54 protein-coding genes, 1 tRNA gene and 2 pseudogenes are annotated in these 56,525 nt (G+C 65.3%); 30 read left to right on the top strand and 27 right to left on the bottom strand.

Annotation, left to right across the window (positions count from 1 at the left end; translation table 11 throughout):
- Positions 1–17: 17 nt before the first annotated feature.
- The gene (locus FFS35_RS17710; RefSeq protein WP_137788205.1) at positions 18–398 is read right to left on the bottom strand and encodes a MerC domain-containing protein; all 381 of its coding nucleotides are present in this window, start codon (positions 396–398) and stop codon (positions 18–20) included.
- Between the two features lie 109 nt (positions 399–507).
- On the opposite strand from FFS35_RS17710, the gene FFS35_RS17705 reads away from it, so the two are divergent.
- The 4 genes from FFS35_RS17705 (at position 508) to FFS35_RS17690 (ending at position 3,502) form a co-directional block, all read left to right on the top strand.
- Positions 508–1,536: a COX15/CtaA family protein gene (locus tag FFS35_RS17705; protein ID WP_137788204.1), complete on the top strand. Its 1,029-nt coding sequence runs from the start codon at positions 508–510 to the stop codon at positions 1,534–1,536.
- Positions 1,537–1,713: 177 nt separating this feature from the next.
- Entirely contained in the window at positions 1,714–2,193 is a 480-nt protein-coding gene (gene rplM, locus FFS35_RS17700; protein ID WP_137788203.1) for a 50S ribosomal protein L13, read from the top strand.
- Positions 2,193–2,741 (top strand): 30S ribosomal protein S9, encoded by a 549-nt coding sequence (gene rpsI / locus FFS35_RS17695; RefSeq protein ID WP_137788202.1) that lies wholly within the window; start codon positions 2,193–2,195, stop codon positions 2,739–2,741. Before rplM ends, rpsI begins: the two co-directional genes overlap by 1 nt.
- A 122-nt stretch (positions 2,742–2,863) precedes the next feature.
- Positions 2,864–3,502, top strand: coding sequence for a TIGR02281 family clan AA aspartic protease (locus FFS35_RS17690; protein ID WP_137788201.1), 639 nt, complete (start codon positions 2,864–2,866; stop codon positions 3,500–3,502).
- 11 nt (positions 3,503–3,513) lie between these two features.
- Here the strand turns inward: FFS35_RS17690 and FFS35_RS17685 are convergent, their stop codons facing one another.
- The 4 genes from FFS35_RS17685 to lepA all read right to left on the bottom strand — a co-directional run bounded on the left by FFS35_RS17685 (position 3,514) and on the right by lepA (position 7,376).
- On the bottom strand, positions 3,514–4,116 hold the full coding sequence (locus FFS35_RS17685; protein WP_137788200.1) for an ATP-binding cassette domain-containing protein: 603 nt from the start codon (positions 4,114–4,116) through the stop codon (positions 3,514–3,516).
- On the bottom strand, positions 4,106–4,792 hold the full coding sequence (modB, locus tag FFS35_RS17680; protein WP_171007678.1) for a molybdate ABC transporter permease subunit: 687 nt from the start codon (positions 4,790–4,792) through the stop codon (positions 4,106–4,108). Before modB ends, FFS35_RS17685 begins: the two co-directional genes overlap by 11 nt.
- Positions 4,792–5,517, bottom strand: a complete 726-nt coding sequence (gene modA, locus FFS35_RS17675) for a molybdate ABC transporter substrate-binding protein (RefSeq protein WP_249341729.1) — start codon at positions 5,515–5,517, stop codon at positions 4,792–4,794. The genes modB and modA overlap by 1 nt, the downstream gene beginning before the upstream one ends.
- Before the next feature lie 62 nt (positions 5,518–5,579).
- On the bottom strand, positions 5,580–7,376 hold the full coding sequence (gene lepA, locus FFS35_RS17670) for a translation elongation factor 4 (RefSeq protein WP_137788197.1): 1,797 nt from the start codon (positions 7,374–7,376) through the stop codon (positions 5,580–5,582).
- Between the two features lie 160 nt (positions 7,377–7,536).
- Here lepA and FFS35_RS17665 point away from each other — a divergent pair, with 160 nt between their 5' ends.
- Positions 7,537–8,505, top strand: coding sequence for a CsgG/HfaB family protein (locus FFS35_RS17665; RefSeq protein WP_137788196.1), 969 nt, complete (start codon positions 7,537–7,539; stop codon positions 8,503–8,505).
- A gap of 12 nt (positions 8,506–8,517) precedes the next feature.
- On the opposite strand, the gene FFS35_RS17660 is transcribed toward FFS35_RS17665, so the two are convergent.
- Both FFS35_RS17660 and pnuC read right to left on the bottom strand, forming a co-directional pair.
- Positions 8,518–9,069 carry an ATP-binding protein gene (locus FFS35_RS17660; RefSeq protein ID WP_137788195.1) on the bottom strand — a complete coding sequence of 184 codons (552 nt, stop codon included), beginning with the start codon at positions 9,067–9,069 and terminating at the stop codon, positions 8,518–8,520.
- Positions 9,066–9,641 (bottom strand): nicotinamide riboside transporter PnuC, encoded by a 576-nt coding sequence (pnuC, locus tag FFS35_RS17655; RefSeq protein WP_349290336.1) that lies wholly within the window; start codon positions 9,639–9,641, stop codon positions 9,066–9,068. Before pnuC ends, FFS35_RS17660 begins: the two co-directional genes overlap by 4 nt.
- A 78-nt stretch (positions 9,642–9,719) precedes the next feature.
- Here pnuC and FFS35_RS17650 point away from each other — a divergent pair, with 78 nt between their 5' ends.
- Both FFS35_RS17650 and FFS35_RS17645 read left to right on the top strand, forming a co-directional pair.
- Entirely contained in the window at positions 9,720–11,021 is a 1,302-nt protein-coding gene (locus FFS35_RS17650; RefSeq protein ID WP_137788194.1) for an FAD-dependent oxidoreductase, read from the top strand.
- Between the two features lie 90 nt (positions 11,022–11,111).
- Positions 11,112–11,188 (top strand) — tRNA-Pro (locus tag FFS35_RS17645).
- Positions 11,189–11,245: 57 nt separating this feature from the next.
- Here FFS35_RS17645 and FFS35_RS17640 read toward each other — a convergent pair.
- The gene (locus tag FFS35_RS17640) at positions 11,246–12,256 is read right to left on the bottom strand and encodes a WalW protein (RefSeq protein ID WP_249341726.1); all 1,011 of its coding nucleotides are present in this window, start codon (positions 12,254–12,256) and stop codon (positions 11,246–11,248) included.
- Positions 12,257–12,261: 5 nt separating this feature from the next.
- Positions 12,262–13,950 carry a histidine kinase dimerization/phospho-acceptor domain-containing protein gene (locus tag FFS35_RS17635; RefSeq protein WP_137788193.1) on the bottom strand — a complete coding sequence of 563 codons (1,689 nt, stop codon included), beginning with the start codon at positions 13,948–13,950 and terminating at the stop codon, positions 12,262–12,264.
- 188 nt (positions 13,951–14,138) lie between these two features.
- Between FFS35_RS17635 and FFS35_RS17630 the strand changes: the two genes are divergently transcribed.
- Positions 14,139–14,600, top strand: coding sequence for an Lrp/AsnC family transcriptional regulator (locus tag FFS35_RS17630; RefSeq protein ID WP_283214578.1), 462 nt, complete (start codon positions 14,139–14,141; stop codon positions 14,598–14,600).
- Positions 14,601–14,672: 72 nt separating this feature from the next.
- On the opposite strand, the gene FFS35_RS17625 is transcribed toward FFS35_RS17630, so the two are convergent.
- A complete protein-coding gene (locus tag FFS35_RS17625) occupies positions 14,673–15,953 on the bottom strand; it encodes a tetratricopeptide repeat protein (RefSeq protein ID WP_137788192.1) in 1,281 nt (426 codons plus the stop codon).
- A 151-nt stretch (positions 15,954–16,104) separates the two neighbouring features.
- Between FFS35_RS17625 and yaaA the strand changes: the two genes are divergently transcribed.
- The 5 genes from yaaA to FFS35_RS17600 all read left to right on the top strand — a co-directional run bounded on the left by yaaA (position 16,105) and on the right by FFS35_RS17600 (position 21,213).
- A complete protein-coding gene (gene yaaA, locus FFS35_RS17620; RefSeq protein ID WP_137788191.1) occupies positions 16,105–16,851 on the top strand; it encodes a peroxide stress protein YaaA in 747 nt (248 codons plus the stop codon).
- Positions 16,848–17,504, top strand: coding sequence for an SDR family NAD(P)-dependent oxidoreductase (locus FFS35_RS17615; protein ID WP_249341725.1), 657 nt, complete (start codon positions 16,848–16,850; stop codon positions 17,502–17,504). Before yaaA ends, FFS35_RS17615 begins: the two co-directional genes overlap by 4 nt.
- A gap of 94 nt (positions 17,505–17,598) precedes the next feature.
- Positions 17,599–17,985 carry a hypothetical protein gene (locus tag FFS35_RS17610; RefSeq protein WP_249341724.1) on the top strand — a complete coding sequence of 129 codons (387 nt, stop codon included), beginning with the start codon at positions 17,599–17,601 and terminating at the stop codon, positions 17,983–17,985.
- Positions 17,986–18,136: 151 nt separating this feature from the next.
- The gene (gyrA, locus tag FFS35_RS17605) at positions 18,137–20,863 is read left to right on the top strand and encodes a DNA gyrase subunit A (RefSeq protein ID WP_137788189.1); all 2,727 of its coding nucleotides are present in this window, start codon (positions 18,137–18,139) and stop codon (positions 20,861–20,863) included.
- Positions 20,860–21,213: a DUF952 domain-containing protein gene (locus FFS35_RS17600; protein ID WP_137788188.1), complete on the top strand. Its 354-nt coding sequence runs from the start codon at positions 20,860–20,862 to the stop codon at positions 21,211–21,213. The genes gyrA and FFS35_RS17600 overlap by 4 nt, the downstream gene beginning before the upstream one ends.
- Here FFS35_RS17600 and FFS35_RS17595 read toward each other — a convergent pair.
- From FFS35_RS17595 to FFS35_RS17580, 4 genes are read right to left on the bottom strand one after another with little or no spacing between them, the layout of a single operon-like run.
- Positions 21,177–21,683 (bottom strand): hypothetical protein, encoded by a 507-nt coding sequence (locus tag FFS35_RS17595; RefSeq protein WP_212742231.1) that lies wholly within the window; start codon positions 21,681–21,683, stop codon positions 21,177–21,179. The two genes, FFS35_RS17600 and FFS35_RS17595, sit on opposite strands and share 37 nt — an antisense overlap.
- On the bottom strand, positions 21,680–22,363 hold the full coding sequence (locus FFS35_RS17590) for an O-methyltransferase (RefSeq protein ID WP_137788187.1): 684 nt from the start codon (positions 22,361–22,363) through the stop codon (positions 21,680–21,682). The genes FFS35_RS17595 and FFS35_RS17590 overlap by 4 nt, the downstream gene beginning before the upstream one ends.
- 1 nt (position 22,364) lies before the next feature.
- On the bottom strand, positions 22,365–22,751 hold the full coding sequence (locus FFS35_RS17585) for a putative quinol monooxygenase (protein WP_349290335.1): 387 nt from the start codon (positions 22,749–22,751) through the stop codon (positions 22,365–22,367).
- Complete coding sequence (locus FFS35_RS17580) at positions 22,752–23,660, bottom strand: class I fructose-bisphosphate aldolase (protein ID WP_137788186.1); 909 nt, start codon at positions 23,658–23,660, stop codon at positions 22,752–22,754. It lies immediately after the preceding gene.
- 129 nt (positions 23,661–23,789) lie between these two features.
- On the opposite strand from FFS35_RS17580, the gene FFS35_RS17575 reads away from it, so the two are divergent.
- Entirely contained in the window at positions 23,790–24,296 is a 507-nt protein-coding gene (locus FFS35_RS17575; protein WP_249341723.1) for a TlpA disulfide reductase family protein, read from the top strand.
- Here the strand turns inward: FFS35_RS17575 and FFS35_RS17570 are convergent, their stop codons facing one another.
- Entirely contained in the window at positions 24,297–25,487 is a 1,191-nt protein-coding gene (locus FFS35_RS17570; RefSeq protein ID WP_137788185.1) for a phosphoglycerate kinase, read from the bottom strand. It abuts the gene before it with no gap.
- A 58-nt stretch (positions 25,488–25,545) separates the two neighbouring features.
- On the bottom strand, positions 25,546–26,550 hold the full coding sequence (gene gap, locus FFS35_RS17565; RefSeq protein WP_137788184.1) for a type I glyceraldehyde-3-phosphate dehydrogenase: 1,005 nt from the start codon (positions 26,548–26,550) through the stop codon (positions 25,546–25,548).
- 159 nt (positions 26,551–26,709) lie between these two features.
- Here gap and FFS35_RS20110 point away from each other — a divergent pair, with 159 nt between their 5' ends.
- The 4 genes from FFS35_RS20110 (at position 26,710) to FFS35_RS17550 (ending at position 28,130) form a co-directional block, all read left to right on the top strand.
- Positions 26,710–26,886 carry a hypothetical protein gene (locus tag FFS35_RS20110; RefSeq protein ID WP_171007677.1) on the top strand — a complete coding sequence of 59 codons (177 nt, stop codon included), beginning with the start codon at positions 26,710–26,712 and terminating at the stop codon, positions 26,884–26,886.
- The gene (gene zapA / locus FFS35_RS17560; RefSeq protein ID WP_171007676.1) at positions 26,886–27,188 is read left to right on the top strand and encodes a cell division protein ZapA; all 303 of its coding nucleotides are present in this window, start codon (positions 26,886–26,888) and stop codon (positions 27,186–27,188) included. Before FFS35_RS20110 ends, zapA begins: the two co-directional genes overlap by 1 nt.
- A gap of 187 nt (positions 27,189–27,375) precedes the next feature.
- Complete coding sequence (locus FFS35_RS17555; protein ID WP_137788182.1) at positions 27,376–27,927, top strand: 5-formyltetrahydrofolate cyclo-ligase; 552 nt, start codon at positions 27,376–27,378, stop codon at positions 27,925–27,927.
- Complete coding sequence (locus tag FFS35_RS17550) at positions 27,924–28,130, top strand: DUF2842 domain-containing protein (RefSeq protein WP_137788181.1); 207 nt, start codon at positions 27,924–27,926, stop codon at positions 28,128–28,130. The genes FFS35_RS17555 and FFS35_RS17550 overlap by 4 nt, the downstream gene beginning before the upstream one ends.
- Before the next feature lie 323 nt (positions 28,131–28,453).
- Here the strand turns inward: FFS35_RS17550 and FFS35_RS17545 are convergent, their stop codons facing one another.
- The gene (locus FFS35_RS17545; protein WP_171007675.1) at positions 28,454–29,164 is read right to left on the bottom strand and encodes a DUF2971 domain-containing protein; all 711 of its coding nucleotides are present in this window, start codon (positions 29,162–29,164) and stop codon (positions 28,454–28,456) included.
- 339 nt (positions 29,165–29,503) lie between these two features.
- Here FFS35_RS17545 and FFS35_RS17540 point away from each other — a divergent pair, with 339 nt between their 5' ends.
- Together FFS35_RS17540 and FFS35_RS17535 are read left to right on the top strand one after the other, a co-directional pair.
- The gene (locus tag FFS35_RS17540; RefSeq protein WP_137788179.1) at positions 29,504–30,580 is read left to right on the top strand and encodes a PA0069 family radical SAM protein; all 1,077 of its coding nucleotides are present in this window, start codon (positions 29,504–29,506) and stop codon (positions 30,578–30,580) included.
- Positions 30,581–30,632: 52 nt separating this feature from the next.
- A complete protein-coding gene (locus FFS35_RS17535) occupies positions 30,633–31,862 on the top strand; it encodes a M20 family metallopeptidase (RefSeq protein ID WP_137788178.1) in 1,230 nt (409 codons plus the stop codon).
- Between the two features lie 13 nt (positions 31,863–31,875).
- Here FFS35_RS17535 and FFS35_RS17530 read toward each other — a convergent pair whose 3' ends face one another.
- A complete protein-coding gene (locus tag FFS35_RS17530) occupies positions 31,876–32,724 on the bottom strand; it encodes a CoA ester lyase (protein WP_249341722.1) in 849 nt (282 codons plus the stop codon).
- On the bottom strand, positions 32,721–33,860 hold the full coding sequence (locus FFS35_RS17525) for an aromatic ring-hydroxylating dioxygenase subunit alpha (protein ID WP_137788177.1): 1,140 nt from the start codon (positions 33,858–33,860) through the stop codon (positions 32,721–32,723). Before FFS35_RS17525 ends, FFS35_RS17530 begins: the two co-directional genes overlap by 4 nt.
- Positions 33,861–33,924: 64 nt before the next feature.
- Between FFS35_RS17525 and FFS35_RS17520 the strand changes: the two genes are divergently transcribed.
- Positions 33,925–35,256, top strand: coding sequence for an MFS transporter (locus tag FFS35_RS17520; RefSeq protein WP_137788176.1), 1,332 nt, complete (start codon positions 33,925–33,927; stop codon positions 35,254–35,256).
- Positions 35,257–35,262: 6 nt separating this feature from the next.
- On the opposite strand, the gene FFS35_RS17515 is transcribed toward FFS35_RS17520, so the two are convergent.
- Entirely contained in the window at positions 35,263–37,881 is a 2,619-nt protein-coding gene (locus tag FFS35_RS17515; RefSeq protein WP_249341721.1) for a sensor histidine kinase KdpD, read from the bottom strand.
- Between the two features lie 259 nt (positions 37,882–38,140).
- On the opposite strand from FFS35_RS17515, the gene kdpF reads away from it, so the two are divergent.
- The 5 genes from kdpF to FFS35_RS17490 are packed head-to-tail and all read left to right on the top strand — an operon-like array spanning position 38,141 to position 43,275.
- Positions 38,141–38,230 carry a K(+)-transporting ATPase subunit F gene (gene kdpF, locus FFS35_RS17510; RefSeq protein WP_137788175.1) on the top strand — a complete coding sequence of 30 codons (90 nt, stop codon included), beginning with the start codon at positions 38,141–38,143 and terminating at the stop codon, positions 38,228–38,230.
- Position 38,231: 1 nt separating this feature from the next.
- Positions 38,232–39,935: a potassium-transporting ATPase subunit KdpA gene (kdpA, locus tag FFS35_RS17505; RefSeq protein WP_137788174.1), complete on the top strand. Its 1,704-nt coding sequence runs from the start codon at positions 38,232–38,234 to the stop codon at positions 39,933–39,935.
- Positions 39,936–39,948: 13 nt separating this feature from the next.
- The gene (gene kdpB / locus FFS35_RS17500; protein WP_137788173.1) at positions 39,949–41,976 is read left to right on the top strand and encodes a potassium-transporting ATPase subunit KdpB; all 2,028 of its coding nucleotides are present in this window, start codon (positions 39,949–39,951) and stop codon (positions 41,974–41,976) included.
- A gap of 11 nt (positions 41,977–41,987) precedes the next feature.
- Positions 41,988–42,575: a potassium-transporting ATPase subunit KdpC gene (gene kdpC, locus FFS35_RS17495; RefSeq protein WP_137788172.1), complete on the top strand. Its 588-nt coding sequence runs from the start codon at positions 41,988–41,990 to the stop codon at positions 42,573–42,575.
- A 10-nt stretch (positions 42,576–42,585) separates the two neighbouring features.
- Positions 42,586–43,275 (top strand): response regulator transcription factor, encoded by a 690-nt coding sequence (locus FFS35_RS17490; RefSeq protein ID WP_171007674.1) that lies wholly within the window; start codon positions 42,586–42,588, stop codon positions 43,273–43,275.
- Positions 43,276–43,548: 273 nt separating this feature from the next.
- Here the strand turns inward: FFS35_RS17490 and FFS35_RS17485 are convergent.
- Both FFS35_RS17485 and putA read right to left on the bottom strand, forming a co-directional pair.
- A pseudogene (locus FFS35_RS17485) lies at positions 43,549–44,169 on the bottom strand (M23 family metallopeptidase); the annotation flags it as partial.
- A 342-nt stretch (positions 44,170–44,511) separates the two neighbouring features.
- Positions 44,512–48,132, bottom strand: a complete 3,621-nt coding sequence (putA, locus tag FFS35_RS17480; protein ID WP_137788170.1) for a trifunctional transcriptional regulator/proline dehydrogenase/L-glutamate gamma-semialdehyde dehydrogenase — start codon at positions 48,130–48,132, stop codon at positions 44,512–44,514.
- A 108-nt stretch (positions 48,133–48,240) separates the two neighbouring features.
- On the opposite strand from putA, the gene FFS35_RS17475 reads away from it, so the two are divergent.
- Positions 48,241–48,699 (top strand): Lrp/AsnC family transcriptional regulator, encoded by a 459-nt coding sequence (locus tag FFS35_RS17475; RefSeq protein ID WP_137788169.1) that lies wholly within the window; start codon positions 48,241–48,243, stop codon positions 48,697–48,699.
- Between the two features lie 465 nt (positions 48,700–49,164).
- On the opposite strand, the gene FFS35_RS17470 is transcribed toward FFS35_RS17475, so the two are convergent.
- Together FFS35_RS17470 and FFS35_RS17465 are read right to left on the bottom strand one after the other, a co-directional pair.
- The gene (locus FFS35_RS17470) at positions 49,165–50,007 is read right to left on the bottom strand and encodes an NmrA family NAD(P)-binding protein (protein WP_137788168.1); all 843 of its coding nucleotides are present in this window, start codon (positions 50,005–50,007) and stop codon (positions 49,165–49,167) included.
- Complete coding sequence (locus FFS35_RS17465) at positions 50,000–50,455, bottom strand: nuclear transport factor 2 family protein (RefSeq protein ID WP_249341720.1); 456 nt, start codon at positions 50,453–50,455, stop codon at positions 50,000–50,002. The genes FFS35_RS17470 and FFS35_RS17465 overlap by 8 nt, the downstream gene beginning before the upstream one ends.
- Before the next feature lie 57 nt (positions 50,456–50,512).
- Between FFS35_RS17465 and FFS35_RS17460 the strand changes: the two genes are divergently transcribed.
- Positions 50,513–51,133: a TetR/AcrR family transcriptional regulator gene (locus FFS35_RS17460; RefSeq protein ID WP_249341719.1), complete on the top strand. Its 621-nt coding sequence runs from the start codon at positions 50,513–50,515 to the stop codon at positions 51,131–51,133.
- Between the two features lie 101 nt (positions 51,134–51,234).
- Here the strand turns inward: FFS35_RS17460 and FFS35_RS17455 are convergent, their stop codons facing one another.
- Both FFS35_RS17455 and FFS35_RS17450 read right to left on the bottom strand, forming a co-directional pair.
- Positions 51,235–51,399 (bottom strand): SDR family oxidoreductase, encoded by a 165-nt coding sequence (locus FFS35_RS17455; RefSeq protein ID WP_283214577.1) that lies wholly within the window; start codon positions 51,397–51,399, stop codon positions 51,235–51,237.
- Positions 51,400–51,430: 31 nt separating this feature from the next.
- Positions 51,431–51,583 (bottom strand): annotated as a pseudogene (locus FFS35_RS17450) (integrase core domain-containing protein); the annotation flags it as partial.
- Positions 51,584–51,743: 160 nt separating this feature from the next.
- On the opposite strand from FFS35_RS17450, the gene FFS35_RS17445 reads away from it, so the two are divergent.
- Positions 51,744–52,328 carry a DUF3833 family protein gene (locus FFS35_RS17445; RefSeq protein ID WP_249341727.1) on the top strand — a complete coding sequence of 195 codons (585 nt, stop codon included), beginning with the start codon at positions 51,744–51,746 and terminating at the stop codon, positions 52,326–52,328.
- Between the two features lie 464 nt (positions 52,329–52,792).
- Complete coding sequence (locus tag FFS35_RS17440) at positions 52,793–55,240, top strand: PAS domain-containing protein (RefSeq protein WP_249341718.1); 2,448 nt, start codon at positions 52,793–52,795, stop codon at positions 55,238–55,240.
- 169 nt (positions 55,241–55,409) lie between these two features.
- Here FFS35_RS17440 and FFS35_RS17435 read toward each other — a convergent pair whose 3' ends face one another.
- Positions 55,410–56,327: a LysR family transcriptional regulator gene (locus FFS35_RS17435; protein WP_137788166.1), complete on the bottom strand. Its 918-nt coding sequence runs from the start codon at positions 56,325–56,327 to the stop codon at positions 55,410–55,412.
- Between the last annotated feature and the right edge of the window lie 198 nt (positions 56,328–56,525).

The raw sequence follows: 56,525 nt of genomic DNA, 5'->3' as shown, positions 1-56,525 counted from the left end.
ACAACCCGCGGCGCTTATCAGTTCTCCGCCCGGCGGTTCAGATCGTGGCCGAAGGCGAGAATGCCGACGCCCACCACGGTCCATAGCGATTCGGCATGCCCGCCATCGTGCGGGAGCGACAGCGCCCCCATCATGATGCCCAATCCTAGCGAGCCCATCGCGAGCGGCATCAGATACCCGTGATGGATCACCCCACGGATCAGCGCGATCGCGCCCAGCCCGATGGCGACTGTCAATCCCACCTCGTGAAAGATCGGGTTGCCGAGCATTCCCCCGACGGTCGAAAGCATCGCGAGCAATACCGCACTCGCCAGGCAATGCACGACGCACAATCCTGACAGCATGATCGCCAGCCGATCTAGCGTCCCAAATCGACCGAGGCGAGTCGCGTTTCCCATTCGGCAGTCGATGTAGAACAGCAGGAGAGATGTTACAATATCACATCGGTAAAATCGTGTCGTGCCGGCTCGGCTTGGCAGGGTTGCCGGGCTCCGCTAGTGCGGAGCCATGTTGCAGCCTACACCGGGATACGTCTCCACCGCGCGCCCGGCGGCGCTTGCCCGCTGGCTATGGTGTGTCGCGGCCCTTATTGTTGCCATGGTAGTTGTTGGCGGCATCACCCGGCTGACCGAATCCGGCCTGTCAATCACGCAGTGGAAGCCGATCAGCGGCATCATTCCGCCACTGAACGACGCACAATGGCAGGCCGAGTTCTCAAACTACCAGAAAATCCCCGAATATCAGCAGCTAAACAAGGGGATGACGATCGCCGGCTTCAAGGCGATCTTCTTCTGGGAATATATCCATCGCGTGCTCGGCCGTGTAATCGGACTTGCATTCGCGCTGCCGCTGATCTGGTTCGCGTTCAGACGGCAGATACCACGCGGCTATGGCTGGCGATTGAGCGCGATCCTCGCGCTGGGCGGCCTGCAGGGAGCGATCGGCTGGTGGATGGTCAGCTCCGGCCTGTCGGTTCGCACGGATGTCAGCCATATTCGCCTTGCGGTGCATCTGCTGACCGCGCTGTTCATCCTGGCCGGCATCGTCTGGACAGCGCTCGATCTTCGGGAACAGACGCATGATCCGCTCGCGCGGCCTGCCCGTCTGAGCCCCCCCGTCGCGTTAGTGCTGCTGCTGCTTGGCGCTCAGATCATGTATGGCGCTTTCACCGCCGGGCTGGACGCGGGCTACGCCTTTTCAAGCTGGCCGCTCATGGGCGACGAGCTATTCCCCTCGAACGTGCAGATGCTGACACCGGCGTTGAGCAATGCCATCGACAACCCCATCGTCGTTCAGTTCATTCACCGCTGGCTCGCATTTCTGGCCGCGGGCGGGCTGTTCTGGCTAGCGCTGCGCGCCGGGCGGCCGGCCGGGAACGCTGTAGTGCTGCTTGTCGTGCTCCAGATATCGCTCGGCATTGCGACACTGCTGAGCGGGGTTCAGATCGGCATTGCGGTAGCGCATCAGGCAAATGCCGCGCTGCTTCTGATCGCATCGGTATCGGCATCTCACGCGATCGGCGCTCGGCGACGGTAGCTGCGAGAAGAGGCGGCCATCACACCGAAAAGCGCCATTCAAATTTAACGGGTAAAATAATACCTGTCGCGGATCGCCCGGAAATCTTGACTTCCCGATACTGCTGACGCATTGACCGGCGGTCGGCGCTGCGCCCGTGGGCGCGGCGTCCTTTTGTTTTGATGAGGTCAAACAGCCATGAAGGCGCTGATGAAGACCACCAAGTCGGCCAAGCCGCACGAGGTGGAGAAGAAATGGCATATCGTCGATGCCAGCGGCCTGGTGGTCGGTCGCGCGGCGGTGGTTATCGCAAATGTCCTGCGCGGCAAGCACAAGACGAGCTTCACCCCCCACGTTGATTGTGGTGACAATGTCATTGTCATCAACGCCGACAAGATTCGTTTCACCGGCAAGAAGCTGGCTGACAAGATCTATTACAAGCACACCGGCTATGCCGGCGGCATCAAGGGAATCACCGCGGGCAAGGTGCTGGAAGGCCGCTTCCCCGAGCGCGTGCTCGAAAAGGCCGTTGAGCGCATGATCCCGCGTGGGCCGCTCGGTCGCCAGCAGATGCGCAACCTGCGCATCTTCGCGGGCAGCGAGCATCCGCACGAAGCGCAGAACCCGGAGCCGCTCGATATCGCCGGCATGAACCGCAAGAACAAGGTGGGCGCATAATGTCCGACAATCGCCAGTCCCTCGCCGATCTCGGCGCCGCCCTCGCGCATCAGCACGACGCAGCCGTCGCAGCGTCCGATGAAAAGGCCGAGGCCTATCTCGACGGCAAGATCGACGAGCCGGTTCAGCGCGCCCCGCTGCGCGCGCAGGAAATCGACAAGCAGGGTCGTGCCTATGCCACCGGGCGCCGCAAGGACGCCGTCGCGCGCGTCTGGCTGAAGCCGGGCTCGGGCAAGATCACGATCAACGGTCGCGATCAGGAAATCTATTTCGCGCGCCCGACGCTGCGCCTCGTCATCAACCAGGTGTTCGGCATCACCGAGCGTGAGGGCCAGTATGACGTGGTCTGCACCGTCAAGGGCGGCGGACTGTCGGGCCAGGCAGGCGCGGTGAAGCATGGCATCAGCCAGGCGCTCACCAAGTATGAGCCGGCACTGCGTTCGCCAGTGAAGGCCGCCGGCTTCCTCACCCGTGACAGCCGCACGGTGGAACGTAAGAAGTACGGCCGCGCGAAGGCGCGCCGCAGCTTCCAGTTCTCGAAGCGCTGAGCGAACTGCTCCGGCAGCGCCGGGGTTATTGCAATCGCAACCGATCGAGGCGGTCCGGCAACGGGCCGCCTTTTTCGTATCCGGTCATCCTGCGTACAGCGACGTGCAGCTAGCGCCGCTGCATGCCCGCCAGCCTAGATCTCGCCCAGCATCTGCCGGTCGCCGCGCTGCTGATCGCCGTGCTGCTGCTGGCCGCTTTTCTTCGGCGAATTCCGATCGTCGGCCGTCTTTTCGATCTGTCGCTGCTGCTGGGGCTGGCGTTCATCCTGGCGACGCTCGTCGATCAACGCGGGCGCACGAATCCCTATGTCGCCAGCATCATGCGCGCACTCAATCTCGCCCCGACTGCCGAGCAGGTGACGGGCAAAGAAACACGCGTTCGCATGTCGCCGGACGGACACTTTTGGGTAACCGTCCGGTTCGGCGATACGACGCGACGAATGCTGGTGGACAGCGGCGCGACAGTGACTGCTTTGTCGGCTGACAGCGCCAGCGATGCCGGGCTGGATGTTCAGCAACCGGCGTTGCCGATACTGATACGTACCGCAAACGGCACGATTCACGCGCAAACATCCACCATCGATGAAATGCGATTGGGCAATGTCGTGGCGCGCGCGCTGCCGGTAGTTGTCTCCCCGGCGTTCGGCGATGTCGACGTGCTGGGAATGAATTTCCTGTCCCGGCTGCAATCATGGCGCGTCGAGGGTAACACGCTGATCCTCGTTCCGCATCACCCGCAAGAACGGCCGGCCGCAGCGTAATCCCGGCAGGATTACATCCGCACGATGACGTCGGCGAGCCGCTCGGCTTCAGCTTCGTCGTGCGTCACCAGCAGCAGCGGCACGGCAGTGTCATCGCGGACCCGCTCGATCAATCGCATCGCCTCTTCCCGCCGCGCGCGGTCAAGCGACGAGAGGGGCTCGTCTAACAGCAGGAACTGCGGCCCGGAGAGGAGCACGCGACCGATCGCCACCCGCCGTGCCTCGCCACCGGATAGCGCACGCGGCCAGCGATCGAGCAGGTGTGCGACGTCGAGAGACTCGGCGATCGACAGCAGCCGCCCCGTGCCGGTCGCGCCGTAAAGAAGGTTCCGGCGGACATCGAGGTGCGGAAACAATCGCGCGTCCTGAAACACATAGCCGGCCCGCCGACGATGCACAGGCACATCCACCCGAGTCGCACGATCGGAAAGCAGCCGGCCATCGATCCGCACATGGCCATGATCCGGGCGCAACAGCCCCGCGATCATATCCAATACGCTTGTTTTCCCTATCCCCGACGGACCTACCAGCGCCACCGCGCGCGCATCGGTGGCGAATGCGGTGGCGATCAGCGCATCCCCACGGCGCAGCGTCAGGTCGATGTCAAAGGACATTCACGCCCCGTCCCGCCCGCCGAGCGAGCCATTCAGACGTCAACAGCGCAATCAGACTGATGGCGACGGAAATAGCGGCGAGGCGCCACACGGCGCCCTCCCCGCCCGGTCGCTGCAATGCTGAATAGATCGCGAGCGGCAGCGTCTCCGTTTCGCCCGGCACGTTCGAGACGAAGGTGATCGTTGCGCCGAACTCCCCGAGCGCACGGGCGAACGCCAGCATTGCTGCGGCCAGCACCCCTGGCCAGCACAACGGCAGGGTGACGGTGCGAAAAGTGCGCCAGCGCCCCGCCCCGAGCGTCCGCGCGGCATCCTCGAGGCGCCGGTCGACCGCCTCGAGTGAAAGGCGGATCGCACGCACCGCGAGCGGCAGAGCCATAACCCCCGCAGCGATCGCCGCGCCCGTCCAGCGAAACAGCAACGTCACGCCAAACCAGTTCAGCAACGGCCCGCCGAGCGGCCCCGTCGGGGCGAACGCGAGCAACAAAAGCCAGCCAGTCACCACCGGCGGCACGACCAGCGGCAGATGGATCACCGCATCGAGCAGGGTTCGCCCAGGAAACTTTCGCCGCGCCAGGAGATAGGCGAGCGCGAACGCGACCGGCAGGACGGATAGCGTTCCCACGCCGCCAACGAGCAACGACAGCCTGACGATCGGCCAGATGCCCTCCGCCATCAGGGGCGCAGGAAGCCGAAGCGAGCGAAGGTAGCGCGGCCCTGCGTGCTGATGAGAAAATGCCTAAAAGCTTCGGCGGCAGGATTGCGAGAGTTTACCAGGCGCGCGATCGGGTAGCGAATTGGCGGGTGGCTTGAGGCCGGGAAGATGCCGGCGATCCGCACCTTGGGCGAGGCGCGCGCATCCGTTTCGTAGACGATTCCGAACGGCGCCGCGCCGCGCTCCACCAGGGCCAGCGCCGCGCGGACATTTTCGGCGCGCACGATATGCGGCGCAACTGCAGACCACGCCCCGAGCTTTTCCAGCGCCGCCTGCCCGTATTTCCCGGCCGGGACGGCGGCCGGATCGGCCATCGCCACGGCGCCTTGTGCCAGCACCGCGCCGAGCGTCCGTAGGGTTATGCGCGTTCGGGCATGGGCCGGTTCAATCACCACCAGCCGATTGCCGACAAGATCGACCCGCGTGCCGCGCGCGAGCAGCCCTTTTGCCGCCAGAGCATCCATCCATTCTTCGTCGGCCGAAACAAACAGGTCCGCCGGCGCGCCCGCGATCAGCTGCCGCGCGAGCGCGGATGAGGCGGCAAAGGAAATCACAGGCCGCGCATGCCCGGCGCGCGCCCATGCATCCGCCGCGGCGTTCATCGATTCCTGCAGCGATGCGGCGGCGAGCACCAAAGGTGCACGCTCCTGCGCGGCAACCGGCAGGGCTAACAGCGCGAGCACCATCGCGACAAAGGCGGCCAGGCGCCGCGTCATGCTCCCGCTCATGTGATTGCGGAAGCGCGGCCTCATCCCTCGTCACCCATGCGCAGCGCGGCGATAAACGCCTCCTGAGGGATCTGCACCGAGCCGTATTCGCGCATCCGCTTCTTGCCTTCCTTCTGCTTGTCCAGCAGCTTGCGCTTGCGGCTGATATCGCCGCCATAGCATTTCGCAGTCACGTCCTTGCGCATCGCGGCGATCGTTTCGCGCGCGATCACCTTGCCGCCGATCGCCGCCTGGATCGGAATCTTGAACAGGTGCCGCGGGATCAGATCCTTCAGCCGCTCGCACATCCCGCGCCCGCGCGTCTCCGCCGTCCCGCGATGGACGATCATGCTGAGCGCATCGACCGGCTCGTTGTTGACGAGGATGCTCATCTTCACGAGATCACCATCGCGATAACCGATCTGGTGATAGTCGAAACTGGCATAGCCGCGGCTGATCGATTTCAGGCGATCATAGAAATCGAACACCACCTCATTGAGCGGCAGCTCATAGGTAACCTGCGCGCGGCCGGCGACATAAGTAAGGTTCTTCTGGATACCGCGCCGATCCTGGCACAGCTTCAGGATCGAGCCGAGATATTCGTCAGGGCAATAGATGGTGGCTTCGATCCATGGCTCGGCAATGCTCTGGATCTTGTTGGGATCGGGCATGTCCGCCGGATTGTGCAGTTCGATATGGCCTGCGCCATGCGTCAGCTCGATCTGATAGACCACGCTCGGCGCGGTGGTGATGAGATCGAGGTCATATTCGCGCGTCAGCCGTTCCTGAATGATTTCGAGGTGCAGCAGGCCCAGGAAACCACAGCGGAAACCGAAGCCAAGCGCCGCGGAGGTTTCCATTTCGAAGCTGAAAGAGGCGTCGTTGAGCCGCAGCTTGCTGATCGATTCGCGCAGCTTCTCGAAATCGTTCGCGTCGACCGGAAACAGGCCGCAGAAGACGACCGGCTGCACTTCCTTGAAGCCAGGCAGCGCCTGCGTCGCCGGGCGTTTCGCATCGGTGAGCGTATCGCCGACGCGAGCCTGCGCGACATCCTTGATCTGCGCGGTGATGAACCCGATCTCGCCGGGGCCGAGATCGGACAATTGTTCTATTTTGGGACGGAAGCAGCCGACGCGGTCGACGAGATGCTGGGTGCCGGCCTGCATGAACGTAACCTGCTGGCCCTTGCGCAGCACACCGTCGATCACGCGGACGAGGATGACGACGCCGAGGTAAGGATCGTACCAGCTATCGACGAGCATCGCCTTCAGCGGCGCGGACGCATCGCCCTTCGGCGCCGGAATGCGCTCCACCACCGCATCGAGAATCTCGTCGATGCCGATGCCGGACTTGGCCGAGGCGAGAATCGCATTTGATGCATCCAGCCCGATGACATCCTCGATCTCAGTCCGCACCTTCTCCGGCTCGGCGGCGGGCAGATCGATCTTGTTGATGACGGGCACGATCTCGTGATCGTGTTCGATTGACTGATAGACGTTGGCAAGCGTCTGTGCCTCCACGCCCTGCGCGGCATCCACCACCAGCAACGCGCCCTCGCAGGCAGCCAGGCTGCGCGACACCTCATAAGCGAAATCGACATGCCCCGGCGTGTCCATGAGGTTGAGAACATGGCCCTTCCATTCAAGCCGCACCGTCTGCGCCTTGATGGTGATGCCTCGTTCCTTCTCAATCTCCATGTTGTCGAGCACTTGCGCGGACATTTCGCGATCGGAGAGCCCGCCGGTGCGCTGGATCAACCGATCTGCAAGCGTGGACTTGCCATGATCGATGTGGGCGATGATCGAAAAATTGCGAATGCGGTCGAGCGGCGTTGTCATGATGATAGCGCCTCTAGGCGGCGGCGCGACACGCGTCAAAGCCCCCGCTGGCCACTCGCTACGGCTGATGTTAAGCCGATGGGAACAAAGATGTGAACATCAGGGGCCGCATCGTTCTGTCTTGCGCCGCATGTGACGGCGTTACTCGGGGAGTGAGAAAATGTTGAGGAACTTCGCGTTGATCGCCGCAGGGTCGGCGATCGCACTGGTTGCGACGCCGGCCGGCGCCCAGAAGCTTGCCAAGCCTTCCGCCGGCCAGCGGCTCCAGGAGCAGACCGCGAATGACGTGCCGCGGTGCTTCCGCAAGCTCGGCACGCTCTCGATCGTAGATGGTGACGACCCTCGCCCGTGGACGCAATACAGCCTGGCTGCGCCCTCGAAGTTGCTGAAGGTGCTCGTGCAGCGTTCGGGCTGCTTCAATCTGGTCGATCGCGGCAGCGGGCTGCAGGCCGCGCAGCGCGAGCGAGATATCGGTGCGGACCTTGGGCTGCAGCGTCGCTCAAACGTCGGTCAGGGCCAGATCAAGGCTGCCGATTACGTTCTGGTCGCCGAAATCCAGGGCGCGAACTCCAATGTTTCAGGCGGCGGCGCGGCTGCGGGGATCGGCGGGCTGGTGGGCGGCCGCTTCGGCGGGCTGCTCGGCGGGATCGGCAGCAAGAAGATGGAGGCGAACACCGTCCTTTCGATCACCAACGTCCGCACCACCGAAACGCTTGCAACCACCGATGGCTATGCCGCGAAGAACAATCTGACGTTCGGCGCCGGCGGCGGCGTGGGCTTCTTCGGCGGCGGTGCGGCGGCCGTCGGCGGCGGCTATGACAACACCGATATCGGCCGGATCGTCACCCTGTCTTTCATCCAGGCCTATTCGAAGCTGGTGAACGAGCTCGGCCTGGTCCAGCCCGGGCAGCAGGGCACGGCCGAAGCGGCACCGACCAAGAGCTTTACCGCGCAAGGCCCGGTCGCGCTCCATGCCACCGCACTCGCCACGTCCAAGACGATCCGCACGCTGCCGCCGGGCACGATCGTCTATCCGACCGGCAACAAGAACGGTCTGTGGTGGGAAGTCGCCGACGAGAATGACAATGTCGGCTGGGTGCTCAATTCGCGGCTCGCGCCATCACGTTGACCGGACGACCGCTCAGGCCCGGCGCGCGATGCGCTCCGGGTCTGGTGCCGCGCCGGCCCGGGCGATGGCATCGAGCACATGCTCGTAACGTGCTTCCCCGGATCCGCTGATCGTCTCCCAGCGTACGCCGCGACGATCCAGTTCAGCCTTCGAAAGATCGAAGAATCGCTGGCGCTCACCCGCGCTGCCGAATATCCGCGTGCCGTCTTCGATCCACGGCAAATCGATATCGAACAGCAGATAGAGATCGGCGGTATTGTCCCACCGCGCAAACCATGGATCGCGGCGGCCGAACAGCATGTCCGCCCACACCGCACTCATCAGGGCGTCGGTATCCACGATCACGGGAAACTGGCCGGCATCGCATGCGGCACGCACCTGCAAGTCCTGCGTGTGCGCGATCATCACCAGATCGGACATGGTGAGATCGACGCCGTAACGCTCGCAATAGGTGCGCCCGAATTCCGCCACCACTGGCGTGCCGAATTCCCGCGCCAATCGGATGGTCGTGGTGGATTTGCCAGTACTTTCCGGGCCGTGCAGGCAGACAGTCCGCGGCATCATGCGGGCAATGGCCCGCCAGCTACGCGATGCTCGGCGCGCCGCCAGTCGAACAATCCCCAACAGGCCAGCGCCAGATAGATCACGTAAAGCCCCGCAAACAGATACAAGCCCTTGGTCAGATACAGTGGGACCGAGGCAAGGTCCACGGCGATCCAGATCAGCCAGTTCTCGATCCGTCGCTGCGCCATCAGCAACTGTGCCGAGACGCTGGCGATCGCGATTCCGGCGTCCCACCAGGGATAGGACGCATTGGTGAAGCGATGCATCAGCGCGCCCCAGGCGATTGCGGCGGCAAGACCGCCGATCATCCATCCGCCGCGTTGCGCGGCGCTCATCCGCTCGACCGAGACCTCGCCAGAACGCGCGCGGGAGCGCCACCAGTTAAACCAGCCATAGATGTTCGCGATCACGAAAAAGCCCTGGAGCAGCGCATCGCTGTATAGTCGGGCTTCGAACACCACGACACCGATCAGCACGACCGATCCGATCGCGATAGGGAACGTCCACACGCTGCGTCTCGCCGCCAATGCGACGCACGCCACCCCCAGGACCGTCGCGACCGATTCGAGCATCGACATTGCCATGGCGATAAGCAGCTTGCCCTCCCTCGCCAAGCGGTTAGCATCCCGCGGGACAAGGAGAGACGCAATATGCGCCACGTCGCCGTGATCGGGTCAGGCCCCGCAGGCTATTACACTGCGGAAGCCTGTCAAAAGACGTTCGGCGACGATGTCCGCGTCGACATCATCGATCGCCTGCCAGTGCCCTATGGCTTGATCCGCACCGGGGTCGCGCCGGATCACCAGTCGATCAAGGCGGTTTCCAGGCGGTACGAAGCGACCGCGCTCAGCGACAATGTCCGCTTCGTCGGCAATGTCGCGGTGGGGCGGGACGTCTCGATCCCGGAATTGCGCGACCTTTATGATGCGGTCGTGCTGGCGACCGGGGCGCCGCATGATCGCCCGCTCGGCATACCCGGCGACGATCTGCCCGGCGTGATCGGGTCCGCCGCGTTCGTCGGCTGGTATAACGGTCACCCCGATTTCGCCGACCTCGCGCCGCCGCTGGAGGGCCCGGGCGCGGTTATCGTCGGCGCGGGCAATGTCGCGCTGGATGTGGCGCGTATCCTTGCCAAGACAAGCGACGAATTTGCGGGATCCGATATCGTCAAGCACGCGCTCGAAGCGCTCGGGCCGCACGCGATCACCGATGTCACGATCCTTGCGCGGCGCGGGCCGCACGAGATCGCGATGACGCCCAAGGAACTTGGTGAGCTTGGCCATCTCAGCAGAGCGACGCCGCTCGTCGACAGCGCGGACCTGCCGTCGATCGACACGGATGCCGCGCTGGAGCCGGGGTTGCGCAAGTCGGTGAGCCACTTGCGCGCCTTCGCCGGGAACCGCCCTGCCTCGCCCGTTTCGATCACGTTCGATTTCTTCGCCATGCCGCTCGCGATCAAGGGCAACGGCAAGGCCGAGCGCGTGGTCGTCGAGCGGACCCGCGTGGATGAAGATGGCCGCGCGGTGGGCACCGGGGAGACCTATGAAATTCCGGCCAGACTGGTTGTCAGTTGCATCGGATATCGCACGCCGCCGATCGAGGGCGTGCCGTATGACGCGAGGCTCGGGCGCTTCGCCAATGACGAAGGGCATATCGCGCCGGGGCTTTACGCCGTCGGCTGGGCGCGGCGCGGGCCAACCGGCACGATCGGCACCAACCGGCCCGACGGGTTCATGATCGCCGACAGGATCGCATCGGAAACCCCCGGCGACAGCGGAAAAGCCGGTCGCGTGGGGCTGGATGCGCTACTCGCCGAACGTGCGGTGGATGTCGTCACGTTTCGCGACTGGCAGGAGATCGAGCGCTCCGAAATAGCCAACGCCCGGGATGGCGCCCCGCGCGAGAAGTTCACCACCCTGGACGCGATGCTTGCAGCCCGCGCGCCAATATGAATACGCAGCTTGCGCAGCCCAAATCCGCTGGCTATAGGCGCGCCTCCAGCGACCGGTAGGCCCCCGAAAGGCCGATGACCGATACTCCGTCGGGGAGTAGCTCAGCCTGGTAGAGCACTGCCTTCGGGAGGCAGGGGCCGGAGGTTCGAATCCTCTCTCCCCGACCATCATTCATTCGGCGATGCGCCTGACCTCAACCCCTGCGCGAGCAAGCAGGTGGTGGTTCAGCCGGCGGCCGCGATCACCTCGTCCAGGGAAGCGGAACGCACGCCACGTCGATCGAGTTCGTCAAGAACGTGATCCCACCAGCGCCAGAACCGCGCCAGATCCGTCCTGTCGCGAACATACGGCGTATTCCCCGGCACCAGCGAGGGGGAATGAAAAGCGAAATTCAGCACGCGCGCGCCTTCCCCGATCGCAATCGCGATCGCCTCGAGCGCGTCGTTCAACGGCACGCCCTCAGGAGTCAGCGGCACGCGCGCGAGCAGACCGGCGCGGGAGAACAGGCCGCGCCCGCGCGGAACGGCGCCGAGCCGCGCATGAAGCCTCGCGCCGTGTCTCCGCAGCGCGCCTGTAAAGACGGTCGATAGCGGCAACTCGATCATTTCCGACACCCGCCAGGCGTCACCGCGGGCATGCGTGAAATCCGGGCCGCCTTCAGCGCGATAGTCGAAACCGGGGCGAACCGAACTATCCAGTTGGTAGCCGTGCCGCGCCAGCATCCCGAACATCTCCGGCGAGAGCCCGTATCGACCGGCACGAAAGGCGCGCGGCGCGCGCTCGAACGCACCGGCGATCGCTCCTGTCAGCCGCACAAGCTTTTCCTCAAGCATTCGCCCGGGAAGATTGCCCGCGAAGGACGCAACCGAGGACAGCGGCTCGTCGAACGGCGGATTGACCCACGGATGCAGTTGCGCGCCAATCGCAGCGCGAGGATTGTCCGAAAGAATGCTCCGCAATAAATCCGCCCCGCCGGGATCGGATGCCACCGGGTAATCGATGAAATACGCAGGCGCCGCTCCCGCGTCCGACAGGCGCCGGTGCGCCTCCGGCAACGCCGCGAGTGCGGTAACCGTCCCTGCGTCACGCGAGAAAGGAGCAGCCCAGTCGAACTCCTCCTCGGTATCGATGAACACGGTGTAGCGGACGCCGAAATCGATCGGCCAACGCACCAGCGTTTCCGCTTCCGGGGGCGGCACACGCCAGCGCCGCGGGACGATCGCGGGCGATGCCACCGTCGTCAGTTTGTCGAGGCCTGCCCCATGTCGCCGATCAATCCTGTCGGGAGCAGCAGAGTCAAGCGCTCCGCCTCGATCATCAGCGAACCGCGCAATTCCGTCGCGAGGTTGCGCGCCAGCCGGATCGAGAATCCGGTGCCGAGCAAGGGGGCGCCTGGCATCTCCACCTCGCGCTCGGCATCCAGCGTCAGCAGGGTCGCATCCGGCACGGCGGCAAGCGCGCGCGGACGGGTAATCTGGATGGCGACGTGGGTGTCCTCGTCGCGCACGTCAATCGTCAGCCGCTCGCCGTGAGCGGCGCTGGCCACCAGCGCGGCGATCAATCGCCCGATCAGGCGCTCGGCAATCCGCTCGTCACAGGCCAGCGTTATGCCCGCGGGCCCCGGCGCAAGATCGACCACGCAATCGCGCAATCTGACCAATGGCGCGAGATCATTCAGTGTGCGGGAGAGCAGCGGCGCCAGCATCACCGTCTCGTCCCGCAGATTCAGTGCATTCCCCTCGAGCCGCGCGGCAAGTTCGAGATCCTCGATCGCCGCCACCAGATCGCTCGCATGCGCACGGATGGTCGCTGCGCGTTCGCGATAGACCTCGGGAACGGGTCCGAGCATCGCGGTCTCAATCAATTCGGAGAAGCCAGCGATTGCATTGCTGGGTGTGCGCAGTTCGTGGACCAGTCGCCGCAAGCCCTCGATGCCGCTTGCGTCGGTGCGCCGGCCAATCGCGCCTTCGTCGATCCGCGGACGGCGCGCGGCACCCCGAAAGCCGACAAAGCGGCCAGTGGCCGGATCGAACATCGGCACGCCGGATATGCGCCAGTCCCCCGCGAGCGCCGATCGTCCACCAATATTGAGGCGCGCGTCGCTGAATGCGGTACGGTGGCGGAACGCGCCGCTGGCCACGCCATCGACCTGCGGCTGGCCATCGGCGCCAGGCAAGAGGAAGCCGACTCCGATCACCGCCGCGCGTGGCGCAGCGTCGATCCAGCGAATCACGCCGGCCGAATCGGTCTCGAAGCTGAATCGATCGACCGCGTCCGCTTCATCGCCGGAACCTGCAGGAAGTGGCTGTTGATCGCGATGCAGCTCGCGAAAGGCAGCAATGCGGTCAACCAGCGCCGCGATCTCGAAGCCACCGCCAGCCGCCACTGCCGGCTCGAGATCGAGCACGTCGGCGGGAGGGGCAGACGGTTGGGTAACGGCTTCGGCGGGAAGCGATTCGATGGCGGCGGCGCACGCCGGCAACATCGCGGCCTCTTCGCCATCATACCCCAGCGCAAAATCAGCGGGTCCAAAGCTGTCCAGCGCGCGCGCAACGTCATCCGACAGATCGGCGCGGTGACGGAGCACGGCGCGTCCCGTAGGGCCAAGCGTCGGCAGCAGCGCACGCCACGCCGCATCGTCAAGGCGTGCGGCGCGCAGCACTGGCGCAGCAACCGCATGCTCGTCTTCGGCAAACACCGCGACCAGCCCGGCCGAGGGCGCCGCGAGCGCGAGCGAGCGACCGGCAGCGGCACGCACCGACAGCGGCACCCGCTCCCGCAAAACGCGCAAATGATCGAGCACCTCGGCGCTCTCTACGATCCGCCCGCGTGCCAGAAGATCGGCAACCTGCCTGAACGCCGCCTGCGCGCCGAAGGGCGTGGAGGCGTCCGCAGCGAGAACGGTCTTCAGGCTGTCGTCGAATCGCACCGATATCATCCTTTCCGGCAGGCGACCGTTTCGCCGCCGGGGATCGCCTGAGTAATCTGCATCAGACGATCGTGGAACAGCAGATTTCGGCACGTCGCAATGTGGGACAATTGCGTTTAGGCGCAATTTTCCTATGGATACGTGAACGAAATCGCCATGAAGCTGCTTGGCGACAGCCGGAGAATGAAGTGCTCGACCGTATCGACAGGCAAATCCTGGCGTTTCTGCAAGACGACGGGCGGATGACCAACGTCGAACTGGCAGACCGCGTCGGGCTGACGGCCCCACCGTGCCTGCGGCGTGTCCGCGCGCTGGAGCAGGCGGGCGTGATTCGCGGCTACCATGCGGATTGCGATGCCGCGCAACTGGGTTTTCCGATCACCGTTTTCGCGATGGTGAGCCTCAGAAGCCAGGCAGAGGCGGACTTGTCCGCCTTTGAGGAGCATGTCGCCGCGCTACCGGAGGTGCGCGAGTGCCACATGCTGAATGGCGAGATAGATTTCGTGCTCAAGATCGTCGCGACCGATCTGGAGAGTTTTCAACGTTTCCTGACGACGCATCTGACGCCCGCGCCCAATGTCGCCAGCGTCAAGTCGTCGCTCACGATCCGCAGCGCCAAATCCGCTTCGGGTGTGCCGATTCTCGAGTAAAAGGATTTTCGGATCGCGGAAGAAAAAGGGCGGCCCGGAAGCCGCCCTTTTCTTATCGATATCGCGTGCGCCTCAGGCGGCCGGCGTGTTAAGCGCGGTCAGCCAGAACGATGCGATATCGGCGCGCGGTGCGCCCTTCACCGCTTCAAAGGCAGCCTTGGCACCAGCCGTGTCGCCGGACTGCGCCAACGCGATGCCGAGGTGCGTGTTGACCGCATCCGCGTCCACGCCGCCCTTCTGCAGGGCGACCTTGTACAGCTCAATCGCCTTCGCATAATTCCCCGAGCCGAGATGCGCGTCGGCGGTGCCCGCGGCGAGCTTGCCGTTGGCCGCCGCCTTCGCCTTGGCATCGAGCGGATCAAGCGACCCCTCGTTGGCGATCGACTGCTTGGCGACGCGATACAGATCGCTGGCGGTTGCCGAGTCGGCCGGCAGCTTGCCCGCTGCGCGCCCCTCGTCGATCACCGACTTGCCCTCGTTCGGCAGCCCGAGATCGATCGCATATTGCGCGTAGATCTCATAATCAAACTGGTCGGCCAGGGCCTTTTCCTTGCGTAGCAGCCGGAACAGATCCACCTTCTGCGCCTTGTCGAGCGTGACGGCGCTGCCCTGCTGAATGCCGTACACGAATGCGATGTCGCGCCAGTTCTTGGCGGTCGGATAAGCGGCCACGTAGCGCTTCATCCAGCCGATCGTATCGGGGATCATCCGCTTTTGCAGCGTCTTCGCCATGGCGTAGCGATAGAGCGACTCATCGGGCTTCTGGCCGGCGGCGATCTGCGCATCCATCGCCTTCTGGAGATCGGCGGAGCCGCCGGCGATATCGCCGCCCTCCATCTTGATCTTGACCATCTGCAGCGGAAGGTTGGGATCGGTGTAGCCGAGCTGCTGCGCGCGCTGGAAGAAGGTGATCGCTTCCTGGGGCTGCTTGGCATTGGCGGCGATGATGCCGCGCTGGTAATTGAAACGCGCCTGATCGGCAGCCGGCGTGCGGGGATTGGCGATCAGCGCGTCGAGCGGGCCCTTGATCTTGTTGTCATCGATCTGGCCGCCTTGCATCTGGCCGACGGCGAGCTGAAGCTCGAACACCGAGGCGATATACTTGTCGTCGTCGCTCTTGGCGCCGGCGGAAACCTGCTGGATCAGCGGCGCGGCCGTGGCATAGTCCTTCGCCTGGAGCGCGGCCTGCGCCTTCGCGGCGAGCGGCTGGACGTCCTTGCTGAGCTTCAGCGGCGGCGCTTTGCTGCCGGCCTCTTCCTTCTTTTCCTTGGCGGACGCCGGCGCGACGAAAGCGACGCTGCCGACCCCGGAAAGAAGGGCGGCGGCGATCGCGGCCCGGTACATGCTCTTCATCGCTTCATTCTCTCCATCGTGGAAGGCGCGCTGGCGCCCCGGCGCCGCTCTACTCCGCTGCCCCTGTTGGTTCAAGAAACCCGACGTCCCTGACGTCACTGCGCTGAACATGGATTGAACGCATCCGGTTCCCCCGATAGGCGCAGGCACCATGATCGCCGTCATTTCACCCGCCAAGACGCTGGACTATCAGACCCCGCTTCCGCCGATGCAGGCGTCCGCCCCGCGGTTCGCGGCGGAGGCGGCAACGCTGGCGGGCGCAGCGGCGAAGATGTCGCGCAAACGGCTGGGTGAGCTGATGCACATCTCTGACAAGCTCGCGCAGCTCAATATCGAGCGGTTCCGCGGATTCGACGCGCTGCCCGAACGGCCTGCGATCCGTGCCTTCGCCGGCGACGTCTATACCGGACTGGACGCGGCGACGCTTGACGAGCCCGCGATAGCCTTCGCGCAGGATCATTTGCGCATGCTTTCCGGCCTGTACGGCCTGCTGCGCCCGCTGGATCTGATGCGCCCATACCGGCTCGAGATGGGCACGCGCTGGGCGCCGCGTCGCAAGAAGCTGACCGACTGGTGGGGCAAGCGTATCGCCGACGCGCTGGCGCAGGATCTGCTGGCCGAAGGATCGAATGTGGTGCTGAACCTCGCCAGTCAGGAATATTGGGCGGCGGTGGATGGATTGCTGCCGCGCGACGTTCGCATAATCACCGTCGATTTCCGCGAGGCCGACGGGCGGTTCATCAGCTTCCACGCGAAGAAGGCGCGCGGGATGATGGCGCGCTGGCTGGTGGAGCATCGCATAACGGATTTCGATGCGATGCGCGGCTTCGACAGCGATGGCTATGTATTTGACGGTGCGGAGAGCGAGGGCGACCATTGGTCGTTCCGTCGCCAGTGAGCGCGGTCGTCATCGGTGCGTCGGGCGGCATCGGCGCGGCGCTGGCCGAAGCGCTGGAGGAAGAGGGCGAGACCGTCCTGCGCTTCGCTCGACCCGAACTCGATCTGACGGACGAGACGACGATTGCCCGCGCCGCCGCACGCGCCGGATCGCCGGAGCTGGTTATCGTCGCGACCGGCCTGCTGCATGAGGCCGGGCGCGGGCCGGAAAAGGCGATCCGTGATCTCGATCCGGTGTGGCTGGCCAGGCAATATGCAATCAACACGATCGGTCCGGCGCTCGTCGCGAAACATTTCCTGCCGATCATGCCCCGAACGGGCCGCAGCATTTTCGTGGCGCTATCGGCGCGGGTCGGCAGCATTTCCGACAATCGGCTGGGCGGCTGGTATGGCTATCGCGCGTCGAAGGCGGCGCTGAACCAGCTCGTCCGCACGCTGGCGATCGAAGACAAGCGGCGTAACGATCGCGGCATCGTCGCAGCGCTTCATCCGGGCACGGTCGATACCAAATTGTCGCAACCATTTCGCCAGTCAGGCCGCGATATATTCGCACCTGACCGCGCCGCGGTGCAACTGCTCGACGTTATCGATGGCCTCAAGCCCCAGGACAGTGGACGTATTTTCTCCTGGGATGGCGCCGAAATCTCTCCCTGACCGATATTTAATCTTCGCGTCACGACATGGCGATCCCTGCGGGAGCATTACGGCCTTCGACGCCGACAGACGTCGTTCGAAACGGAGTGATGCAATGATGAAGTCCGCGATCCTCGCAGCAATTTCCGCCGCCGCGCTCGCCTCGGGCGGGATGGCGTATGCGCAGGCGCCCGTCGCGAAGGCGACCACGGCGGTCAAAACCACCACCGCCGCCAAGACCACTGCGGCGAAGACGACGGTCGCGGCCAAGACCACCACGGTGACGAAGCCGGCGTTTGGCGCGCCCAAGACCACGGTGGCCGCCAGGAACACCACGATCGTCAAGCCGGCCGCCACGACGGTCGCACGGACGACCACCGTCGCGCGCAAGACTGCTGCCGCCCCCGCCGGCCGCATGGTCACGACCAAGACCTCGACGGGCAAGACGATCACCTACAATTGCTCGAAGGCGGGCAACGCCAACAAGAAGGCGTGCAAGTAACCGCCTGACGAAGCCCATTCTCCCGGGCGCCTTCAGAAAGGCCGCTCGGGCCACCGACACCCCCGCGCGCGCAGGCGCGCGGGGGTGGTCAGCGCTTCCGCACTGGGCTAGGGTTCGTCATCGAAACGACACAACCCGAAAGCGCTGATTCTTGACCGACGAGACTCTCCTCGCCGACCCTTCGGACATTGCACCCATCTCCATCGTCGAGGAGATGAAGACGAGCTATCTCGATTACGCGATGAGCGTGATCGTCGCCCGCGCGCTGCCCGATGTACGCGACGGGCTGAAGCCGGTGCACCGGCGCATCCTGTTCTCGGCGAACGAGAGCGGGTTCGTGTGGAACCGGCCGTATCGCAAGTCGGCCCGCATCGTCGGCGACGTGATCGGTAAATATCACCCGCACGGCGATAGCGCGATCTACGATGCCCTGGCGCGCATGACGCAGGACTGGTCGATGCGCGCGCCCCTGATCGACGGCCAGGGCAATTTCGGCTCGATGGATCCCGATCCGCCGGCCGCGATGCGTTACACCGAGGCCCGGCTCGCCAAGATCGCGGATTTCCTGCTCGACGATCTCGACAAGGACACCGTCGATTTCCAGCCCAATTACGACGGCTCGGAAAGCGAACCACAGGTCCTGCCCGCCCGGTTCCCGAACCTGCTCGTCAACGGCGCGGGCGGCATCGCGGTCGGCATGGCGACCAATATCCCGCCGCACAACCTTGGCGAAGTGATCGACGCGTGTTTCGCCTATATCGACAATGGCGCGATCACCACCGAGGAATTGATGGAGATCGTGCCCGGCCCGGATTTCCCGACCGGGGCGATCATCCTGGGCCGATCCGGCGCGCGCTCTGCGTATGCGACCGGTCGCGGGTCGATCATCGTGCGTTCGCGTCATGTGGTCGAAGAGGGGCGCGGTGATCGCCGCTCGATCGTGCTTACCGAAATTCCCTTCCAGCAGGGCAAGAACGCGCTGGTCGAGAAGATCGCCGAAGCCGCCAAGGACAAGCGGATCGAGGGCGTCAGCGATATCCGCGACGAATCCAATCGCCTCGGCGTGCGCATCGTCATCGATCTGAAGCGAGATGCGACACCCGAGGTGGTGCTCAATCAGCTGTGGCGGCACACCCCGGCACAATCGAGCTTCCCCGCGAACATGCTCGCGATCCGTGGCGGACGGCCCGAAATGCTGGGCCTGCGAGACATCATCCAGTCGTTCATCCAGTTCCGCGAGATCGTCATCACGCGGCGCTCGAAGTTCGAGCTGGCCAAGGCGCGCGACCGTGCGCACATCTTGCTCGGGCTCGTCATCGCAGTCACCAATCTGGACGAGATGGTGCGGATCATCCGTGGCTCGGCCAGCCCGGCCGAGGCGCGCGCCGCGCTGCTCGCACGCGAATGGCCGATCGCGGAGATCGCCCCCTATATCCGGCTGGTCGAGGCGGTTGACGCCGAGGTCACCGGCGACACGTACCGCCTGAGCGAAACTCAGGTTCGCGCGATTCTCGACCTGCGCTTGCACCGACTTACCGCGCTGGGCCGGGACGAGATCGGCAACGAGCTTGAGCAACTGGCCGCCTCGATCGCGGAACTGCTCGAAATCCTCGCCAATCGCGTCAAACTCTATCAGGTGATGCGCGACGAGCTGACTGAGGTGCGCGCGCTGTTCGCGAATCCGCGCCGCACCGAGATCGCCGCCGCCGCCGACGGGATCGAGGACGAAGACCTGATCGAGCGCGAGGACATGGTCGTCACCGTGACCATGCAGGGCTATATCAAGCGCACCCCGCTGGAGGCGTTCCGCGCCCAGGCACGCGGCGGCAAGGGTCGCAGCGGCATGGCGACGAAGGATGAGGATGTCGTCACCGAATTGTTCGTCACATTGACGCACACGCCGGTGCTGTTCTTCTCCACGCTCGGCAAGGTCTATCGCATGAAGGTGTGGAAGCTGCCCGAGGGAGGGCCGGCCACACGCGGGCGTCCGATGGTCAATCTGTTGCCGCTGGCGGAGGGGGAGACGATCTCCACCGTTCTACCGTTGCCGGAGGATGAGGCGGAATGGAGCAAGCTCCACGTCATGTTTGCCACCGCCAGGGGCAACGTCCGTCGCAACAGCATGGACGCCTTCACCAACGTGCCCTCGAACGGCAAGATTGCGATGAAGTTCGAGGGCGAGGACGAGGATGATCGCCTCATCGGCGTCGCGCTGCTGGACGAGGAGGACGACGTGCTGCTCGCCACCCGGCAGGGCAAGGCGATCCGCTTCGCCGGCAACGAGGTGCGCGAGTTCCAGAGCCGCAACTCCACCGGCGTGCGCGGCATGCGGCTCGCCGCGGGCGACGAAGTGATCTCGCTGTCGATCCTGCACAAGATCGGCATGCGCGATCAGGACGAGCGCGACGATTATCTGCGCCACGCGCCGTGGAAGGGCGAAGACCCGGAGCGCAGCCCGCGCGCAATGAACGACGAACGCTTCGCGCATCTCGCCGAGCAGGAGGAATTCATCCTGACGCTGTGCGCCAACGGTTATGGCAAATTATCGTCGGCATATGAGTATCGCCGCACCGGGCGCGGCGGCCAGGGCATCACCAATATCGACAATATCGCGCGCAACGGCCTCGTCGTCGCGAGCTTCCGCGCCACCAAGGCGCAGCAACTGATGCTCGTTACCGATCAGGCCAAGATGATCCGCATCCCGCTCGCGGACCTGAGGGTGATCGGGCGTGGCTCGGCCGGCGTGCGCTTGTTCAACGTGGCGAACGACGAACATGTCGTCTCCGCTGCGCGGATCGAGGAAAGTGAAGAGGACGAGACGGTCGCGATTGCCGAAACTGCGTCACCGGACGCGACCGCGACAGGCGACGCGGAATGACCGATCGGCCAACCGTCGCCTACAAGGTGCTGACCGCCGATCAGATGGCGGCATTCGAGCGCGACGGCAGCTTCGCCGGCGCACCGGTGGACCTGGCCGACGGCTATATCCACCTGTCGACTGCTGCACAGCTGACCGAGACGGTGGAAAAGCATTTCTCCGGCCAGCAGCATCTGCATGTCGTGGCGGTCGATCTCGGGTCGTTCGGCGCGACGCTGAAGTGGGAGCCATCACGCGGCGGGCAGATGTTCCCGCATCTGTATGAGCCGCTGCTGCTTGAGACGGCGATCGCTTATGGCCCGCTTGAGCGCGATCACGAAGGGGCGGTGAAGCTTCCCGTCGCAGGCTGATCCGGCCCGGTGCGCTCGGCCAACGCACCGCGAAGCGCAGCGATGAAGGCGGCGGGATCGTCGAGGCGGTGCGCGATCCGGCGCGCCGCGCGACGTCCCGGAAGCGGCTCGTGCAGATCAACGATCACATTGGGATGCGCGACCAGCGCCAGATTGAGTGCGCTGCGATCGCGCGTGTTGCCTGCGGCATCCACGCCAGCGATCGCGTCCAGCGGCACGGTAATGCTCTTGATCCCGCCGGCACGCATCGTGAGGGCGCGCGCGCCAATCTCCACCGGCAGTCGCTTCATCGCGGCGATTGCGCGGATCAGCCACACCAGCCCCGCGAGGCTGGCGAGCGAAAGCGCCAGCGCGATACGCGGGTACCAGAATGACACCAGCAGATGCACCACCACCAGCTCGGTCGTCGCCAGTCCAACCAGCACCCAAAGCATGGGCGCGACCGCGCGATGATAGGGGAAAGCGCTCACCGCGTGGCCGCGTCAACGATCGCCAGCAGGAATCCGTCCCATTTCTTGCCGCCCACCGTCTGGATCGCGGTGGCGGTGAGCCGCGGCTCTGCCGCTACGTAATCGAACAGGGCGCGGGTGCCGATGATGCGCGGATCGGCGCTGTTCTCATCAAGCACCCCGCCCTCGCGGATCACATTATCCACGACGATCACCGTTCCCGGTCGCGACAGCCGGATCGCCGCCTGAACATATGCGACGTTGCTCTCCTTGTCCGCATCGATGAACACAAGGTCGAACGGTCCGGCGAGCGCCGCCAGCGTATCGAGCGCCGCCCCCGTGACCACCTCCACGCGATCGCCCACGCCAGCCTTTGCGAGGTTTATCCGCGCGACATCCGCGTGTTTCGGATCGATCTCCAGACTCGTGACCCGGCCATCCGCGCCCACGCCGCGCGCCAGCCAGATCGTCGAATAGCCGCCGAGCGTTCCAACCTCCAGCACGCGGCGGCTTGCGCTCGCCAGTGCGATCAGATGAAGCAGTTTCCCCTGCGGTGGTGAAACGTCTATGTCCGGCAGACCACCCGCCGCATTGGCGGCAAGGGCGGCGGCCAGGACGGGGTCAGCCCTCAGCAGCTTCTCGCCAATGTAATCGTCAACCGCGGACCAGCGCTCGTCCAATGGATCGAGCCGCTCGACCATCTCAGTGAGCGCCCAGCCCCGTGCCGCCGATCGGCCGGGTCTCCGCGATGGTTTCGAATCCGGCGATCAGCGGCCTTGCCTTCGCGATCGCCGCCTGCACGGCCGGAAGCTTCAGCGAGGCGGCGTGGCTCTCCTTGCTGTCCCACGCCTCGGAAACCAGCAACGCGTCCGGGTTCGCCATATCCTCGGCGACGACATAGCTGAGGCAGCCGGGCATGTCGCCGCTGCCGGCAATCAGCAGCTCCGCCAGCATCGCGCGCTGGCCAGGAATTGCAGTGATTCTGCCGATCATGCCATGCATTGCGCGCCTCCCACCGGCAGCAGCGATCGCAGCGCCGCCAAGCATCGTCGCCAGCGGAAGGCCGACGACGATGCTGCGGCGATCCACTTATTCTTCGCCCGTGTAGATGCGAACCAGCTTGTCGAGCATCGCCAGCGCTTCGCCGCGCTCGCGCTGGAAGGTGTTGCGGCCGATGATCGATCCGTTGCCGCCGCCGTCGCGGATGTCACGCGCATCCTGATATACTGCGTCGGCACCCTTGGCGGCGCCGCCGGAGAACACCACGATGCGGCGGCCCGCGAAGCTCGATTGCACGACATGCGCGACACGCTTCGCCTGGGTCGACCAGTCGCCACCCTCGTAGGCCTTCTTCGCGTCCGCCTGCTCGATATGGGCGGTCGGCAGCTTCACCTTGATGATGTGCGCGCCCAGCAGCGCCGCCATATGCGCGGCATATGCGCCGACATCCAGCGCCAGTTCACCGTCCTTGGAGAGGTTGCCGCCGCGCGGATAGGACCAGATGACGGTGGCGATGCCAACGGATTTCGCCTGCGCGGAAAGCTCGCGGATTTCCTCCATCTGCTCGAACACATGGTCGGAACCGGGATAGATGGTGAAGCCGATCGCGGCGCAGCCGAGGCGAAGCGCATCGTCCACGCTCGCCGTCACCGCCTGATCGACGCTGGTCGCCCAGCTGTTCGAGCTGTTGCACTTCAGGATCGTCGGCACCTGCCCGGCGAAAGTCTCCGCGCCCGCTTCCAGCATGCCCAGCGGCGCTGCATAGGCGGAAAGCCCGGCATCGATCGCGAGCTGATAATGGTAATGCGGGTCATAGGCCGGCGGGTTGATGGCGAAGCTGCGCGCCGGGCCATGCTCAAACCCCTGATCGACCGGCAGGATGATGAGCTTGCCCGTGCCGCCCAGCCGTCCGTGCATCAGGATGCGCGCAAGGTTCGCCTTTGTGGCCGGCGAATCGGATTCATATTTGTCCAGAATGGCCTTGACCGTCGGCGTCATCGCTTTCCCCTAATCGCAAATGGAATGGTTTCCGCGCCTGTTAGCGAGGGGTGCGACGGGGCGCCAGAGGGGATTGACGACGACTGTCCCACACCCTTTGTTGCCACGGTATCCGGGGGGAGAAATGCGATGCTACGCGCGATGATGGCTTTGGCCGGGTTTGCCGGGGCGGTGCTGGTGGGGCCGGCGGCGTCGGCCGGTGCGGAGCGGAGCACGCTCATCGGCGAGCGCGCACCGGATTTCGAACTGACGCTGTTCACGGGTGAGAAAGTGCGGCTGTCCGAGTTGCGCGGCACCGTCGTGGTGATCAATTTCTGGGCGACCTGGTGCGTGCCGTGTCGCACCGAACTGCCCACGCTCGATAGCTATTATCGCATCACGCAGAAGCATGGCCTGCGGGTGTTCGCGGTGACCACCGAGGATTCGGTGCCGGCCTACAGGCTCAAGCCGCTTTTCGCCAAGCTCGCGATTCCCGCCGTGCGGCGCTTGAAGGGGCCTTATGCGGTGCTGGGTGGAGTACCGACCAACTATGTCATCGATCGCGCCGGCGTGGTGCGTTACGCAAAGGCCGGCGCGCTCGATCTGGATACGCTCAACGCGGTGTTGATCCCGCTGCTGAACGAACACCCGTCCTGATCAGCGCGTCAGCGCCTTCACGCCGGGCAGTTCCTTGCCCTCCATCCATTCAAGGAATGCGCCCCCCGCAGTCGAGACGAAAGTGAATTCGTCAGCGACGCCCGCGTGATTGAGCGCGGCCACCGTGTCGCCGCCGCCCGCCACCGAAACGAGGCTGCCATCCTGCGTCAGTGCAGCCGCCGTGCGCGCAAGCGCAACCGTCGCCGAGTCGAACGGCGGTGTCTCGAATGCACCGAGCGGACCGTTCCACACCAGCGTCCGGCAAGTCTTGAGCACATCGGCCAGCGCCTCTACCGCCGCCGGGCCGACATCGAGAATCATCTCGTCGGCGGCGACCTCGTGCACGTTTACGGTGCGCGTCGGTGGGTTGGCGCGAAATTCCTTCGCCACCACCACGTCGTAGGGCAGATGGACGGTACAGCCGGCACGGTCGGCGGCATCGAGGATTTCGTCGGCGGTGCCGGTAAGATCATGTTCGCACAGGCTCTTGCCGACATTCACACCGCGCGCGGCAAGGAAGGTGTTGGCCATGCCGCCGCCGATGATAAGATGATCCACTTTCGCGACGAGATGCTTGAGCACGTCGAGCTTGGTCGAGACCTTCGCGCCACCGACGACTGCCGCGACGGGATGCTCGGGATTGCCGAGCGCCTTCTCCAGTGCGTCTAGTTCGGCCTCCATCGCGCGACCGGCATAAGCGGGCAGCGCGTGCGCCAAACCCTCCGTGGAGGCATGGGCACGATGCGCGGCGGAGAAGGCATCGTTGACGTACAGGTCGCCGAGAGCGGCGAAGCGCTCGATCACTTCGGGTGCGTTCTTCTCCTCGCCGGAGAAGAAGCGCGTATTTTCCAGCACCGCGATGTCGCCGGGCGCGAGCGCGGCGACCGCCTGCTCGTCGCCCTCCCAGTCGATGTAACGCACCGGGCGCCCGAGCACGGCGGCATAGGGATCGACGATCCGCGCCAGCGACATTTCCGCGTTGGGCTGTCCCTTCGGGCGGCCGAAGTGGGCGAGGACGAGAACGATCGCGCCTTTGTCGGCAAGCTCGGCCACGGTCGCGACGGTGGCGCGCAACCGCGTGTCGTCGCTGACCCGCCCATCGGCGAGCGGCACGTTGAGATCCTCACGGACAAGCACGCGCCTGCCGTGAATTTGTCCGATATCGTCCAGCGTCTTGAAAGGCTTGGGCATCGTTCCTCGCAATATAAGCCGTCACCGGCGACGGCGCGTCGCCGGTGACTATCCGGCGTCAGCCCAGCTTCGCCATCGCGGTCGCGGTATCGACCATGCGGTTCGAGAAGCCCCATTCATTGTCATACCAGCTCACGACGCGCACAAGCTTGCCATCGATCACCGCGGTTTCGAGGCTGTCCACGGTCGAGGAGGCAGGCGTATGCTGCAGGTCGATCGAGACGAGCGGCTCGTCGGTATAGTCCAGGATGCCCTTCAGCGCGCCGCTTTCGGACGCTGCCTTCAGGATCTGGTTTACCTCGTCCTTCGTGGTGTCGCGCTTGGGCGTGAAGGTCAGGTCGACGAGGCTGACGTCGGGGGTCGGCACGCGAATTGCCGAACCGTCGAGCTTGCCCTTAAGCTCGGGCAGCACCTCGCCCACCGCGCGCGCGGCCCCGGTGGTCGTGGGAATCATCGACATCGCCGCCGCACGCGCGCGCCGGAGGTCCGGATGGATCTGATCGAGGATCTTCTGGTCGTTGGTATAGGCGTGAACGGTGGTCATCAGGCCGCGCTCGATCCCGATCGCATCGTTAAGCACCTTGGCGACCGGCGCGAGGCAGTTGGTGGTGCAGGACGCGTTCGAAACGATCGTGTGCGATGCCTCGAGCTTGTCGTGGTTGACGCCGAACACGACCGTGAGGTCCACGTCCTTGCCCGGCGCGGAGATCAGCACCTTCTTCGCGCCCGCCGCGATATGCTTTTCGCATGCGGCGCGATCGGTGAAGAAGCCGGTGCATTCCAGCACCAGCTCGACGCCCAGTTCCTTGTGCGGCAGGTTCGCCGGATCGCGCTCCGCCGTGACCCGGATGTGCTTGCCGTCGATGACGAGATCATTGCCCTCGGCAGTCACCGTGCCGGGCCAGCGGCCGTGCACGCTGTCCCGCGCGAAAAGCCACGCATTGGACTTGGCATCGGCGAGATCGTTGATCGCGACCAGTTCGAGGTCTCCGCCCCGCTCCAGCATGGCCCGCGCCACCAGGCGGCCGATGCGCCCGAAACCGTTGATCGCAACCTTGGTCATAAAACCCTCATAGCCTCCCGATAGCGTCGGTCGGGGCGGCGTCAGCCCGCCCCATCGCTCGCGCGTGCCTTTGCGCGAGGGATGCGTCGCACGTCAACCGCGCAACGGGCCGCCGATAGCGGGCTTGTCCCGAAACCGGCTGGTTTCTATCGTGCGCGAATGACAGACTCCTCCCCGTTGCTTCGGATCGAGGCGGCCGTCGCGCGGATCGATGCCGCCGTCGCCGCCCAGCGCCAGGAAAGCGATTCGCTCGCCCGCCGCCATGCGAAACTGCGCGATGCGATGGAAAAAGCCGTTAGCGCGCTGGACGAGATTATCGCGCAGGAGGATAAATAGTGGCGGCGATCACGCTGGAGATCGGCGAGAACCGCTGGCCGGTCGCCTGCCGGGACGGTGAGGAAGCGCGACTCGAGCAACTCGGATCGATGATCGCGGATCGCTGGGCCGACGCGCAGCGCGCGTCCGGCAACACCGGCACGGTACAGACGCTGCTGCTCGCCGCGCTGATGCTGGCCGATGATCTCGCCGACGCGAAGGCCAGCGCCCGCGCGCCGGGCGAGACAGATGCGCTTACCGCCATGGCCGAGCGGCTCGAAGAACTCGCGACACGCCTTGAGAAAAGCACCGCGAGCGCCTAGATTGGCGTTGGCGGGTTCTGCCCGGTACGAGCCTTGATTTATCCCTGAGGCTATTCATCATCCAAGGGGGCTGTCCCTGCGCAGATCCTGGTCTGCAGTATATGGTCCCCACCTGACGTTTTGGGCGTCGGCGGATACTCCGGCAAACGGCCATGGCGGTCCCGCCACCCTTCATGACTGACCGGACATGAGCGATCCCAGCGACAAGAGAGCGATCCGCACCGCAGCCCGCGCCGCGCGCGCCCGCTTCGTCGCCGCCGACGGCGCTGCGGTTCCCTGCCCCGCGCCGTTCCGCGCCCTGCTGTCCCCGGGCCTGACCGTCGCCAGTTACATGCCGCTCGGCAGCGAGGCCGATCCCGCGCAGCTCGCTCGCACGGCGGTGGAGGCGGGATGCGTGATCGCGCTGCCGCATGTCGTTGATCGCGCGCACCCGCTGCGCTTCCTCGCCTGGGATACCGAGGCCGCGCTGGCCGCCGGGCCGTTCGGACTGTCCCAGCCGCATGGTGACTGGGCCGAGCTGGCGCCGGATATCATCCTCACGCCGCTCGTCGCGTTCACCCGCGCGCTCGACCGGCTCGGGCAAGGCGCCGGGCATTACGATCGCGCCTTCGTGCAATTTCCCGATGCCCGGCGGATTGGGGTTGCGCTTTCGGCGCAGGAGGTGAAGGCGCTGCCGCTCGACGCGTGGGACATGCCGCTCCATGCGATCGCGACCGAGAAGGAATGGATCACGCCATGACGCCGAGCTGGCGCAAACCAGTGGGGATGTTCATCATTCTCGCGCTCATCGCAATGTGGTGCATCGCCGTGGTGAGTCTTTCCGGCATCGTCGGGCGATGGCATTGGGCGCTGCAGCTGCCCTTCTATCTCGTCACCGGCATCATCTGGATCGCGCCGTTGAAGCCGCTGCTGCGCTGGATGGAAATCGGCCGCTGGCGTTGATGCTCATATTTTATCCTGATGCGCCGAGGCGACGGAACAGCCCCGGCGCAAATCCCGCGCGATACGCAGTGCTACGCGAAACGACGAAAGCCGCCGACTAACCTGCCGCAGACGCAGGCTGACGGAGACTGGCTCGGCGATCATCCCCCGCGCCTTCGATCGCTCGATCAACCCCTATCGCGGCTGCGAGCGTGCACACACGGTTGTGTAGTAGTGGAATGTCCGGATTTGGGTGGAGAGTGGACGCCCAAGTATCAGGAGTAAAACGAGAAAAGCTGTCATAGCCGCGGATGCCAAATGATGGTTTGGCTCCTCAGCTTCGATCAGCCGTGTCTCAAATGAACCTTGAAGAATTCCGGATCGAACTCGACCCTCTTGATGGGAACGGGAATCTTGCGTTGGGCTACAAGAGATTCGAGGTTTTCGACAAAATCAGGCTTTGCGGCGGCTCCCAAGATGACCGTGGTCAACGCCGCAGCCGGGAACGGCATCTTGCCGGGGCCCTCCTTAATCTGGATACAGCGCCATTCCTGCTCGTATTCCCAAAAATCTGCCTTGCGAAGGAGGATGCGTTCCATAAGGTCAGTTCGATCTCTGTCTAACGGCCGGAACACCGGCCTTTTCGCATCATAGACGACCTTACCTGCGCCATTGAATGGGACGTGAGCGGTGGCAAATTCGAGGCAGACGCCCGAGTGATCGCGGGCGTAATGGCTCCACATAAGGATGTTTTGGCAGGACTCCGCGAACGACACGACGCCGAAACCTGCGATCGATTCCTTCCAAAGTTCGGCCGTGCTCTTCTCGCTGATCGCTGCGACGCCATCCTTGGCGATCTTCCGAGCGAAGGCGCGGCGGTTGTTGCGACCCACTTGTGCGGCACCGCGTTCTTGTCGAACGTTGATCCAGTTTTTCGCCTCACCGTATGTTCCGCGTTTATCGATGAAGGGAAAACAGTCGAACGGATCGTTGAAGTCGGTCGGATTGGAGGCCCATAGCTCGTCACCGATCAAGATGTGCCGGAGCTTGTCCATGTCTGGCGCACGATACTTATAAAGTAACTTTGGAACCTCGGGTGTGGTCTCCAAGTCAGACATTCATCCGAGCCTCAAAATCGTCCGCACGCGACCGCAGTTCTCGTACCCGTAGTCAACCCGACGAGCACGACCGCTCCATTCAGCCGGTCCGCAATCCGCTGATCCCATGCGGGTCGATTGTCATCCATAGCTCTATGATAGGCGGAAGATGCCGCTGGTCGCAACGGCGCTTACGGGATCACAGCGAAACAGTAGGAAAGGCAACAACTGGGCGAATGCCGCCGTCGCCGGTTTGACGCGCTTGAGCATTTGTTCTTTTTATGTTCTACTCCCGCTATGTTCAAGATCGCTGGCAGAGGCGCAACCGGGAATACAACGAGCAGGCGCTTCAACCTGCCCGATCGCGAGGCTGATGGCGATTGGCTCGACGCGCAACACGGAGTCGACGGTGAGCCATCCCGGCTTAGGACGACAGTCACGATTGCAAAGCCCAAGACGATCATCAGCTACAACAAGTCGCCCGATGTACCTTTCGATCGTTCCATTAACCCATTCAATGGCTGCGAGCATGGCTGCATCTACTGCTTCGCGCGGCCGAGCCATGCCTTTCACGATCTGTCCCCCGGCCTCGATTTCGAGACGAAACTGTTCGCCAAGCCCGATGCCGCGCCATTGCTGCGCGAGGAGCTGGGGAAGAAAAGCTACGTCTGCCAGCCGATCGCGATGGGAACGAACACCGATCCCTATCAGCCGATCGAGCGCGAGTGGCGGATCACGCGGCAGGTGATCGAGGTGCTGGCGGCATGTGATCATCCGCTCGTCATCACCACCAAGTCCGATCGCGTGGTGCGCGACATCGATCTGCTGGCGCCGATGGCGGCGAAGGGGCTGGTGGCGGTGGCCGTATCGATCACCTCGCTCGTGCCGCGCATCGCGATGACGATCGAGCCGCGCGCGCCGCATCCCGAGCGCCGGCTCACGGCGGTGCGACGGCTCGCGGACGCCGGTATCCCGACATATGTGAACATGGCGCCGGTGATCCCGGCGATCACGGATGACGAGGTGGAGGCGATCGTGGCGCGGGCGGCGGAGGCCGGCGCGCGCGGCGTGTCCTTCATCCCGGTCAGGCTGCCGTGGGAGGTCGCCCCGCTGTTTCGCGCGTGGCTGGACGAGCATTTCCCGGAGCGCGCGGGCAAGGTGATGTCGATCATCCAGTCGATGCGCGGAGGCGGAAGGGATAATGACCCGGGGTTCTTTACGCGGATGCGCGGGCAAGGCCCGTGGGGCGATCTGCTGCGGGCGCGATTCCTGATCGCGCGGCGGCGCCACGGGATCGAGCGCAACGGCGAAAAGATGCAATTGCGCACCGACCTGTTCCGCCCGCCGGCGGGGCCGCAAGGCGAATTGTTCTAGCTGGACCGACCCGGTGCGTGAGGCTTAGGATCGACCGCAAAGGAGCATCCCCATGACCTCGACCATCGACCGCCGCACCGACTGGACCGCGATCGGCGCCGGAGAACTGGCGGACGTCATCGCGCTGCGCCGCGCGATCCATGCCGAGCCGGAAATCGGCAACGATTGCCCGCGCACCACCAGCAAGCTGAAAGCCGCGCTCGCCGGCCTGCCGCTGGAAATCCACGACAGCAGCTCGACCACCGGCTTCGTCGCGATCCTGCGCGGCGGGCGCGCCGGCGAGGGGAGCAACACCCGCACTGTCCTGCTGCGCGGTGATATGGATGCGCTGCCGATGACCGAGGAGACCGGGCTGGATTTCGCCTCCACCATCCCCGGCGCGATGCACGCCTGCGGCCATGACGCGCACAGCGCGATGCTGGTGGGAGCGACCAGAGCCTTGTGCGCGCGCAGGGACGAACTGGCGGGAACGATCGTCTTCATGTTCCAGCCCGGCGAGGAAGGGCATCACGGGGCGCGGCACATGATCGAGGATGGCCTGCTCGACATCGCGCGGCCCGATGCCGCTTTCGCGCTCCACATCTCGCCCAACGCGCCGGCGGGCGTATTTGTGGGGCGCGACGGGCCGCTGCTCGCCTCGACGGACACAGTCCACGCGGTGGTGCGCGGCAAGGGCGGGCATGCCGCGATGCCGCATGATTGCATCGATCCGATCCCGGTGGCGTGCGAGATCGTCTCGGCGCTCCAGATGTTCATCGCCAGGCGCGTGCCGGTGAGCGATCCGGCGGTGTTGACGATCACCCAGATCCATGCCGGCTCGTCGCACAACATCATTCCCGACGAGGTGAAGCTGATGGGCACGCTGCGCACGCTGTCGGAAACGACGCGCGAGAATGCGCGCGCCGCCTTCCGCCGCATCGCGACCGACGTGGCGGCGGCGCACGGCTGTACCGCCGAGATCCGGATCGACGCGGGCTATCCGGTCACGATGTGCGATCCACGCGCGACCGGGCTGATGCGCAGCCTCGCGGGCGAGATTTCCGGCGAGCGTGGCTGGTCCGAAATGCCTGCCCCGATGATGGGCGGCGAGGATTTCTCCTATGTGCTGCGCGAAGTGCCCGGCGCGATGGCGTTCATCGGCGTCGCGCCGGAGGGCAGCGATCCGCGCACCAATCCGCCGCTACACAATACGAAGATGACGATCGAGGAATCGGTGATGGCGAAGGGCATCGCGATGCATTGCGCGGCGGCCGAACGCTATCTTGCCAGCGGTTTCGATTGAACGGGCGCGGGCATCAGCCCGCAACCGCTGCCGCGATCGCAAGCGTGCGGCGGGCATCGTCGCGGTGGAGCAGCTCCACCATCTTGCCGCCGACGCGAATCGCGCCCTTGCCGGCATTCGCTGGATCATCGAACGCATCCACGATCGCCCGCGCCCAGGCGATCTCATCCTCGCCGGGCGAGAAAACGGCGTTGGCGGGCGCGATCTGCGACGGGTGGATAAGCGTCTTGCCGTCGAAGCCCCACGCCAGCCCCTGGCGGCATTCCGCTTCTACGCGCGCGGGATCATCGATCGCGTTGCATACGCCATCGAGCGCGGCGATCCCCGCCATGCGCGCGCACAGCACCAGCTGGCTCATCGCCGGGAGCAACGGCGCGCGATCGATACCGGGGCGGCAGCGCATCTCCTTGGCCAGATCGTTCGGCCCCAGCACCAGCGCGGCAAGCCCCGTTTCAGCCGCCGCCGCGACGATCCCGGCCAGATCGACGATGCCCCGGCACGTCTCGATCATCGCCCACAACGCCGGCCCCGCCCCCAGCGGCGCGCGCGCCGCGCGCAGCGTGTCTTCGGACGAGACCTTGGGGAGCAGCACCGCATCGGGCGCCGCCCCGGCCAGCGCCGCAAGGTCATCCGCGCCCCAGCCGCTATCCGGGCCATTGACCCGCACCACCAGTTCGCGCCGGCCGAACCCGCCCTCGCGCACCGCCGCCACCGCCTGCTCGCGCGCCGCCACCTTCTGGTCGGGCGAAACGGCATCTTCCAGATCGAGGATCACGACATCGCAATCCAGCCCGCGCGCCTTCTCGATCGCCCGCGCGTTGGACGCGGGCATGAACAGCGCGCTGCGCCTCGGCCTGGTCAAAGCCTGGCCTCCACCGCGTCGTGAAACTGGCGGATGCCCGCTTCCATCGCGCCGAGCGTTATCCGGTCGACAGTGCCGGATTGCAGCCCCTCCTGCCCCAGCGCCGCGGCGCGGAAATCCTCACTGCCGAACACCCCGCCATCGAGCAGCGCCCAGCTTTTCTCCCAGTGTTTCAGCGCCTTTTCGGTTGCCGGCGGCTCCGGGATCAGCATGAAATCTTCCACCAGCACGCGATTGTGCGCCTGCGGCATCATCACCATCAGATTCACGTAATCGGGGCTGACGATCAGGACGGTGCCGGGAAAAAGCTGATAGGTGTAGGTTATCGCGGAGCGCAACGTGGGCCAGTCGCCCGCGCGCACCGCCGCCTCCTCCACATCGCGCCCCACCGCCGATCGTTGATGCGGCCCGATCGCATCGGCGGTGGAAACGCCATCCTTGAAGAACGGCCCGATCGTGTTCGCATGGAGGCGGAGCACATGATAGCTTTCCAGAAACGCATCCATGATGAGTTTCCAGTTGGCCGGCACGTCATGCGTCCGGCGCTTGAACAGATGGAGCCCGGCCAGCCCGAAGGCATCGAAATCGTGCCCCAGCGCGTCCGCCTCGGAGAAGTCGGCATGCTCGTCGAACGAAAACCAGATCAGCCCGCCCGCCTCGCGCGTCGGCAGGCGCTTCAGGCCATAGTCGGCCTTGTCGAGCCCCGGAAAGGTTTCGGCGCGCGGCAGCCCGGTGAGCTTTCCGTCCAGCGCGTAGCTCCACGCATGATAGGGGCACACCAGCCGGGGAGCGCAGACGATTTCCCTCCCTTCGACCAGACGGGTGGCGCGATGCCGGCACACGTTCAGGAACACATGCGCCGCCCCGGCCCTGTCGCGCGTGATGAGCAGCGGCTTGCCGAAGCCATCGTGCGGCACCGCCATATTCGGCTCCGGCAGCAGCGCGGATGGCGCGATGACGAGCGGCACGCGCGTGAAAATCCGCTCCTGTTCGGCCAGGTGCCGCGCGGGATCGGTATAGGCGGCCGCATCGACATAGCTGATGCGCGGCGCGCGCGGGGTGCCGCCATCGGCCAGTCTGGCGGCCAGGGCGAGTTGTCCGGCCGTTGGCTGGAGGCGGCCAGCGGGTGCGTTCATGGCTGTCCTCTCACTCTTTTCCCGCTAAGTGTCGCGGAACGTGACGCGGGGGGCAAGGGGCCAGATGAACGCACAGGCTGAACGGACGTGGGGCGACGGTTTGCGCCCCTATCTGGAAAAGGCGCCGCTCGCCGCGCTGGCGCTGGGCGTCTCATCCGGCTTTCCCTACGCGATGATCGGCGCCACGCTCACCACGCGGCTGGCGCAGAGCGGGATCGACAAGAAGACGGTGACGGCATTCAGCCTCGCCTTCCTCGTCTATAACCTGAAATTCCTGTGGGCATGGATCGTGGACGGGGTGCGGCTGCCGGGGATCGGCCGGCTTGGCCAGCGCGTATCGTGGCTGCTGATCGCGGGCGTGCTGGTGATCGCGGCCGTCACCCATCTGGCGCTGATCGATCCGCAGGCGGATATCGCGGCGACGGCGCTGGCCGCGATCCTCGTCGGCGCGGCGGGTGCGACGTTCGACATCGTCATCGACGCCTATCGAATCGAGATACTGGAGCCGCGCCAGCTGGGCGTCGGCGCCGGCATGAGCCAATATGGCTGGCGCATCGGATCCGCCGGTGCGGGCGCGCTGGCGCTGGTTATCGCCGCCCGCAGCGGATGGAGCCTGGCCTATCTCGCCTGCGCATCCTTCGCGCTGCCGGCGATGATCGCCGCGCTCGTCGTGGGCGAGCCGGAGCGACGCCATGTCGTCGCGGAGCGCAAGGGTCTGCCGGCGTTGCTGGAAGCGATCTGGCGCCCGTTCGTGCAATTCTTCGCGCGGCCCGGCGCGCTGGTGATCCTTGCATTCATCCTGATCCACAAGATCGGCGACACGCTCGCCAATCTCACCTTCCGATTGCTGTTCGACGATCTCAAATTCAGCAATGACGAGATCGCCTTCTACGATGTCGGCCTTGGCTTCTGGGCCTATCTGATCGGCATCTTCGCTGGCGGGATCCTCTATGCGCGCATGGGGCTGAAGCGATCGGTGCTGCTGGCGCTGGTGCTGATGGCAGTATCGAACCTGAACTTCGCCGGTCTGGCCGCCGCCGGGCATTCCAACGTCGGCATGGCGGGCGCGATCGGGTTCGAGAATTTCGCCAGCGGTTTCGGCGGGGTCGCGGTGGTCGCCTATTTCTCGGCGCTCTGTGATCTGCGCTTCACCGCCGCGCAATATGCGCTGATCTCGGCGGCGGCGAGCATCCTCGGCCGGATCGTCACCGGCACGACGGCGGGCGCACTGATCGAATGGATGGCCTATGTGAACTTCTACCTGTTCACCACCGTGATCGCGCTTCCGGGCGTGCTGCTGTTCTGGTGGATGAGCCACACCGGCATGATCGATCGCTCGATCGGCAGCGCCGGCACCGCGGGGGACGGAGACGTGCGGCAGGAAGGTAGCATCTGACCCCGGCTATTCCAGCGCGAAATCCAGCGTGAAGACGGCGCCGCCCGCATCGCCATCACGCGCGCCGATCGTCATCCGCATCACTTCGGCGAAGCTGCGCGCGATCGCCAGCCCCAGCCCGCTTCCCCCGCGACTGTCCGATCCGGTGCCGCGCGCGAACGCCTCGAACAACGCCTCTGCGCCCCCGGATGGCAATCCCGGCCCCTGATCGGCGATCGACAGCCGCACGCCCTGCGGCAGCCGCTCGCCCGCGATGGTGACGCGCCCGGCGCCGTGCGTAGCGGCATTCGTCAGCAGGTTCAGCAGGATGTGATGCAGCAAGCGCGGGTCTGCGGGGACGAGCGGCAGATCGGGCGGCACACGAAAATCCAGCTTCGCATCCGGCAACAGATCGCGCAGGTCATGCACCGCCCCGGCTACCGCGTCGGTAAGGTCGACCGGCTCGATCGCGGCGGCGAGCGTACCGCTGTCGATCCGCACCATCTCGATCAGGTTGGCGAGGAACCGCCGCAGCCGCGCCAGCTCCGCGCGGGCGATCGGCAGCGCCGGCTCGGCCGGATGATTCGCCCCGATCGCATCGAGCGCCGTGCCGACCGCGGTGAGCGGCGTGCGCAGATCATGCCCGATCGACGATAGCAGCGCGGATCGCAGCCGATCGCGCTCCTCGATCACCTTCACCTCGCGAAGCTGATCCTCCAGCCGCAGCCGTTCGTGCGCGAGCGCCGCCTGCCCGAGCAGTGTCGACAGCAACGTCGCGCGCGTCGCCGGCACCGGCGCGCCGCCATCGCCGCGCGCCAGCGCCACCACCGCCAGCGTGCCCAGCGTCGTGCGCAGCGGGTGAAACTGCCAGTCGGCCGCATTGAGCGTGCCGGTGTCATAGCCGGTGACCTCGCCCCGGCTCCACGCCCATTCCGCCGCCGCGCGGTCGACCGGGCTCAGCTCGGGCGGCGTATCGGGGGGGCAGGCGGAGATCACCGTCAACGCCCCGCTCGGCGCGGCCAGCAGGAGAACCGACACGTCCAGCGTCCGCGCCAGCTCGGTGCACACCGTATCGCTGGTCGTCTGCCAATCCGAGCTGCGCGCCAGCGCCTGTCCGAACGCGGCAACCGCCGCATTCTCGACAGCACTGCGCGCGCCGATCGACGCGCGCACGCGCAGGCGATCGGCGAGGCTTGCGACAAACACGGCGATGCCCAGCAACACGATCACCGTCAGAACGCTCTGCGGGTCGGCGATCGTGAAGGTGTAGATCGGCGGCAGGAAAAAGAAATTATACGCCAGCCCCGCCAGCCCACCCGTAACGATCCCCGGCCAGCGCCCGAACAGCAGCGAGATGAGGATCACCGGCAGCAGATAGATAAGATCGATCGCGCCCGTCCCGATCACCGGCTCGACGATCGTGGCGAGCGCGGTGGTGGCCGCGATCGCGATCCCGCCGGCGGCCATGCCGCGCCAGTCCACCTTGCGCGCCGAACGCTCGGCGCGCGGCGCCGGCGCCGCCTGTTCCGAGGGGATGACATGCACCGCCAGCCCCTCGCTCTGCCGCAGCAGCCGCTCGACCACGGAGCCATGCCGCAGCTCGAACCACCAGCTCCGCCGCGACCGGCCGAGCACGAGCTGCGTCGCACGCATCCCCGCGATATGCGTGGTCAGCCCGTCGATCACGGTTTCCGCCGGCACGCTGGCGATCGTCGCGCCTAGGCTGGCGGCGAGTTGCAGCGCGTCCGCCACGCGCCGGCGCTCGTCCGGCCCGAAACCGGCGGTGCGCGGGGTTTCGATATGGATCGCCTGCCACGGCGCGCGCAGCGCATCCGCCAGGCGCTTGCCCGCGCGGACGAGCGCGTCCCCACCGGCCAGTTCGCTCACCGCCACCAGCACGCGCTCGCCGCCGGCATAGGTGCCCGACACGGCATGGGCATCCAGGAAATCAACGAGGCTGCGATCGACGCTCTGCGCGGCACGGCGCAGCGCCATCTCGCGCAGCGCGGAAAGATTTTCCTTGGAGAAGAAATGCCCCAGCGCCCGGGTCGCCTCGGCGGGAACATAGACCTTGCCCTCCTTGAGCCGGTCGATCAATTCGTCCGGCGGCAGATCGACCACTTCGATCTCCGCGCCCTCCAGCACATGATCCGGCACGGTTTCGCGCACCCTGACGCGCGTGAAGCTCGCGACCACGTCGTTGAGGCTTTCGACATGCTGGACGTTCAGCGTGGTGTGAACGTCGATCCCCGCGTCGAGCAGTTCCTCCACATCCTGCCAGCGCTTCGCATGGCGGCAGCCCTCGGCATTGGTGTGCGCCAGTTCATCCACCAGCGCGAGGCGCGGCGCACGGGCGAGCACCGCATCGAGGTCCATCTCCTCCAGCACGTGGCCGCGATGCTCGATCCGCCGGCGCGCGATGACGGGCAACGGCGCCACGAGGCGCTCGGTATCCTGTCGCCCGTGCGTTTCGACCACGGCGATGGCGACATCGACCCCGGCGGCCATCCGCTCCGCCCCCTCACGCAGCATCTCGAACGTCTTCCCGACGCCGGGCGCGGCACCGAGGAAGATCTTCAGCCGTCCGCGCTTCTCGCGCGCGGCGGCACGCAACAGGGCCTCGGGTGATGGGCGACGATCGGTCAACACGCACTCCTCATGCCGCGAGCATATGGCAAATCCGGCCGAAAGCACGCCCCGCGCCGCGATCTTTACGCGATCCTTATGCGAAACGCCCGCTTTCGCCCGCGCATCCTTATGCCCTGACCTCCTAACTGAGCCTCCGAGGCCGCATCCCGCGGTTTGCGAGGCATTTCCATGTCCGATCTGTTGTGGCTTGCCGTGCTCGGCGGCCTTTTCCTGCTCACCGTGGCGTTCATCCGCCTGTGCGACGCGGCCTGACGCGATGACGCTGCACCTGTGGCTCGCCGGCCTGACGGCGCTCGCGCTCCTTGGCTATCTCGTGGCCGTTCTCGTGCGGCCGGAGCGGTTCTGACATGACGGCTCAGGGCTGGGCGCTCATCGCCCTCTTCATCGCCATTCTTGGCCTGGCCGCGAAACCGGCCGGGCTGTGGCTCTTCGCGCTTTACGAGGGGCGGCGCACGCCGCTCCATGCGGTGCTCGGCCCGGTGGAGCGCGGCTTCTACCGCGTCGCCGGCGTGAACCCCGCGAAGGAGCAGGGCTGGCGCGCCTATGCGCTGCACATGCTGCTGTTCCAGCTCGCGACAGCGCTGCTCACCTATTTCGTGCTGCGCGCGCAGGCGGTGCTGCCGCTCAATCCCGGCAAGCTGCCCGGCGTCGGTGCGGACGGCGCGATGAACACGGCGATCTCGTTCGTCACCAATACCAACTGGCAATGGTATTCGGGCGAAAGCACGCTTTCGAACCTCAGCCAGATGCTCGCGCTGACGATCCACAATTTCCTGTCGGCCGCGACCGGCATCGCGATCGCCTTTGCGCTGTTCCGCGGCTTCGCGCGGCGCGAATGCGCCACCGTCGGGAACTTCTGGGCCGACATGACGCGCGTGACGCTCTACATCCTCGTGCCGATCAGCGTGATCTACGCGCTGTATCTCGTCTGGGCGGGCGTGCCGCAGACTTTCGTCGCCGGGATCGACACGCATACGCTGGAAGGCGCGAAGCAGACGCTCGCGCTCGGCCCGGTCGCCTCGCAGGAAGCGATCAAGATGCTCGGCACCAACGGCGGCGGATTCTTCAACGCCAATTCCGCGCATCCGTTCGAAAACCCGAGCGCGATGACGAACCTCGTCCAGATGCTCTCGATCTTCGTCCTCGGCGTGGGGCTGACCTATACCTTCGGCAAGGCCGTGGGCGATACGCGCCAGGGCTGGGCGATCCTCGCGGCGATGACGATCCTGTTCGTTGCCGGTGTCGCCGTGTCTTATGGCATGGAGGCGCATTCCACGCCGCTGATGCACCAGCTCGGTCTTGCCGGCGGCAATATGGAGGGCAAGGAAGTCCGCTTCGGCATCGTCGGCTCCGCGCTGTTCGCGGTGGTGACCACGGCGGCATCGTGCGGCGCGGTCAATGCCATGCACGACAGCTTCACCGCGCTCGGCGGGCTGATCCCGATGTTCAACATGGAACTGGGCGAAGTGGTGATCGGCGGCGTCGGCGCCGGCATCTACGGTTTCCTGCTGTTCGCGATCCTCTCGGTATTCGTTGCGGGTCTGATGGTGGGGCGCACGCCGGAATATGTCGGCAAGAAGATCGAATCGCGCGAGGTGAAGCTCGCCGTGCTGGCCATCGCGGTGCTGCCGCTGATGATCCTGGGCGGCAGCGCGATCGCCACGGTGGCGCAGGCCGGCCTCGCCGGGCCGCTCAACAAGGGGCCACACGGCTTCTCCGAGATCCTCTACGCCTTTTCCTCCGCTACCGCGAACAACGGCTCCGCCTTCGCCGGGCTCACCGCCGGCACGCCCTTCTACAACGGCCTGCTCGGCATCGCGATGTGGGTGGGGCGGTTCTTCATGATCGTGCCGGTGCTGGCGATCGCCGGCAGCCTGGCGGGCAAGAAGCACACGCCCGCCAGCGCTGGCTCCTTCCCCACCACCGGGGCGCTGTGGGTGGGTCTGCTCGTCGGGATCATCGTGATCGTCGGCGGCCTCACCTTCCTGCCGGGCCTCGCGCTCGGGCCGATCGCCGATCATTTCACCGCCGTCTCCGGCCAGCTTTTCTGAGGGCTATCCCATCATGGCCAACGCAACCTCCATGTTCTCGCCCACGTTAGTGGTGCCCGCGATCGGCGATGCCTTTCGCAAGCTCGATCCGCGCGCGCTGGTGAAGAACCCGATCCTGTTCGTCACCGCCTGCGTCGCCCTGCTGCTTACCCTGTTCCTCGCCATCGGCGGCGAGCAGGTGTCGACCGGGTTCCTCGCGCAGCTTATCGTGTGGCTGTGGCTGACGGTGCTGTTCGGCACCTTCGCCGAGGCGCTGGCCGAAGGGCGCGGGCGCGCCCAGGCCGCCTCGCTGCGCGCCACCAAGTCCGAGCTGCGCGCGAAGCTCCTCTCCGGCATCGGGGAAACCTGGGAGCTGGTTCCCGCCACGCAGCTTCAGAAGGGCGAGCTGGTGCTGGTGGAAACCGGCGATCTCGTTCCCGCCGACGGCGAGGTGGTGGAAGGCGTCGCCAGCATCAACGAGGCGGCGATCACCGGCGAGAGCGCCCCGGTGATCCGCGAGGCGGGCGGCGATCGTTCCGCCGTCACCGCGGGCACGCGCGTCATCTCCGATCAGATCAAGGTGCGCATCACCGCGGAGCCGGGCCACGGCTTCCTCGATCGCATGATCGCGCTGGTCGAGGGCGCGGAGCGGCAGAAGACACCGAACGAGGTGGCGCTGACGATCCTGCTGGTCGGCCTGACGATCATCTTCCTGATCGCCGTGGGCACGATCCCGAGCTTCGCGAGCTATGCCGGCGGCAGCGTTCCGGTCGCGATTCTCGCGGCGTTGCTCATCACGCTGATCCCCACCACGATCGCCGCCCTGCTCTCCGCGATCGGCATCGCGGGCATGGACCGGCTGGTGCGCTTCAACGTGCTCGCCAAATCGGGCCGCGCCGTGGAAGCCGCTGGCGACTGCGACGTGCTGCTGCTCGACAAGACCGGCACGATCACGATCGGCGATCGCCAGGCCAGCGCGTTCAGCCCCGTCACCGGGGTGGACGAGCGCACGCTGGCGGAAGCGGCGCTGTTCGCCAGCCTCGCCGATGAAACGCCCGAGGGCCGCTCGATCGTCGTGCTCGCCCGCGACAGGTTCGGCCTGACGCAGACGCTGCCGGCGGGTGCGGAGGTGATCCCCTTCACCGCCCAGACCCGGCTTTCCGGGCTCAGCTTCGACGGCGGCCTTGTTCAGAAGGGTGCGGTCGATTCGATCCTGCGCGCCTACCCCGATCTCGCCGCCAGCGTCGCCGCCGCCGAGCTGCGCCGCGCGACCGACGAGATCGCGCGCGCCGGCCAGACCCCGCTCGCCGTGGTCCGCGATGGGCGGCTGATGGGCGCGGTCGCGCTGAAGGACGTGGTGAAGGCGGGCGTCCGGGAACGGTTCGCCGAGCTGCGCCGCATGGGCATCCGCACGGTGATGATTACCGGCGACAACCCCCTCACCGCCGCCGCCATCGCCGCCGAGGCCGGCGTGGACGATTTCCTCGCCGAAGCGACGCCGGAGGACAAGCTGGCGCTGATCCGCAAGGAGCAGCAGGGCGGCAAGCTCGTCGCGATGTGCGGCGATGGCACCAACGATGCCCCCGCCCTCGCCCAGGCGGATGTGGGGGTCGCCATGAACACCGGCACGCAGGCCGCGCGTGAGGCCGGCAACATGGTGGATCTGGATAGCGATCCCACGAAGCTGATCGAGATCGTCGGGCTCGGCAAGCAATTGCTGATGACGCGCGGCGCGCTCACCACCTTCTCCGTCGCCAATGATGTCGCGAAATATTTCGCGATCATCCCGGCGATGTTCGTGGCGCTCTATCCCGGCCTTGGCGTGCTCAACGTGATGCACCTTTCAAGCCCGCAGAGCGCGATCCTCTCCGCGATCATCTTCAACGCGCTCATCATTCCGGCGCTGGTGCCGCTCGCGCTGCGGGGCGTGACGTACAAGCCGATGGGCGCCGGCCCGCTGCTGGCGCGCAATCTTGCCATCTACGGCGTCGGCGGCCTGCTCGCGCCATTCGCCGGCATCAAGCTGATCGATCTCGCGGTCAGCGCGCTCCATCTCGCCTGAGGGACAGTCCCATGCTCAACGACATCAAATCCGGCCTGCGCCCCGCGCTCGTGCTCACCGTGCTGTTCGCCGCGCTGCTCGGGCTCGCCTATCCGGCGCTCATCACCGGCATCGCGCAGCTCGCCTTTCCGTGGCAGGCGAACGGCAGCATCGTGACGGACACGAAGGGCCAGGCGATCGGCTCCGCGATCCTGGGGCAGCAATTCGCACAGCCCGGTTATTTCCACGGCCGCCCGTCCGCTGCCGGCAAGGGATATGATGCGCTGGCTTCCTCCGGCTCGAACTTCGGCCCTGCCGCAAAGCCGCTCGCCGATCGCCTGAAGGCCGACATCTCCAGCAATCGCCATTCACCGGACGTATTGGCTCCTCCTGCCGATCTGGTGACAGCCTCCGCCTCGGGTCTCGATCCCGATATCAGCCCCGAGGCGGCTTTTTATCAGGCGCCGCGCGTGGCGGCCGCGCGCGGCATCGGCTTTGCCACCGTCCGCGCGCTGGTGGAGCGGCACGTGCGACAACCGCTGCTCGGCTTCATCGGCGAGCCGCGCGTCAACGTGCTGGCGCTCAACCGCGCGCTCGACGCGGCCGCGCCGCGCCCCTAACACGGTGGCGATGATCAATGCCGCCCGCGTCCTGCTGATCGAGGATGATGCCGCGATCCGCCGCCTGCTTCATGCGGCGCTGACGCGGGCGGGCTATCGCGCCAGCCAGGCCGCGACGGCGCGCGAGGCGATGAGCCTCGTCGATATCGAGCGGCCCGATGCGGTGCTGCTCGATCTGGGCCTGCCCGATCGGGACGGGCTTGAGCTGGTGCAGCTCATCAAGGCGCGCGGGGATATGGTGCTGCTGGTCGTCTCCGCCCGCAACGAGACGGAGGAGAAGGTCGCCGCGCTCGATCTGGGCGCCGACGATTATATCACCAAGCCGTTCGATACCGAGGAGCTGCTCGCCCGCATCCGCACCGCGCTGCGCCATCGTCGCGCGGGCACGGCGGCGAACGACGAACTGGAGGCGGGGCCGGTATCGATCGACCTCGCCCGCCGCCGCGTCCGGCGCGACGGCATCGACGTTCATCTGACGCCGAAGGAATTCGGGGTGCTGGCCGAACTGGCGCGCCATCCCGATCGCGTCATCAGCCATGCGCAATTGCTGCGCACCGTATGGGGGCCGGCGCAGGAGGATCATGTGGAATATCTGCGCATCGTGATCCGCGCGCTGCGCGCCAAACTGGAAAGCGATCCCGCCCAGCCGCGCCTGATCGTCAACGAACTGGGTATCGGATACCGGCTGGCGACCGGTTAGGCCGTCTTGCTCGCTCGCTCACGTTTGTCCGGCGGCGTCGATCCGCCAGGGGTGACCGAGATTTGCTTCGATAAAGCGATCCCGCACAGCCGCACGTCATCATAACGGATTGGGTTGGCGGTCGTCAGGCGCTGGCACTCAGTCAGCTTATCGAGCGGCACGGCCCGGCTGGGGGCGACTTGTATCCGCCATAAAAGGCGATCAGGCGCGGTCGCGGTTCAGCGTGAACGAACCGGGCAGCGAATATCTGCCGAGGCCGGTCGGCGGTTTCGCTCAGTCCACGGTATCCAGTGGCGCCGGGCCGGTGGTGACGACCGGGATCTGCTTTACGCTGCTGTCCTGCGCGGTGAGCAGATAATCGGCGGTGGTGAGGAACGGCACCGGGTTCACCGCGTGTCCGTCGATGCGCACCTCATAATGAAGGTGCGGCCCGGTGGAGCGACCCGTCGAGCCCATCAGCGCGATCAATTGCCCGCGCTTCACGCGCATGTTGTCGCCGACCAGGATCTTGGAAAGGTGGCCATAACGGGTCGCGATGCCCTTGCCGTGGTTGATCTCGACCATGTTGCCATAGCCGCCAAGCCGCTCGGCATGGCTCACCACGCCATCGGCGGTGGCATAGATCGGCGTGCCGACCGGGCCGGGGATATCGACGCCGGCATGCATCGCGGCGGTGCCACGGAACGGGTCGCTGCGCACGCCGAAATTGCTGGAGAAATTGAGGTGCGCGACCGGCTGGACGGAGGGGATGGCGATCGCGCCCTGCCCCTGCTCCATCGTGTCCATCTTCTTCCACGTCATGAAGAGCGAGCGGAACTGCGCCTCGCCGCTCATTTCGCTCGAGGCTTCCACGCTGCTGGCGGCAAGAAGCGGGCCGCCTACGGCAGGCTTCTGGGCCGCTTCGGGCGCCGCGCTGGCATGACCGGCCAGCGACAGGGAGGCGATTGCGGTCAGGATAGCCCGACCAAGGCCCCGGGTAAGCTGCGTTGAAGAAAATTGCGACATCAGACCCCGACGAGCGACAGTTGATCGACCACCGCCGAGGCGACCCGGCGCTATTATCTCTTGTCTGGATCGCACCCCCGCGCCCCGGACGACGCTTTCTGGCTCGGACCGGTAAAGATACGCAATAGATCACGCCCTTGGTCGCGTCGGGGCGGGTCGAACGCACGTCGAGTCGTTATAACATGCGTTCAAATGCCTGAGTTTGGCTGTTTGAACCGGGGATGAATCGGCTTACACCATTGCCATCAGGCTCGCATTACCCCCTGCCGCCGTCGTGTTGATCGAGGTGGACACCTCCTCCACCAGCCAGTCGAGCCGATAGCTTCCGGCCTGCGGAAGCACGATCGGACCGGGCAGTTCGGCCAGGGTGGATAGCACGCCACGGAGCCTTTCGGTGTCGCCCTCGATCAGGGCGCCCGCGAAGGGCCCTGCCTTCGCCCAATCCGCAACCCACTCCACGCGACGCGACACCGATTGCGGCAGACCGGAGAGCCGTCCGGCCTCGCCAGCGGCCACCACTTGATTGCCGCCGGCAAGCGCGGCACCAAGTTGCGCGACGAACCCGTCGCGCGTTTCCGGCACCAGCAGAATCCGGCCGCGCGGGTGAAGCGCGTACAGATTGCGCTCACCGACCGGGCCGGGAAGTTCCACTTCAACGCCGAGCAATGACGCGCGGATCGCGTCGCGCACATGGCCTGCCGCCACGGCGTCGCCCATCTCCTCAAGCCACAGCGCCAGATCGCGCGCGGCCGGATCGCCGTTGTTCGACGAAAGCTGCGGCGGCACAGGGATACGCGTCACCAGCCGCCCGAGATAGAGCGGGCCTCCCGCCTTCGGCCCCGTTCCTGAAAGGCCGCGTCCACCGAATGGCTGCAATCCCACCACCGCGCCAATCACGTTGCGGTTGATATAGAGATTGCCTGCCCGCACCCGTTGGGTCACATGCGCGATCGTTTCGTCAAGCCGCGTATGCAGACCGAACGTGAGGCCGTAACCGGTGGCGTTGATCGCATCGATCAGCCGATCCAGCCCGTTGCGCCGATAGCGCACGACATGCAGCACCGGGCCGAACACCTCGCGCTGCAGATCGGCGATATCGTCAAGCTCGATGATCGTCGGTGGCACAAACGTGCCGTGCGCGGTCTCGCCTGCGAGCGCGATCTGCTCCACCTGCCGGCCGAGCTTGCGCATCCGCTCGATATGTCGCTCGATAGTCGCCTGCGCCTCAGCGGTGATGACCGGGCCGATATCGACCGCCAGCCGATCGGTCCGCCCTATCGACAACTCGTGCAGCGCGCCCTTGATCATCGCCAGCGTGCGATCGGCCACATCCTCCTGAAGACACAGGATGCGCAGCGCCGAACAGCGCTGGCCAGCACTGTCGAAGGCGGACGCGATCACATCTGCCACCACCTGTTCGGCAAGCGCGGAGGAATCGACGATCATCGCATTCTGCCCGCCTGTCTCGGCGATCAACGGAATCGGATGGCCATCTTGTGAAAGTCGGCCGGCCAGTTCGCGCTGGATCAGTCGCGCTACCTCAGTCGATCCAGTAAACATTACCCCCGCTGTTTCGGGTGCCGCGACCAGCGCCGCACCGATCTCGCCATCGCCGGGCAGGAGTTGCAGCGCGTCCGCGGGTACGCCCGCCTCGTGCAGGATCGCGACGCCCTGTGCGGCGATCAGCGGCGTTTCCTCTGCCGGCTTGGCGAGCACCGGATTGCCTGCGACGAGTGCGGCGGCAATTTGCCCGGTGAAGATTGCTAGCGGGAAGTTCCACGGGCTGATGCACGCGACCGGCCCGAGCGCACCATGCACCGGCCCCAGCGTGCGCCGTGCCTGTTCGGCATAATAGCGAAGGAAATCGATTGCCTCGCGCACCTCGGCGATGGCGTTGGGCAGAGACTTGCCCGCCTCGCGCACTATCAGACCAAGCAGGGTGGGCATGCGATCCTGCATGATATCCGCCGCGCGATCGAGACAGCCAGCGCGGTCCCCCGGCGATACTGCCGCCCATGCCTTTGCGGCCCCCACTGCCCGCGCCGCAGCTTCGCGCGCCTGTTCCACGGAGACCTCGATCACCGTTCCCACAACATCGCGATGATCGGCCGGATTTAGTATCTTGCGCGGCGCGCCCACGCCGTCCGCCGCCGCCGCGCGCCAGGCGTAGGTCGCGCTGGCCCGCATCGTTTCACCAAGTTCCGCGAGTACGCCTTCGTCGCTAAGATCGAGCCCCGCTGAATTGAGCCGCGCACCATACAACTCACGCGGCAACGCGATCTGCGGATGCTTTTGCCCCGGCACTGGCATCGCGCGCACCGCCGCCACCGGATCGGCGACCAGTTCCGCAATAGACACTTCCGGGTCTGCGATTCGATTCACGAACGAGGAGTTCGCGCCATTCTCCAGCAGCCGGCGGACGAGATAAGCGAGAAGCGTCTCATGCGTCCCCACCGGTGCATAAATGCGGCACGGTCGATCGAGCTTATCCTTTCCGACAACCTCGTCATAGAGCGGCTCGCCCATGCCGTGGAGGCACTGAAACTCGTAGCGGCCGATCGAGAAATCCGGCCCGGCCATCTGGTATATCGTCGCCAGCGTTTGCGCATTGTGCGTCGCGAACTGCGGGAAGACGTGGTCCGTCGCGGCCAGCAATTTGCGCGCACAGGCGATATAGGCAACGTCTGTGTGGATCTTGCGGGTATAAACCGGGAAGTCTGAAAGGCCGTCCACCTGGGCGCGCTTGATCTCCGCGTCCCAATAAGCTCCCTTCACGAGCCGAACCATGATCCGCCGCCCGCTCCGCCGCGCCAGATCGACAAGCCAGTCGATCACGAACGGACAGCGCTTGCCATAGCCCTGCACCACAAATCCGAGTCCATTCCAGCCAGCGAGTTCGGGATCGAGGGCAAGGCTTTCGAGCAGGTCGAGCGAGAGCTCCAGCCGGTCGGCCTCTTCCGCGTCGATGTTGAAGCCGATGTCATGGCCTTTCGCCATGGCAGCCAGCGCTTTCACGCGCGGCAGCAACTCGCCCATTACCCGTGCCGCCTGGGCGCGCGAATAGCGCGGGTGCAGCGCGGATAGCTTGATCGAGATGCCCGGCCCGCCATAGACGCCGCGCCCGCCCGAAGCATTGCCGATCGCGTCGATCGCCTTTTCGTAATCGCGGTAGTAGCGGTCCGCATCCGCAGCCGTCGTGGCTGCTTCGCCCAGCATGTCGTAACTGTACTGGAAGCCTCGCGCCTCCAGTGCTTTCGCCCGCTTCACCGCCTGTTCGATCGTCTCCCCGGTGACGAACTGTTCGCCCATCATCCGCATCGCCATGTCCACCCCGCGCCGGATCACCGGCTCTCCGGCGCGCGCGATCAGCCGGGTCAGCGCAGCGCCAAGACCGCTGTCGTTGACACTGCTGGTCAGCTTGCCGGTGACGACAAGGCCCCATGTCGCCGCATTGACGAACAGCGAGCGTCCGTCCCCCACATGCGCGCGCCAGTCCCCGCCGGCGATCTTGTCACGGATCAGCGCGTCACGCGTCGCATCATCGGGGATGCGCAGTAACGCTTCGGCAAGGCACATCAGCGCCACGCCCTCCTGGCTCGACAGCGCATATTCCTGAACGAGGCCCTCGACCCCGTCGCCCTTGCGCTTGGCGCGCAGCGCCGTGATGAGCGCGGTCGCAGTGCGTTCTGCCTCGACCACCATCCACGGGGCCAATGTCGCATCTTCCATCAGCGCTCGCACGCATTCCACCTCGGGCCGGCGATAGGCGGCGGTGATCGCTTCGCGCAGCGCAGACTGTGCACGAACGGACGGGGCGAAATCTGCGAACAGCGGCGAGGTAGCGTTTGTCATGCCGTCCGGTAGCAGATTATTCGATAGCAATCCGCCTGATGATCGATCAAATCAGGACCATCTGAACTAATTGAAGCTGATGCTTTGAGTTAAACAGGCTAGATAGCATTGAAAGATAGTCCGATCGACCCATTCGACCAGCGCATCATCGAAGCGTTACGCGACGACGGACGGATGTCCGTGACCGAGCTCGCCGGAAGAGTCGGCCTGTCGAAAACCCCGTGCCAGATCCGGCTTCGGCGATTGATCCATGATGGCTATATCCGCGGCTTCCGCGCGGTGATCGATGCGACCAAGCTTGGGCTGGATCACATCGCCTTTGCCGAAGTCAAACTGTCGGACACGCGCGAAGCCGCGCTGGAGGAGTTCCGCCGCGCGGTCCTGAAGATCCCCGAGGTGGAGGAATGCCATATGATCGCGAGCAGCTTCGATTATCTGCTCAAGGTCCGCACGGCGGACATCCGGCGCTATCGCGTCGTGCTGGGTGAGCGTATCTCCAGCCTGCCGCATGTGGCCAGCACATCGACATTCGTTGCGATGGAAACGATTCGCGAAGCCTCGATGTGATCTCTTGCAAACGAAACACGGGATGGTCGGAGACAGATTCCTGACCTAATTTTTCCACGCGCTAAGGCATTGATGTTACGTCGCCACACAGCTCGTCTGTCAGCGAGTGGTAAAATACGGGGTACAGGTAGACAAGTGCTTGAGCGCCACGCAGCGGAACGCCGAAGGCGGTGCAAGACCCAAATGCGGTCATTCGGCGCAGCATTAACACTTCCCGATTCTTGCTGTTCGTTCAGCTTGAAAAAGGCGCCTCTTCCACCGCCAAATCGAATGACCGAACGTCTGGCACTGGGGGGGCGGAACGACCGCTTACGGGAACGCCGATAGCGGTAGCCGACATGCCGGGGTACCGCCTTTTCCCCGAACACGATGGTGTAGTGGGAAAGCCCTATCCGGTCAGTGACGGGTGAACGGTGGGATGAGGCGCAGGAAAGAAATATTGCCGGGTTTGCTTGTTTCGGCAGATCAGGCCGGATCCCCACCCAAGATTGCACGCTGTCTCGTCAAAAAGGATACAAGATCGTTCGCGGGCCGCCCGCTCAACCGCTCGACCTCGTCGGTCGTCCGATCCTCGACGCCATGCGCAATGGCATCGTCCATGGCGGCAAGCTTCGATGCGTAATCGCGCGGGATGCCAAAGCTGGCGTAGCGATCCGTCAGTTCGTCCGTCGAGAGGCGGTGATGACCCACGGGACGACCGCTCGCCGCGGTGATCGCGTGCGCCACCTCGTCATAGGTGAGCGCTCGCGGCCCGGTCAGCACGTGCTCGCCGGAGCCAAGCGCCGGGTCGGTCAGCGCCCGGACCGCCACGGCGGCGATGTCCGTCGCATCGATGAACGGCACGCGGCCGTCCTGCGTTGCGGAATAGATGCGGCCTTCATCGAGTATCGACGACAGATGCTGAGTCGTGAAGTTCTGCATGAACCAGCTCGGGCGCAGCACCGTCCAGCGCGGCGCATGGGCGTGGACCCAGGCATGCACCTCGCCCATCATCGGCCCACCCTCGGCCAGGGACGAAGCACTCAGCAGCACCAATCGCCCCGTCGCCTGCGCCACCGCCTGCTCCAGAAACGGGAGCATGACTGGCAGATGCTCCGTCCGGTCGGTGGGCGCGACGAGATAGACCGAGCTTACGCCATCGAGCGCCGGACCATAAGTCGTCGTATCCTCCCAATCGAACCGGACCTGATCGGGCGCTGACGGACGCCGGGTCGCTATGCGCGCCTCCGCCCCGCCGGCCACCAGCTGCTCCGCAACCGATCGGCCCGTCGTGCCGGTGCCGCCTGTAACCAGGATCCGATCACGCATGATCGGCCTTTCCGGCAACGAGCGCATCGATCAGCGCTGCACCCTTCGTTGCCCGCAGCGCGACGAGCGGATTCCAGTAATCGCGATAGTGGACGATGCGCCCGCCCGACGTGCGGATCACCGAGATGTAGCTTTGGTCATATGGCTCACCGGTCGTCACGCCGCGCCCGAAGCCTTCGAACTCCAGAACCACGATATCGGGATCGGTCGATGGATGAACGACAGGCTCCCCCATGCGATCGAAGGCGATCATCTTGCCCGCCTCCTCAAGATGGCCGGCAATGGCGGCGCGGCCCTCCAGGCGGGTGGCCAGCCCTGCTGGCGCATAAGGAAATTCCATCACTCCGTCGTCAGCCATCATCTCAACGAAGGTTGTGGCATCAGCGTCGATCCTGTCGCCCAGCGCCTGACGGAGCATGGATGAGAAGCTTTGAATATTTTCGGTCATGCATTATCTCCAAGCCGATGGAACGCCACCGTTCCGTCGTTACATAGGCAGGACACGATGGAACGCAAACGTTCCGACGAAGAAAATTCGCAAGCGCGCGCGCCAAGTGGTGCGGCTGTCATGCGCGTCGAGGTGACCGAGGCGCTGACACGCGCCTTTTTCCAGGAGTGGGCGCGCACAGGCTATTCGGGCCTGAGCCTTGAGCGCGTCGCGCGATCGGCCGGTGTCGGAAAGGCCGCGCTCTATCGGCGGTGGCCTGAAAAAGCTGCAATGGCGAGTTATCTCCTGTCGCGCGTTGGGCTGACGATCACCGATGTCGATGCGCAGGGATCGCTGGAAGACGATCTGAAAGCGACGCTGTTCGCTATTCGACGAGTGCTTCGACACCGCGCGGTGAAGCGCATCCTCATGGATCTTCACGCAGAGATCGAACGGACCCCGGCGCTGGAGCGAGCCATACGACCGTTCCAGCGCGCGCGGCGAGAAAGGATTGACGCATTGATCGACCGCGCGATCGCGCGGGGGGAGTTAGCCCCATCGATCGATCGTGGAACCGCAGCCGATCTCATTGCGGCCCCGCTATACTGGCGATTGGCGGTTCTGGGCGGGCGATCAGACCGGGCGCATATAGAGCGGCTTGCCCGGATGATCACTGCTGCGCTGCGCGGTCAGGGATGATCATCCGTCATCTCGAAAACGAACCCGTAGCGGGAAGGTGACGCTGCCGATCGCATTTCCATGATGATGCTCCTCGAAGATTGGAAAGGGGCGGGCGCGGGTCAGGCAGGCACCGGCAGCTTGCCGGCGCGCATCGCCGCGATCACGCCGCCATCGATCAGCAGGTCGCTGCCGGTGATGAACCCGGCCGTTGGGCCTAGCAGGAACGCTGCGGCCTCCGCGATCTTCTCGGGCGGGGCCATTCGCTTTGCCGGCGACGCTTCCATCACCGCGCCGCAGCCAGCTAGGGGAACAGATGAGGCATTCATCGCGCAAGCGGCCATTGAACGATTCCACGAAGCCGTTCTGCTGCGGCTTGCCGGGCGCGATGTAATGCCACTCGACGCCTGTGTTTCGACACCAGGCGGGCACGGCATGCCTGGTCAGTTCGGTGCCGTCGTCGCTGAGCAAGCGAGATCGGTCATGTGGCAGCCAGCCGCTCGGCGATTGTGGAGACCCAAATGCAATCGTCCCGAGAACACCAGCTTACTCCCGCCTTCGGCCACTGGTTCATCCGCTCGGCGACGTTTTCAAATTGGGAGCGACTCCCTCGCGCGGGAGTTTGTCGGGGATGACATCACTGCTTTTACGCTCGACGTTCCGCCTGTGTCCCGTCAAACCGCTGTTCTATGATGTGGGGAAATGGTGTCGAGCAGTCGGGCTATCTACCCTGACCGCGCTAATCAGCGCGTGCGCCTCGATCGGCCCATCGACGAAGCTTGCCGCCCCCGCCCCTGTATTTGCGCCGTTAGCCTTCTTCACCGGACATACCGTCGGCGAGGGCATTCTGCGTGTGACCCTATCACACGCACGCCGGGTCCATGTCGTCAGCGATGGCCGGGTCGAACCCGACGGTACGCTAGTTCTCATTCAACGCGTAGAGGAAGGGAGCAAGCCGCCGCGCGAGCGCACCTGGCATATGCGCGACCTCGGCGGTGGCCTGTTCGCGGTGTCGCTTAGCGACGCGATCGGTCCGGTTGAGGCCGACGTGGCCGGCAACCGATTGCATCTGCGCTTCCGAGCGAAGGGCGGGCTCGGAATTGAGCAATGGATCTACCGCCAGCCTGGCGGCGATACCGCGTTGAACCGCATGGTGGTGCGAAAGTTCGGCCTGCCCGTCGCCTCGCTGCACGAGACGATTCGGCAGGTTCGTTGATGCGATCGCGGCCCATTGTGTCGCCAGCGTCACTCGTATTGGCGCCAGGGCTCAGCCCCGGTCGCGCTTTGTCCACGCGGGAACGCCCAAATTCGCGTCTGAATGACGATCGCGCAGACCCAGAGCTGGTCGTTCACGCGACGTGATAGGTCTCCCGGAAGCAGACATCCGTTCATGTACGTCTGATGGCGTCTGACGCACATAAGGATAGACAGATGGCCGTTCGTTTGACGCGCGATGGCGCGGTTAAGGATCAGAGACTCGCGGCAACATGGAACGTCGGTGTCGTGGTCAACCTCTCGATCCGTTCGGGGTCCGGTTTAAGCAGGCCGCGGGATTGCGGAAGCGTCTGCCAAGGCCACCGCTCACGCTGGGGGCTTTTCGTAGGCCATGGCGGGTCGCGCTCCCACGTTTAGCGTAGTAGGTCTTGGGCAAGCACATTGCGATGAAGAGCAGGACTACGGTTGTCGACGTATATCGAGCAATTCGACTGGGCTTCCACCCCTCTCGGGCCCAAAGAGTCGTGGCCCCCTGCGCTCCGCACGACCTACGACATCCTGATGTCGAGCGGCTTCGGCATGTGCGCCGTCTGGGGGCCTGAGCGCACCTTTTTCTATAATGAAGCCTATATTCCGTTCCTGGCCGAACGTCATCCGCAGGCGCTGGGTCGGCCGATCGATCAGGTCTGGGTCGACGTCTGGAATGACATCGAGCCGCTGGTCGATCGGGCGATGGCGGGCGAGACCGTGCATCTCGAGAACCTGCGCCTCGTCATGACCCGCAAGGGCTATGAGGAAGATACCTATTGGACCTTCTCGTACAGCCCGCTGCGTGACGGCGACCGGATCATCGGCTTTCTCGATGTCGCCGTTGAGACGACCGAGCTGGTCGCCGCGCAGGAGCGCGACCGGGTGAACGCCGAACGCGTCCAGCTCGCGCTAGGCGCAGGCGCAATCATCGGAACATGGTTCTGGGACCTTCCGACGGACAGCTTCACTGTCGATGCGGCATTCGCCCACAGCTTCGGCATGGATCCCGCGCTGGGGCGAACGGGCATTCCGCTCGAGCAGGTCATCGCGACGGTTCATCCCGACGATCGCGATGGCCTGCTCGCGGCAATTGGTGACGTCATCGCCCGGAGCGGTGCCTACGCACACCAATATCGGGTTCGCAGGAATGACGGACGCTATTATTGGATCGAGGCCAATGGGCGTGTCCATCATGATCCCGACGGCACCCCCCGCAGCTTCCCCGGCGTATTGATCGACGTCGAGGACAGACGCGCCGTCGCGGCGGAGCGTGATCGGGCCATTGAGACGCTCAGGCATCTCAACGAAGAGCTAGAGCACCGCGTCGAAGAACGAACGCGGGAGCTGCGCGACTCGATGGATTTCGCTCGACTGGCCCTTTCCGCCGTGGGCGGCGTCGGTGTCTGGACGTTCGACGTCGCGAAGGACTGCTTCACCTGCGACGCCAACGTCGCCGAGCTCTACGACATCGATCCGATCCAAGGCGCCAAGGGCATTCCTCGAGCCGATTTCCTGGCCAACGTGCACGAGGACGACCGGGCGAAGCTGCGCACCACGATGGCGGGCGGTCTGATCGAGCCAGGCGACTTAGAGCTCGAATACCGTATCGTTCACCGCGACGGGTCAACGCGCTGGGTGCTCTCGCGTGGTCACACCTATTTCGACGACGCGGGACGGCCCGTTCGCCGGACGGGGGTGGGTGTCGACATGACGTCGCAACGGCTGGTCGAGGATCAGTTGCGGCAGGCGCAGAAGATGGAGGCCGTTGGCCAGCTCACCGGCGGGATCGCGCACGACTTCAATAACCTTCTCCAGGGTATTACCGGCAGTCTGGAGATTATTGGCCGCCGCATCGCCGAGGGCCGAACCAACGACGTTGGCCGTTTCATCACAGGCGCGACGACGGCTGCGAACCGGGCTGCCGCGCTGACCCACAGGCTCCTGGCCTTTTCCCGACGCCAGCCGCTCGATCCCAAGCCCGTCCGCGCCAACACGCTGCTCGCTTCTATGGAGGATCTCCTTCGCCGGACGATCGGCGAGACGATCGCGATGGAGTTGGCCCTGGCCGATGACTTGTGGATGACCCGATGCGATCCGAACCAGCTCGAGAACGCCGTGCTCAACCTGGTCATCAACGCCCGCGACGCCATGCCGGATGGAGGATGGCTGACAATACGGACGGCGAACGCCCATCTCGAAATGCCCCTTGAGGCCAAACAGCGCGGTGTCATGCCCGGCCAGTATGTGTGCATTAGCGTGACCGACACCGGGATCGGCATGAGCGCCGACACGATCGCGAAAGCCTTTGAACCGTTCTTCACGACCAAGCCGATTGGACAAGGCACCGGGCTCGGCCTGTCGATGATTTACGGTTTCGCGCATCAATCGGAAGGACACGCCAAGATCAGCAGTGAGGTCGGCGAAGGCACAACCTTCACCATGTATCTGCCGCGCTATTTCGGGGCTGATCTGGAGGACGAGGGCGTCGCGGCCAACGAACAAGCACGCTCCAGCGAGGCTGGCGGAGTTGTTCTCGTCGTGGAGGACGAACGGGTCGTGCGCGGACTGATCGTGGAGGAGCTCGGCGAGTTGGGCTACGCAACGCTCGAGGCCGCCAATGGGCCTGAGGGGCTGTCAATACTTCAGTCCCGCCGCCATATCGACTTGCTTGTCACCGATATCGGCCTGCCGGGTCTGAACGGGCGGCAGCTGGCAGATGCCGCGAGAGCGTTTCGTCCTGGCCTAAAAATCCTGTTCATGACCGGCTACGCAGAGAATGCGGCTCTGGCGTCGGGTTTTTTGGAACCCGGCATGGCAATGATAACCAAGCCATTCGCAATGAAAACGCTTGCCAGCCGCGTGACCGAGTTGATCGAGAGTTGAGTTTGTCGCTTCACGTCGAGGGCGCAGAGTAGAGATTCTCATCGTTTCCGTTAGTGCAGCTTGAAAAAGGCGCCTCTGCCACCGCCAAATCGAATAACCGAACCTCTGGTCGTCCGGGAAGGACGCCCGCGGCTCTCGTTCCCCGCGAGGGACGGGCTGGCAGACCCGGCTAAACCGTCTTGCCGGCGAGCCGCTCGACGAGGAAGTCGACGAACACGCGCACCCGCGCAGGGATAACGAAGCCACCGACGAAGACCGCGTGGATCAGTTCGACGTCGCCTGGATTGTAATCTTCCAGCAGTGGGACGAGCCGCCCGTCCGCGATCTCGGCTGCGACGCTGAAGCGGCCGACGCGGGTGATGCCGACCCCGGCGGCAGCGAGCTGGCCCAGCGTCTCGCCATTGTTAGCGATGATACCGCCCTCAACGCTCAGCGTGAAATCTCCGCCGCCGCGCCGGAACGGCCAGGTCGGCTCGGCCCGGCGGAAATTGAAGTTGAGGCAGTTGTGAGCGTGCAGGTCCTCCGGCAGCTGCGGGGTGCCGGCACGCGCGAGATAGCCGGGCGAGGCGACGATCACCCGGCCGGACTCGCCCAGCTTGCGCGCGGTCAGCCCGCTGTCGGCAAGCGGGCCGAAGCGGATCGCGACATCCGCCTGTCCTGCCGCGACGTCGACCAGCGTGTCGGTCAGCGCCACGTCGATCAGGATGTGCGGATAGGCGTGCGCGAAGTCGCCAAGCAGCGGTACGACGCACATCCGGCCATGCGCCAGCGCCGCACTGATCCGCAGCCGTCCGCGCGGCGCGCCATGGTCGGCGATCTGCTGCTCGGCATCGTCGAGATCGGCGAGGATCCGCCGTGCCGCGAGCAGATAGGCCTGCCCCTCGGCAGTCAGCGTCAACGCCCGTGTAGACCGTAGCAGCAGCCGCACGCCAAGCCGTGCCTCGATCCGGCCGATGGCCCGCGCCACCGCCGATGGCGTCAGCCCGAGCGTACGGCCGGCGGCGGAGAAGCTGCCTTCCTCCACCACGCTCGCGAACAAGGCAAGCGATCGGGCACGATCGTCGCTGCCGGCTGTTTTTGCGTCCAAGGCATAGATCCTTTGCATCGGCGGCCGGTTCCACCGCGCTGTTTCACCGTCCATCTATGCGCGTGACGATGAAATTCGCAAAGGATCGAGACTGTTGAAAAAGGCCTGCGCGAAATCGGCGTGGCGGATGGCTGGCGATGCCGGACACCGAATGATGCGCCGCGTATCAGGCCGGCGCGGCTTGCCGGGCGAGCAGCT

The sequence above is a fragment of the Sphingomonas sp. 3P27F8 genome (assembly GCF_005502745.1).
Taxonomy (GTDB): domain Bacteria; phylum Pseudomonadota; class Alphaproteobacteria; order Sphingomonadales; family Sphingomonadaceae; genus Sphingomonas.
This window is presented reverse-complemented; position numbering and strand designations above follow the sequence as displayed.

Coding starts and splice junctions, on each gene's coding strand:
- FFS35_RS17710 (WP_137788205.1), bottom strand. CDS start 398: ATGGGAAACGCGACTCGCCTCGGTCGATTTGGGACGCTAGATCGGCTG.
- FFS35_RS17705 (WP_137788204.1), top strand. CDS start 508: ATGTTGCAGCCTACACCGGGATACGTCTCCACCGCGCGCCCGGCGGCG.
- rplM (WP_137788203.1), top strand. CDS start 1,714: ATGAAGGCGCTGATGAAGACCACCAAGTCGGCCAAGCCGCACGAGGTG.
- rpsI (WP_137788202.1), top strand. CDS start 2,193: ATGTCCGACAATCGCCAGTCCCTCGCCGATCTCGGCGCCGCCCTCGCG.
- FFS35_RS17690 (WP_137788201.1), top strand. CDS start 2,864: ATGCCCGCCAGCCTAGATCTCGCCCAGCATCTGCCGGTCGCCGCGCTG.
- FFS35_RS17685 (WP_137788200.1), bottom strand. CDS start 4,116: ATGTCCTTTGACATCGACCTGACGCTGCGCCGTGGGGATGCGCTGATC.
- modB (WP_171007678.1), bottom strand. CDS start 4,792: ATGGCGGAGGGCATCTGGCCGATCGTCAGGCTGTCGTTGCTCGTTGGC.
- modA (WP_249341729.1), bottom strand. CDS start 5,517: ATGGTGCTCGCGCTGTTAGCCCTGCCGGTTGCCGCGCAGGAGCGTGCA.
- lepA (WP_137788197.1), bottom strand. CDS start 7,376: ATGACAACGCCGCTCGACCGCATTCGCAATTTTTCGATCATCGCCCAC.
- FFS35_RS17665 (WP_137788196.1), top strand. CDS start 7,537: ATGTTGAGGAACTTCGCGTTGATCGCCGCAGGGTCGGCGATCGCACTG.
- FFS35_RS17660 (WP_137788195.1), bottom strand. CDS start 9,069: ATGATGCCGCGGACTGTCTGCCTGCACGGCCCGGAAAGTACTGGCAAA.
- pnuC (WP_349290336.1), bottom strand. CDS start 9,641: ATGCTCGAATCGGTCGCGACGGTCCTGGGGGTGGCGTGCGTCGCATTG.
- FFS35_RS17650 (WP_137788194.1), top strand. CDS start 9,720: ATGCGCCACGTCGCCGTGATCGGGTCAGGCCCCGCAGGCTATTACACT.
- FFS35_RS17625 (WP_137788192.1), bottom strand. CDS start 15,953: ATGAAGAGCATGTACCGGGCCGCGATCGCCGCCGCCCTTCTTTCCGGG.
- yaaA (WP_137788191.1), top strand. CDS start 16,105: ATGATCGCCGTCATTTCACCCGCCAAGACGCTGGACTATCAGACCCCG.
- FFS35_RS17610 (WP_249341724.1), top strand. CDS start 17,599: ATGATGAAGTCCGCGATCCTCGCAGCAATTTCCGCCGCCGCGCTCGCC.
- FFS35_RS17600 (WP_137788188.1), top strand. CDS start 20,860: ATGACCGATCGGCCAACCGTCGCCTACAAGGTGCTGACCGCCGATCAG.
- FFS35_RS17590 (WP_137788187.1), bottom strand. CDS start 22,363: ATGGTCGAGCGGCTCGATCCATTGGACGAGCGCTGGTCCGCGGTTGAC.
- FFS35_RS17580 (WP_137788186.1), bottom strand. CDS start 23,660: ATGACGCCGACGGTCAAGGCCATTCTGGACAAATATGAATCCGATTCG.
- FFS35_RS17575 (WP_249341723.1), top strand. CDS start 23,790: ATGCTACGCGCGATGATGGCTTTGGCCGGGTTTGCCGGGGCGGTGCTG.
- FFS35_RS17570 (WP_137788185.1), bottom strand. CDS start 25,487: ATGCCCAAGCCTTTCAAGACGCTGGACGATATCGGACAAATTCACGGC.
- gap (WP_137788184.1), bottom strand. CDS start 26,550: ATGACCAAGGTTGCGATCAACGGTTTCGGGCGCATCGGCCGCCTGGTG.
- FFS35_RS20110 (WP_171007677.1), top strand. CDS start 26,710: ATGACAGACTCCTCCCCGTTGCTTCGGATCGAGGCGGCCGTCGCGCGG.
- FFS35_RS17555 (WP_137788182.1), top strand. CDS start 27,376: ATGAGCGATCCCAGCGACAAGAGAGCGATCCGCACCGCAGCCCGCGCC.
- FFS35_RS17550 (WP_137788181.1), top strand. CDS start 27,924: ATGACGCCGAGCTGGCGCAAACCAGTGGGGATGTTCATCATTCTCGCG.
- FFS35_RS17545 (WP_171007675.1), bottom strand. CDS start 29,164: ATGGACAAGCTCCGGCACATCTTGATCGGTGACGAGCTATGGGCCTCC.
- FFS35_RS17540 (WP_137788179.1), top strand. CDS start 29,504: ATGTTCAAGATCGCTGGCAGAGGCGCAACCGGGAATACAACGAGCAGG.
- FFS35_RS17535 (WP_137788178.1), top strand. CDS start 30,633: ATGACCTCGACCATCGACCGCCGCACCGACTGGACCGCGATCGGCGCC.
- FFS35_RS17525 (WP_137788177.1), bottom strand. CDS start 33,860: ATGAACGCACCCGCTGGCCGCCTCCAGCCAACGGCCGGACAACTCGCC.
- FFS35_RS17520 (WP_137788176.1), top strand. CDS start 33,925: ATGAACGCACAGGCTGAACGGACGTGGGGCGACGGTTTGCGCCCCTAT.
- kdpF (WP_137788175.1), top strand. CDS start 38,141: ATGACGCTGCACCTGTGGCTCGCCGGCCTGACGGCGCTCGCGCTCCTT.
- kdpA (WP_137788174.1), top strand. CDS start 38,232: ATGACGGCTCAGGGCTGGGCGCTCATCGCCCTCTTCATCGCCATTCTT.
- kdpB (WP_137788173.1), top strand. CDS start 39,949: ATGGCCAACGCAACCTCCATGTTCTCGCCCACGTTAGTGGTGCCCGCG.
- kdpC (WP_137788172.1), top strand. CDS start 41,988: ATGCTCAACGACATCAAATCCGGCCTGCGCCCCGCGCTCGTGCTCACC.
- FFS35_RS17490 (WP_171007674.1), top strand. CDS start 42,586: ATGATCAATGCCGCCCGCGTCCTGCTGATCGAGGATGATGCCGCGATC.
- putA (WP_137788170.1), bottom strand. CDS start 48,132: ATGACAAACGCTACCTCGCCGCTGTTCGCAGATTTCGCCCCGTCCGTT.
- FFS35_RS17470 (WP_137788168.1), bottom strand. CDS start 50,007: ATGCGTGATCGGATCCTGGTTACAGGCGGCACCGGCACGACGGGCCGA.
- FFS35_RS17465 (WP_249341720.1), bottom strand. CDS start 50,455: ATGACCGAAAATATTCAAAGCTTCTCATCCATGCTCCGTCAGGCGCTG.
- FFS35_RS17460 (WP_249341719.1), top strand. CDS start 50,513: ATGGAACGCAAACGTTCCGACGAAGAAAATTCGCAAGCGCGCGCGCCA.
- FFS35_RS17455 (WP_283214577.1), bottom strand. CDS start 51,399: ATGGAAGCGTCGCCGGCAAAGCGAATGGCCCCGCCCGAGAAGATCGCG.
- FFS35_RS17445 (WP_249341727.1), top strand. CDS start 51,744: ATGACATCACTGCTTTTACGCTCGACGTTCCGCCTGTGTCCCGTCAAA.